The organism is Adhaeribacter arboris (genome assembly GCF_003023845.1).
GTDB classification, from domain to species: Bacteria; Bacteroidota; Bacteroidia; order Cytophagales; family Hymenobacteraceae; genus Adhaeribacter; species Adhaeribacter arboris.
The window spans coordinates 575,348-633,018 of the sequence record NZ_PYFT01000001.1; the positions used below are offsets into that span (position 1 = coordinate 575,348).

The 57,671-nt window shown below is 38.7% G+C and carries 50 protein-coding genes and 1 pseudogene (2 of these 51 running past the window's edge); 30 read left to right on the forward strand and 21 right to left on the reverse strand.

Annotated features, from left to right (window positions below; translation table 11 throughout):
• The 6 genes from AHMF7605_RS02405 to pseB form a co-directional block, all read right to left on the reverse strand.
• Nucleotides 1–118, reverse strand: partial view of a class I SAM-dependent methyltransferase gene (locus AHMF7605_RS02405; protein WP_158267435.1) — the 5' end (the start) only. It extends 776 nt beyond the left edge of the window; only the first 118 of its 894 coding nucleotides appear in the window; it begins with the start codon at nt 116–118; the stop codon falls past the left edge of the window.
• Nucleotides 119–230: 112 nt separating this feature from the next.
• A complete protein-coding gene (locus AHMF7605_RS02410; RefSeq protein ID WP_106926096.1) occupies nt 231–1,082 on the reverse strand; it encodes a cytidylyltransferase domain-containing protein in 852 nt (283 codons plus the stop codon).
• Complete coding sequence (locus AHMF7605_RS02415; RefSeq protein ID WP_106926098.1) at nt 1,067–1,843, reverse strand: SDR family NAD(P)-dependent oxidoreductase; 777 nt, start codon at nt 1,841–1,843, stop codon at nt 1,067–1,069. Before AHMF7605_RS02415 ends, AHMF7605_RS02410 begins: the two co-directional genes overlap by 16 nt.
• Nucleotides 1,843–2,721, reverse strand: a complete 879-nt coding sequence (locus AHMF7605_RS02420) for an aldo/keto reductase (protein WP_106926100.1) — start codon at nt 2,719–2,721, stop codon at nt 1,843–1,845. The genes AHMF7605_RS02415 and AHMF7605_RS02420 overlap by 1 nt, the downstream gene beginning before the upstream one ends.
• Nucleotides 2,697–3,881 carry a UDP-4-amino-4,6-dideoxy-N-acetyl-beta-L-altrosamine transaminase gene (pseC, locus tag AHMF7605_RS02425; RefSeq protein WP_106926102.1) on the reverse strand — a complete coding sequence of 395 codons (1,185 nt, stop codon included), beginning with the start codon at nt 3,879–3,881 and terminating at the stop codon, nt 2,697–2,699. Before pseC ends, AHMF7605_RS02420 begins: the two co-directional genes overlap by 25 nt.
• Nucleotides 3,882–3,995: 114 nt before the next feature.
• On the reverse strand, nt 3,996–5,015 hold the full coding sequence (gene pseB / locus AHMF7605_RS02430) for a UDP-N-acetylglucosamine 4,6-dehydratase (inverting) (RefSeq protein WP_106926104.1): 1,020 nt from the start codon (nt 5,013–5,015) through the stop codon (nt 3,996–3,998).
• A gap of 169 nt (nt 5,016–5,184) precedes the next feature.
• Here pseB and AHMF7605_RS02435 point away from each other — a divergent pair, with 169 nt between their 5' ends.
• Entirely contained in the window at nt 5,185–6,285 is a 1,101-nt protein-coding gene (locus AHMF7605_RS02435; protein ID WP_106926106.1) for a glycosyltransferase family 61 protein, read from the forward strand.
• 164 nt (nt 6,286–6,449) lie between these two features.
• On the forward strand, nt 6,450–8,882 hold the full coding sequence (locus AHMF7605_RS02440; protein WP_158267437.1) for an Ig-like domain-containing protein: 2,433 nt from the start codon (nt 6,450–6,452) through the stop codon (nt 8,880–8,882).
• Between the two features lie 57 nt (nt 8,883–8,939).
• On the opposite strand, the gene AHMF7605_RS02445 is transcribed toward AHMF7605_RS02440, so the two are convergent.
• Nucleotides 8,940–10,265: a glycosyltransferase family 4 protein gene (locus AHMF7605_RS02445; protein WP_233218890.1), complete on the reverse strand. Its 1,326-nt coding sequence runs from the start codon at nt 10,263–10,265 to the stop codon at nt 8,940–8,942.
• A 156-nt stretch (nt 10,266–10,421) separates the two neighbouring features.
• Between AHMF7605_RS02445 and ffh the strand changes: the two genes are divergently transcribed.
• The gene (ffh, locus tag AHMF7605_RS02450) at nt 10,422–11,750 is read left to right on the forward strand and encodes a signal recognition particle protein (RefSeq protein ID WP_106933317.1); all 1,329 of its coding nucleotides are present in this window, start codon (nt 10,422–10,424) and stop codon (nt 11,748–11,750) included.
• A gap of 117 nt (nt 11,751–11,867) precedes the next feature.
• Here the strand turns inward: ffh and AHMF7605_RS02455 are convergent, their stop codons facing one another.
• The 3 genes from AHMF7605_RS02455 to AHMF7605_RS02465 all read right to left on the reverse strand — a co-directional run bounded on the left by AHMF7605_RS02455 (nt 11,868) and on the right by AHMF7605_RS02465 (nt 14,178).
• Nucleotides 11,868–12,344, reverse strand: a complete 477-nt coding sequence (locus AHMF7605_RS02455; RefSeq protein WP_106926110.1) for a nucleoside deaminase — start codon at nt 12,342–12,344, stop codon at nt 11,868–11,870.
• A gap of 154 nt (nt 12,345–12,498) precedes the next feature.
• On the reverse strand, nt 12,499–12,942 hold the full coding sequence (locus AHMF7605_RS29600; protein WP_158267438.1) for an Hpt domain-containing protein: 444 nt from the start codon (nt 12,940–12,942) through the stop codon (nt 12,499–12,501).
• Between the two features lie 465 nt (nt 12,943–13,407).
• Nucleotides 13,408–14,178: a hypothetical protein gene (locus AHMF7605_RS02465; RefSeq protein WP_146153496.1), complete on the reverse strand. Its 771-nt coding sequence runs from the start codon at nt 14,176–14,178 to the stop codon at nt 13,408–13,410.
• A 497-nt stretch (nt 14,179–14,675) separates the two neighbouring features.
• Between AHMF7605_RS02465 and rfbF the strand changes: the two genes are divergently transcribed.
• The 18 genes and pseudogenes from rfbF (at nt 14,676) to AHMF7605_RS02560 (ending at nt 35,758) form a co-directional block, all read left to right on the forward strand.
• Entirely contained in the window at nt 14,676–15,446 is a 771-nt protein-coding gene (rfbF, locus tag AHMF7605_RS02470; RefSeq protein ID WP_106926116.1) for a glucose-1-phosphate cytidylyltransferase, read from the forward strand.
• The gene (rfbG, locus tag AHMF7605_RS02475; protein ID WP_233218900.1) at nt 15,410–16,540 is read left to right on the forward strand and encodes a CDP-glucose 4,6-dehydratase; all 1,131 of its coding nucleotides are present in this window, start codon (nt 15,410–15,412) and stop codon (nt 16,538–16,540) included. Before rfbF ends, rfbG begins: the two co-directional genes overlap by 37 nt.
• Nucleotides 16,541–16,542: 2 nt before the next feature.
• Nucleotides 16,543–17,898, forward strand: a complete 1,356-nt coding sequence (gene rfbH, locus AHMF7605_RS02480; RefSeq protein WP_106926118.1) for a lipopolysaccharide biosynthesis protein RfbH — start codon at nt 16,543–16,545, stop codon at nt 17,896–17,898.
• Nucleotides 17,899–17,901: 3 nt separating this feature from the next.
• Nucleotides 17,902–18,936, forward strand: coding sequence for an NAD-dependent epimerase/dehydratase family protein (locus AHMF7605_RS02485; RefSeq protein WP_106926120.1), 1,035 nt, complete (start codon nt 17,902–17,904; stop codon nt 18,934–18,936).
• 9 nt (nt 18,937–18,945) lie between these two features.
• Nucleotides 18,946–20,166, forward strand: a complete 1,221-nt coding sequence (locus AHMF7605_RS02490; protein WP_106926122.1) for a class I SAM-dependent methyltransferase — start codon at nt 18,946–18,948, stop codon at nt 20,164–20,166.
• A 6-nt stretch (nt 20,167–20,172) separates the two neighbouring features.
• Nucleotides 20,173–21,354: an FkbM family methyltransferase gene (locus tag AHMF7605_RS02495; RefSeq protein ID WP_106926124.1), complete on the forward strand. Its 1,182-nt coding sequence runs from the start codon at nt 20,173–20,175 to the stop codon at nt 21,352–21,354.
• Between the two features lie 19 nt (nt 21,355–21,373).
• Nucleotides 21,374–23,182 (forward strand): thiamine pyrophosphate-binding protein, encoded by a 1,809-nt coding sequence (locus AHMF7605_RS02500; protein ID WP_106926125.1) that lies wholly within the window; start codon nt 21,374–21,376, stop codon nt 23,180–23,182.
• A 1-nt stretch (nt 23,183) separates the two neighbouring features.
• Nucleotides 23,184–23,824 (forward strand): annotated as a pseudogene (locus AHMF7605_RS30390) (HAD family hydrolase).
• 6 nt (nt 23,825–23,830) lie between these two features.
• Nucleotides 23,831–24,925, forward strand: coding sequence for an N-acetylneuraminate synthase family protein (locus tag AHMF7605_RS02515; protein WP_106926130.1), 1,095 nt, complete (start codon nt 23,831–23,833; stop codon nt 24,923–24,925).
• 79 nt (nt 24,926–25,004) lie between these two features.
• The gene (locus tag AHMF7605_RS02520; RefSeq protein WP_146153497.1) at nt 25,005–26,351 is read left to right on the forward strand and encodes a polysaccharide biosynthesis protein; all 1,347 of its coding nucleotides are present in this window, start codon (nt 25,005–25,007) and stop codon (nt 26,349–26,351) included.
• A gap of 33 nt (nt 26,352–26,384) precedes the next feature.
• Nucleotides 26,385–27,329 carry a glycosyltransferase family 2 protein gene (locus AHMF7605_RS02525; RefSeq protein ID WP_106926135.1) on the forward strand — a complete coding sequence of 315 codons (945 nt, stop codon included), beginning with the start codon at nt 26,385–26,387 and terminating at the stop codon, nt 27,327–27,329.
• Nucleotides 27,330–27,363: 34 nt separating this feature from the next.
• On the forward strand, nt 27,364–28,494 hold the full coding sequence (locus AHMF7605_RS02530; RefSeq protein ID WP_106926137.1) for a glycosyltransferase family 4 protein: 1,131 nt from the start codon (nt 27,364–27,366) through the stop codon (nt 28,492–28,494).
• 47 nt (nt 28,495–28,541) lie between these two features.
• On the forward strand, nt 28,542–29,822 hold the full coding sequence (locus tag AHMF7605_RS02535) for an O-antigen ligase family protein (RefSeq protein WP_106926139.1): 1,281 nt from the start codon (nt 28,542–28,544) through the stop codon (nt 29,820–29,822).
• Entirely contained in the window at nt 29,809–30,927 is a 1,119-nt protein-coding gene (locus AHMF7605_RS02540; protein ID WP_106926141.1) for a glycosyltransferase family 4 protein, read from the forward strand. Before AHMF7605_RS02535 ends, AHMF7605_RS02540 begins: the two co-directional genes overlap by 14 nt.
• A gap of 7 nt (nt 30,928–30,934) precedes the next feature.
• Complete coding sequence (locus AHMF7605_RS02545) at nt 30,935–32,188, forward strand: O-antigen ligase family protein (RefSeq protein WP_106926143.1); 1,254 nt, start codon at nt 30,935–30,937, stop codon at nt 32,186–32,188.
• A 64-nt stretch (nt 32,189–32,252) separates the two neighbouring features.
• The gene (locus tag AHMF7605_RS02550) at nt 32,253–32,987 is read left to right on the forward strand and encodes an FkbM family methyltransferase (RefSeq protein ID WP_158267439.1); all 735 of its coding nucleotides are present in this window, start codon (nt 32,253–32,255) and stop codon (nt 32,985–32,987) included.
• Between the two features lie 176 nt (nt 32,988–33,163).
• Nucleotides 33,164–34,306, forward strand: coding sequence for a glycosyltransferase (locus AHMF7605_RS02555; protein ID WP_233218902.1), 1,143 nt, complete (start codon nt 33,164–33,166; stop codon nt 34,304–34,306).
• A 69-nt stretch (nt 34,307–34,375) separates the two neighbouring features.
• Nucleotides 34,376–35,758, forward strand: a complete 1,383-nt coding sequence (locus AHMF7605_RS02560; RefSeq protein ID WP_106926147.1) for an undecaprenyl-phosphate glucose phosphotransferase — start codon at nt 34,376–34,378, stop codon at nt 35,756–35,758.
• 183 nt (nt 35,759–35,941) lie between these two features.
• Here the strand turns inward: AHMF7605_RS02560 and AHMF7605_RS02565 are convergent, their stop codons facing one another.
• Nucleotides 35,942–36,925 (reverse strand): pyruvate dehydrogenase complex E1 component subunit beta, encoded by a 984-nt coding sequence (locus AHMF7605_RS02565; protein ID WP_106926149.1) that lies wholly within the window; start codon nt 36,923–36,925, stop codon nt 35,942–35,944.
• Nucleotides 36,926–37,369: 444 nt separating this feature from the next.
• On the opposite strand from AHMF7605_RS02565, the gene AHMF7605_RS02570 reads away from it, so the two are divergent.
• Nucleotides 37,370–37,588 (forward strand): PspC domain-containing protein, encoded by a 219-nt coding sequence (locus AHMF7605_RS02570; RefSeq protein WP_106926151.1) that lies wholly within the window; start codon nt 37,370–37,372, stop codon nt 37,586–37,588.
• A gap of 17 nt (nt 37,589–37,605) precedes the next feature.
• Here AHMF7605_RS02570 and AHMF7605_RS02575 read toward each other — a convergent pair whose 3' ends face one another.
• The 10 genes from AHMF7605_RS02575 to AHMF7605_RS02620 all read right to left on the reverse strand — a co-directional run bounded on the left by AHMF7605_RS02575 (nt 37,606) and on the right by AHMF7605_RS02620 (nt 49,897).
• Nucleotides 37,606–38,658: a glycosyltransferase family 2 protein gene (locus tag AHMF7605_RS02575; protein ID WP_233218904.1), complete on the reverse strand. Its 1,053-nt coding sequence runs from the start codon at nt 38,656–38,658 to the stop codon at nt 37,606–37,608.
• Entirely contained in the window at nt 38,648–38,983 is a 336-nt protein-coding gene (locus tag AHMF7605_RS02580; RefSeq protein WP_106926153.1) for a YbaB/EbfC family nucleoid-associated protein, read from the reverse strand. Before AHMF7605_RS02580 ends, AHMF7605_RS02575 begins: the two co-directional genes overlap by 11 nt.
• Before the next feature lie 125 nt (nt 38,984–39,108).
• Complete coding sequence (locus AHMF7605_RS02585; protein WP_106926155.1) at nt 39,109–41,106, reverse strand: PAS domain-containing protein; 1,998 nt, start codon at nt 41,104–41,106, stop codon at nt 39,109–39,111.
• Nucleotides 41,107–41,366: 260 nt separating this feature from the next.
• Entirely contained in the window at nt 41,367–43,277 is a 1,911-nt protein-coding gene (locus AHMF7605_RS02590) for a T9SS type B sorting domain-containing protein (protein WP_106926157.1), read from the reverse strand.
• A 21-nt stretch (nt 43,278–43,298) separates the two neighbouring features.
• The gene (locus tag AHMF7605_RS02595) at nt 43,299–44,453 is read right to left on the reverse strand and encodes an aromatic amino acid lyase (RefSeq protein ID WP_106926159.1); all 1,155 of its coding nucleotides are present in this window, start codon (nt 44,451–44,453) and stop codon (nt 43,299–43,301) included.
• A 1-nt stretch (nt 44,454) separates the two neighbouring features.
• Entirely contained in the window at nt 44,455–45,930 is a 1,476-nt protein-coding gene (hisS, locus tag AHMF7605_RS02600; protein WP_106926161.1) for a histidine--tRNA ligase, read from the reverse strand.
• Between the two features lie 314 nt (nt 45,931–46,244).
• Nucleotides 46,245–47,801 carry a carbon-nitrogen hydrolase family protein gene (locus AHMF7605_RS02605; RefSeq protein ID WP_106926163.1) on the reverse strand — a complete coding sequence of 519 codons (1,557 nt, stop codon included), beginning with the start codon at nt 47,799–47,801 and terminating at the stop codon, nt 46,245–46,247.
• A 91-nt stretch (nt 47,802–47,892) separates the two neighbouring features.
• Entirely contained in the window at nt 47,893–48,549 is a 657-nt protein-coding gene (locus tag AHMF7605_RS02610) for a CoA transferase subunit B (RefSeq protein WP_106926165.1), read from the reverse strand.
• A gap of 151 nt (nt 48,550–48,700) precedes the next feature.
• Nucleotides 48,701–49,180 (reverse strand): low affinity iron permease family protein, encoded by a 480-nt coding sequence (locus AHMF7605_RS02615; protein ID WP_106926167.1) that lies wholly within the window; start codon nt 49,178–49,180, stop codon nt 48,701–48,703.
• 21 nt (nt 49,181–49,201) lie between these two features.
• Nucleotides 49,202–49,897: a CoA transferase subunit A gene (locus AHMF7605_RS02620; RefSeq protein WP_106926169.1), complete on the reverse strand. Its 696-nt coding sequence runs from the start codon at nt 49,895–49,897 to the stop codon at nt 49,202–49,204.
• 463 nt (nt 49,898–50,360) lie between these two features.
• Between AHMF7605_RS02620 and AHMF7605_RS02625 the strand changes: the two genes are divergently transcribed.
• The 8 genes from AHMF7605_RS02625 to AHMF7605_RS02660 form a co-directional block, all read left to right on the forward strand.
• Nucleotides 50,361–51,884: a tagaturonate reductase gene (locus AHMF7605_RS02625; protein WP_106926171.1), complete on the forward strand. Its 1,524-nt coding sequence runs from the start codon at nt 50,361–50,363 to the stop codon at nt 51,882–51,884.
• 236 nt (nt 51,885–52,120) lie between these two features.
• A complete protein-coding gene (uxaC, locus tag AHMF7605_RS02630) occupies nt 52,121–53,566 on the forward strand; it encodes a glucuronate isomerase (RefSeq protein WP_106926173.1) in 1,446 nt (481 codons plus the stop codon).
• A gap of 228 nt (nt 53,567–53,794) precedes the next feature.
• Nucleotides 53,795–54,232 carry a hypothetical protein gene (locus tag AHMF7605_RS02635; protein WP_106926175.1) on the forward strand — a complete coding sequence of 146 codons (438 nt, stop codon included), beginning with the start codon at nt 53,795–53,797 and terminating at the stop codon, nt 54,230–54,232.
• 101 nt (nt 54,233–54,333) lie between these two features.
• A complete protein-coding gene (locus AHMF7605_RS02640) occupies nt 54,334–54,642 on the forward strand; it encodes a hypothetical protein (protein WP_106926177.1) in 309 nt (102 codons plus the stop codon).
• A gap of 710 nt (nt 54,643–55,352) precedes the next feature.
• The gene (locus AHMF7605_RS02645) at nt 55,353–55,595 is read left to right on the forward strand and encodes a DUF4261 domain-containing protein (RefSeq protein WP_106926179.1); all 243 of its coding nucleotides are present in this window, start codon (nt 55,353–55,355) and stop codon (nt 55,593–55,595) included.
• Between the two features lie 301 nt (nt 55,596–55,896).
• Nucleotides 55,897–56,145 carry a hypothetical protein gene (locus AHMF7605_RS02650; protein ID WP_106926181.1) on the forward strand — a complete coding sequence of 83 codons (249 nt, stop codon included), beginning with the start codon at nt 55,897–55,899 and terminating at the stop codon, nt 56,143–56,145.
• 90 nt (nt 56,146–56,235) lie between these two features.
• On the forward strand, nt 56,236–57,126 hold the full coding sequence (locus AHMF7605_RS02655) for an AraC family transcriptional regulator (RefSeq protein WP_106926183.1): 891 nt from the start codon (nt 56,236–56,238) through the stop codon (nt 57,124–57,126).
• Between the two features lie 72 nt (nt 57,127–57,198).
• Nucleotides 57,199–57,671, forward strand: the 5' portion of a protein-coding gene (locus AHMF7605_RS02660; protein ID WP_106926185.1) for an SDR family oxidoreductase. 265 nt of this gene lie beyond the right edge of the window; only the first 473 of its 738 coding nucleotides appear in the window; it begins with the start codon at nt 57,199–57,201; the stop codon falls past the right edge of the window.

Here is a 57,671-nt window from a genome sequence, read left to right on the forward strand (position 1 = left end):
CGTAAGTGCCTTGGGTGTTTTGATAATATTTTTGCGAATAATAGGTCTCTAGTTCTGCTGCCGAAGGTTTATTTAACACTTCGTAGAATCCGTATTTATTTAGTTCGATTGTAGCCAAGATAATTTTGTTTAGTGTTCTAAATGCCGCAACTTCTCCGGTAAATTCAACAATTGGTGCTTATACAAAATTGATGGGTTGTCGAGACTGGGGCTTCTAAAAAGCTATGTCTTTAGTTTTGTTCATTCTGAGCTAATTGCTTGGCAGCATTAGGTAAATCATTATTGTGTAATAAACTAATTGCCTCCTTAATTTCCTCTGCTACATTCGAAAATAACTTTTTTTGGTAGTTATTTTTATTTATAAGTAATACCCATGGATTAGCGTATATAAAACTGGCTGTTTGTTTCAGTGAAAATGATTTGTTATTATCAGTTAATTGCCAAAACAGTAAACAAGCAAGTGCATAATCACTTTCCGTATCTACCGTAAGTCGCCAGTGCTCTTGCCCATACGTAGCATCCTGAAACGCAAAGGTATTTACCTTAAAAAGACTATTGTTTAATCGTATATAAGGAGTAACATGTTCTTGATGTTCCGGAAGTACTGCTTCCTGATAGGTTTTTTTAAGCGATTGAAAAGAGAAAACTTCGATGTTAGTACCAAGCGGTAAACCGTTAGTAATGGTATAATCGAAATTATGTTCCGTATGATTCAAAAGAACTGTATGGATTACATCCGGATCGATAAAAGGATTATCACCGGTTAAACGGACGATAATATCTAACTTATGCTGGGCCGCCGCCTCGTAAAATCGTTGCAGTACGTTGTTTTCTGAACCAGCATAAAAAAAAATAGAATTCGCTTCTGCTACATCTTTCAGAATTTTATTCTCTAAAGTATCAGAAGTAGCTAGAATAATGACGGCATTGTTACTAATTGCTTTTACGCGTATAATAATCTGCTCTAATAAACTGGTAGCTGATCCATAAGGTAAGGGTAACAAAATCTTGCCTTTCAAGCGCGAAGAGTTCATGCGTGCCTGTATGATAAAACCAATTTTGGGTGCTACCATGCCGTCCATCCTCCGTCTACTACCAAATTCTGACCCGTAATATAAGTTGCTTCATCAGAACAAAGAAAAACGAAAATACCTTTTAACTCGGCCGGGTTACCAATGCGACCTAAAGGACTTTTTGCCCTTAGATTTGAGATAAATGATTCACTTTCCTGTACTTTTTCGCTGGGGAAAGGTCCCGGCGAAACGGCATTCACTAAAATGTTATTTTTACCTAAATAGCAGGCAAAATAACGGGTTAATTGCAGCAGGCCCGCTTTCGCCGCTCCATAATGCGGAGGGTTTAAATAGGCTTCATGATTTTTATAGATACTAAACTCGGGCGATACCATACCATACATGGATGATACATTAATAACACGACCGCCTTGCTGCTGCATAAAATAAGGTGTAATTGCTTTTATGCATCGGTAAACAGAGCCGAGATTACCATCTAAGGTGAAAGCAAATTCTTCATCCGTAATGTTTAAGGGTTGCTGACCCTTACTATAAATGGCATTATTTATTAAAGCATCTATCCGTCCAAATTTTTGGTAGAGTTGTTGAAAACTACTATCGACTTCTGAACTGCTACTAATATCCGTTTTTTGAAAAATTAGATCAGGGTTGGAGTAGTTAAAAGCAGACTTAAATTTTTCTTCGTTTCTGCCTAAGACAACTACCTGCGCGCCACTATCCAATAAACCTTTGGTTATATGACGGCCTAAATAGCCATAACCTCCGGTAATAAGAATAACCTTATTTTTAAGAGAAAAAGGATTGTACATTAACTTAGTTGCCAATTAAAGGGTAAAAGAAAACGCTCATCAAAAGTAGCCATTTTCTTAAGAGTATGATATATTGGCTTTATATCGGTTAAAACATTTAAATAATTACTATTATGCGCTAATTCTTCCATCGAGGTTACGCCTACTACTATTTTACTGATTTCTGGATGTAGGTGCGCAAAGGCCAGTAAAACGTGTGATAAAGATAGACCACTTTGTTTTACTACTTCTTGTAAAAATAGCAAGTTTTCCCGGAATGGATGAAAATAGGGGGGTAGCGTAGCAATTTCTTTAAACAACAATCCTTGCAAAAAAATAGATCGAATATGAATCTCTATATCATTTTTGTTCAGGTAAGGGAATAGGTAAGCGAAGCGTTGATCAAACACGTTAAAAGGAATTTGAATCAATTGAATAGGCAAGTTTAACTTTATAATTTCTTCGAGATGTGGCGGATAATATAACGAAAAGCCTATTTTCTGAATTAATCCTTCTTGCTGCAGCTTATAAATTTCATCAAATATTCCGGGGTCCTTAGTAAAAGCTGAATAATCGTGAATTAAATACCCAAAGATTTTATTTTTTTTTAGTTCTTGTAGTGAATTATTAAAAATAGTTCTTACTTCGGCAGTAGAGCAGTTCGGTAGTTTAGAAATAATCTGGAAGCTATTATCCTCATTAGCCAAGCTTTTCCCAATCACAGCTTCGCTGTCACCATAAGCAGCAGCCGTATCTAAAGTGGTAATATTCTGTTCTAGGCAAAGTTTTAAAATATTCCGAACAATCGTTATGGGTACTTTGCCACCCGAATTACTCACCCCGTAATCTAAACCGAATTGAACCGTACCAAGAGCTAATTTGCTTCGTTCGTTAGCCATGTTTTTATCTGATGAATCACAAATTCTTGTTCCTGTTCCGTTAGAGTAGGATACATGGGTAAACTCAAACAGTGTTCGTAATAATTTTCGGCCGCCGGGAAATCACCTGGCTTCCAACCTAGTCGCTGGTAATAAGGCATGGTATGCACCGGAATGTAATGCACCTGGGCATAAATTTGGTGTTGCCGCAAATAGTCGTATAAACCCCGGCGATTTTTTACCTGAATAACGTATAAATGATAAGCGTGGCCCGTTTCGGTTTTATCAGCTAAATAAGCAGCTGGATTCAAAATGGTAAGATTAGCTTCTTTCCGAAAAGCGGCGTCGTAGCGGATGGCTATTTGGCGGCGGCGTTGCAGACCCGCATCTGCCCGTTGTAATTGAGAAATACCTAAAGCGGTTAATATGTCCGGAATGCGGTAATTATAACCCAATTCCTGCATTTCGTAGTACCAGCCACCTTTATCTGGCGGTAATAACTCGGGTTTTTTAGTGATGCCGTGGGTGCGTAATAATATTAATTTGTCGTACAATTCCCGGTTATTAGTTGTAATCATGCCGCCCTCGCCGGTAGCAATATGCTTTACCGGGTGAAAGGAGAAAATGGCTAGATCCGCAAACTTGCCGTTACCGCAGTTTTGTTTCTGGCCAATTTTATCTACAAAGTAACCACCCGGAGCGTGACAAGCATCTTCGAGCAACCAAAGATTAAATTCGTCCGCCAACTGTCGAAATGCTTCTAAATCAACGGGTAAACCGGCAAAATCAACGGGTACAATGCCGGTAAAAAAGCCTTTAGGTTTACTTTCCAGTAATTCTCTGACCTTCTCAATGTCTAATAAGCCGGTGGCGGGATCTATGTCGGCAAAACACACGTTGCCGCCGCCATAACGTACGCAATTAGCCGATGCCACAAAGGTTATAGGAGTCGTGATAACGTTACTTTGTTCATTCACACCCAAAGCTAGGACGCTAAGGTGCAAGGCAGCGGTGCCATTTGCGACCGCCACGGCATATTCACAGCCAATATAATGGGCGAACTTTGTTTCAAATTCTTCAATTTTTGGCCCTTGCGTTAAAAAATCAGATTGCAGCGTTTGAATAACCGCCTGAATATCTTCTTCGGTAATTTGTTGTTTCCCGTACGGAATGGGTTGCATGGTTCACCTGGGTTATTTGGGAGTGTAAAGATACTAGCGACCGGTACATTTACCAGAATAGAAAATGGTAAATTTAAGGAAATAAAAACTGAATAGAACGCCACAAATAATCGATTAAACCGAGAAAGTAGAATCTACGTGTTCTCTAATTTGTTCCCGGATTTGCTCCGGAGTCAACCAATCTGTGTTGGATTCGGAATTATACCGAAAACCGGGTTCCACGTAGTTACCATTAAACTTTTCTAAGAACTTTTCTATTGACCAGACCGGAGTGGAAGGCAGAATAACGTAATATTTCTCTAATTCAATGGTGTTATAAGAGTCAGATTCCGTAATCATTTCTTCGTGTAATTTTTCCCCTGGCCGGATTCCTACAATATGGGGCTGCGCATTTGGAGCAATAGCGGTAGTCACATCAATGATGCGGTAAGAAGGAATTTTAGGAACGAATATTTCACCTCCCCAGGCATTTTCTAAGGCGTGTAATACTAGTTCTACTCCATCTTTTAAAGAAATATTAAAACGAGTCATGTGCGGATGCGTGATTGGTAAGACTCCCTCGTGGCGCTTGCTCAGGAAAAAAGGTACTACTGAACCTCGCGAACCAATAACATTACCATAACGTACCACCGAAAAAGTTAAATCGCGGGAGCCTTTCATGTTATTGGCGGCCACAAACAATTTATCTGAACAAAGTTTGGTAGCGCCGTATAAATTGATGGGAGCCGCCGCTTTATCAGTACTTAAGGCCACTACTTTTTTTACCCCGCAATCCAAAGCTGCATTTATAACGTTTTCGGCGCCAAAAATATTGGTTTTAATGCATTCCATGGGGTTGTATTCGGCAGCTGGTACTTGTTTTAATGCGGCCGCGTGTACTATTATATCAATTCCTTCGCACGCTCGTTTTAAACGTTCACCGTCGCGCACATCGCCGATAAAATAACGGATGGCTTTGTATTGCTGCGGGGAGAATTCCTGGCTCATTTCGAATTGTTTTAGCTCGTCGCGCGAAAAAATTACCAATCGTTTCACCTGCGGCCAACGTTCTAAAACTGTTTTAACAAATTTTTTACCGAAAGAACCGGTAGCGCCGGTAACTAAAATAGCTTTATTATTTAAATCTAATGGCATGAGATTGTATCCTTCTTAAAGAAAGAAACCAGTGTAAATTGTAGCGAAATTCAAACACTCATTTCTTTTAAAGCCGCGAATTTACGCATTATTTATTAGTCTGCTGTTTAAAGCTGATTAGAAACCTTACTTTTATCATTTTAAAAGAACGAAACAGATTATTTAGTTAATGCTACTTAAAAAGCTATTTCAAATTTTTAGTACTTCCGTTAATTATTACTATCAGGCAATTTCCGTTTTCACTCATTCGCAAAAAAAAACGTTACAACCGGTTTATTTGGTAAATTTTACCCCAGAAGAACAGCAGTTTTTAGAAAAATGCGCAAGTTCCCTCAATTACGTGGTAGATTATTCTCTAGGATTCCGGCAAAAAGAATTATTCACGGTTAGGCTAAACAATGTTGTTTTCCTCGGGAATTCGGGGGCATTGGTCTGGAAAGGTAAAGTAATCATTGAATCGGTATTTGACTTAATGCGCTTAACCAAGTCACCGGCTTTCCGCAGTTTTGCTCTTTTAAAATCTAAGCAAAGAAATGGCTTATACAGCTCACTGATGCATTTGCCCTGGGCGGAAACCAGTAACTACCATTGGTTTTTAGATGTCTTACCGCGGTTATTCGTATTAATGCAGAATGCTACTGAAACAATTACGTTGATTATGCCGCAAAACATGCCCGAATTTCAAAGGGAAACGTTGAAATTTTTATTAGCAGATCAACCCTATATTCAATTGGCATTTATTAGTAAGCAAGAAAAATGGCAACTGAATAGTTTTATTTTACCTTCTTTCGTGGCGAATCACAACAGCGGGTATTTACCGCCAAGTATATTAGAGAACCTCCGGAATACAATTTGGGCGGGCTACCAGGTTACCTCAACCGGAAAACCGAAACGAATTTATATAAGCCGCCAGAAAGCTACTAAACGCAAAATTTTAAACGAAGAACAGGTTATAGCCGCTCTACTGCCTTACCAAGTAGAAGTAATTTATGCCGAAGAATTAACCTACCGGCAGCAGGTTCAGCTATTCTATAACACGGAGGTAGTCATAGCTCCTCACGGGGCCGGTTTAACAAACGTTTTATTTTGCCGGCAAGCACAAGTGTTAGAACTACATCCGGTAGATATCATAAAATCGCATTATTTTATGTTAAGTAAAGGTTTGGGCTTTCCTTATTTTTACACGATTGGCAGCTCATCTGATAAAGAATTAAATTTCCAAGTAGATTTAGTTGATTTAGCTTTTAAACTAAAGCAGTTGTTTGAATGAATATATAAAATTATTTATATTTGTTCTTTATATTGGATATGAATACAGCTTTTTATTATCGGGTTTATAGAGGGACTTTTTATTTGTGGTCCCTATTTTTATTATTAAGCTCTTCTCAAGTTTTAGCACAGATAAGTATACCTGGTTCAGGCAATTGCTTAAAATTGGATGGAGCAAACGATTATATTAATGCCGGTCAGCAAAACCGAGGTATTACGAATACTATAACAGTAGAAGCGTGGATTAAGACTACTAATTTCAGTTATACTTGGATTGTAGGTAAATATTCCAATTCATTAGGTGAAGATGGAGGCTACCATTTATATATAATTGACGGTAAAGTTGGTTTTAATGGACGCGATGGTTCGGGAAATTATCGGGCTTCTGGTCTTTCTCAAACAATTGTAGCCGATAATAACTGGCATCATGTGGCGGGAGTATGTAATAATGGCCGTTGGGAAGTTTGGGTAGATGGTATTCAGGAAAGCTTTTTAAATTCTGGTTTTTCCGCCACTAACTTAACTACCCAACAAGCTTATTTAACAATTGGTAATTATGATGACTATAATACCAATTACTTTAAAGGGAACATAGATGAAGTAAGAATTTGGAAAACTGCTAGGACAGCGGAACAGCTTCGTACGAATATGTGCCGTAAATTACAAACTTCTGATGCAAACCTAGTAGCCTACTTTAAATTTGATGAAATTAATACTACTACTTTCAAAGACTTCAGTTTAAGTAACAACAGTGGCCAACTCGTAAATTCTGTTGGTAATAAGGCAACTATTACTTCTGGAGCACCAATCGGAGATGAAAGTTTAGCTATTTACCAGAATACCTGGAGTGCATTGAAACTCTCCCTGGGAAATAATTCTTCAAACGATATTTTCAGCATTAATAATATTGCCCAATATACTAAAGGTATCCACTTATATCGAGTAAATAACTTACCTAATTCTTTAAGCGGCATTTCAGGTAGTACCCCTCCTAATTTTTATTTTGGCGTATTTACCGTTTCGCCGGGTAAATCTTCGACTTACACGGTACAATATAAAACAGAATTAGAATTAACAGATAAGTGTTTAGCCTTATACGGCCGAGAAGATAACGCACAAACCCAATGGAATTTACTTGGAACCACAAAAGAGCCTGATAAATTAATCAAAGAGAATGAAAATTACCGGGGAGAATATATCTTTGATTCTTCAGATTTGGTGCCCGTTACCATCTCCGGAAAAGCTGAAATCTGTTCAGGCGGCTCCACTATCTTACAAGCGAATGCTAGCGGCGTAAGTAAATTTTTATGGAATACCGGCGAAACAGCAAGTAGCATTCAAGTAAATACTGCGGGTACCTACTCCGTGAAAGCTTTTACTACGGACCAATGTTTTACGGAAGCATCTATAGTAGTTAGAGCAATTGAACCCTCTCCGATAGCAATTTCAGGCGAATCAACTATTTGTCCTGGATCAACGGTAAATTTACAGGCAAGTGGTTCGGGTTTTATTAAATTCATGTGGAATACTGGCGCAACAACTAACAATATTCAAGTAAGTAGTCCGGGTACGTATTCAATAAAAGCCTTCACTACGGATCAATGCTTTACCGAAGCTTCCATAGTGGTAAAGCTTGTTCAACCAGCTTCGGTTACTATTACCGGAGAAAGTAAAATTTGTGCAGGTAGTTCTACCGTGCTACAAGCAAACGCTAACGGTGTTTCCAAATTTTTATGGAACACCGGTGAATCTACTCCCGCTATTCAAGTTAGTAAGGCGGGCATTTATTCGGTAAAGGCTTTTACAACGGATCAATGTTATGCCGAGGCCTCCATCCAAATTGAATTATTAAATAAAACTGATGCAGAAATAGTAAAAGCTTCAGGGCTAAGTATTTGCCCGAACAACTCGGCAACCTTAGTGGCTTCTGGTTCGAGTGGAACCTACCAATGGTACGATGCGGCCACCGGAGGAAATTTAATTTTTGAAGGCGCCTCTTTTACCACTTCCCTCTTAACTAAAACTACCACCTTTTTTGTGCAATCCACCCGTAATAATCAATGCAGTTTAGGAGAACGTACTCCCGTTACAGTTCAAGTAGGCGTTATAAACGCGGACGCTGGACGTGATACCACCATTAAGGAAGGTAATGCCGTAATTTTGCAAGGTAAAGGTGGCGTAAAGTATCACTGGGAGCCTGCCACCGGACTTAGTAATGCTAACGTAGAACGCCCAATTGCCAGCCCAAGTAAAACAACCACCTATCAGGTAACTGCCTATTCACCGGATGGTTGTTCATCTACAGATGAAGTAACAATTACGGTTATTCCCCGGATTATGGTGGTTAATACGTTTTCTCCTAACCACGATGATAGGAATGATCAATGGGAAATCTTAAATATTGAGAATTACCCGGAAGCGGCAGTGGAGATATTTAATCGCTGGGGTGGGTTGATTTTTAAATCGACGGATGGCTATAAAAAGCCTTGGGATGGTACTTACAAAGGGCAAGATCTGCCACTAGCAACTTATTATTATATTATTCGCCTAAATAAGAAATCTAAACCCATTGCCGGATCAGTAACCTTAATCCGATAAATAGAACATGTCAGTATGCTTTCACAACTGCAATAGATAGTAAGTAAAGTCTAATCCTTACTTCTCCTGAATAATTTCCGCCAGTTTACCCGTTAAAGCACGGCGGGAATAGCGATGGTAATCTACAATGGGTAAATCCAGGTTCGGGTTTATTTTCCAGCTATGGGCTAATTGATCCAGGTAATCTACCATCTGATCGTAAGCGGCATAATGAAATACCCGCCCTGCCCCACATTCATCAATTATCCGGTCGGCATCGCTGTGTAATGGCCCAATGCAGATGATGGGTTTATTAGAAGCCAGGTATTCAAAAAGCTTACCGGGTAAAATGCAAAAGTTATTCACCACATCCGGAATCCCCATTAACAATACCGTAGCCGATAATAAATAGCGGATCGATTCGTGATGGGGTACAAACGAAATAATTTCTGTAATATTTGCTAACTCGGCTTGCTCTACTTGCCGGCGCACCATTTCCGAAATTTTACCTACAAAACGTAATTGAAAAGGCACATCGGGGTAACGACGAGCCACCTCGGCCAGGGCTTTTAAAAATAATTCGATGTTATAGGTTTCCGAAATAGTACCGGTGTAGGTAATGCATAGTTTATCTTTCGGCGGTTCAGAAGCATAAGTAAAATCTTCTTCGTCGTAGCCATTCGGTAAAACTATTATTTTGGTGGAATCAATCCGGGCGGATTTAGCTACCAATAAGCGTTTGGTATCGGCGCTGGTTACCAGTATGGCATCGGCTCCTTCAATAACCGCTTTTTCGTAGCGGGCATCCATTTGTTTGGCCAGAGCAGTATGATTCAGCTCTTTATAATAATAAATATCCGTCCAGGGATCCCGCAAGTCGGCTATCCATTTAATATGCGGAAACTCTTTTTTTAGTTTTAACCCAATTAGCTGCGACGAATGCGGCGGACTAGTAGTAATAATCGCGCTAAAAGATTCAGATTGGAACAATTCTTTTGCGGCCTTTATCGCGAACCGGTTCCAACCTACCCGGGCATCCGGAATAAATAAATTGCCCCGGATAAAATTAAAAACTTTTTGGACCAGGCTCTGGTTGTTTTGGTTGGCAAAGCCACCGTATGGAATCTCCTTTTTGCCCGTTAATTTTTTGTAATATTCAAAAGGTTCGCTCGTATTCGTCCGGATTACTTTAACGGAGGCGGGTACATCCGTGGCAAGCGAGTTGTCCAGCACCGGATAAGCACCTTTTTTTTCATCTACCGTTATTACTGTAGGCGTTAAATGAAACTCGGGCAGATGCTTTACAAACTTTAAGCAACGCTGCACTCCCGCTCCACCGGAAGGCGGCCAGTAGTAAGAAAAAAATAATACATTACCGGAAGAAGGAGCTTTTGGGTTTGCCAAGGATAATTTAATTCTGATTTAAGTAAGAGAAAAATATTACAGCATAAAGGTTTAATTACCGTAAATATTAATTGAGCGAATATACGTTGCTGGCGTAAAAATATCAGGTATTTTTATTTTTTCTGCTTATTTTTGTTTACTAAAGAAGATACACGCATGTTTGATAGTTTAAGTAGCAAATTAGACCGGGCCTTCAAAACCCTGAAGGGTCAGGGCAGCATCACGGAAATTAACGTAGCCCAAACCATTAAAGAAGTCCGCCGGGCTTTGGTCGATGCCGACGTGAATTATAAAGTGGCTAAATCGGTAACCGATAAAATAAAAGATGAAGCCATGGGCCGCGACGTGTTGATTGCGGTATCGCCCGGGCAGTTGATGGTTAAAATTGTGCACGAGGAGCTTACCCACTTAATGGGAGGCGAAAAACAGGATATTCAAATAAAAGGCGACCCGGCTATTATATTAATTGCGGGTTTGCAAGGTTCGGGTAAAACCACTTTTACCGGTAAACTGGCGAATTACCTGAAAAAGCAAAATCGCAATGTGTTGGTGGCGGCTTGCGACGTGTACCGGCCAGCCGCGATTGACCAGTTAAAAGTATTAGCCGAGCAAGTAGGAGTGGAGGCTTATACCGAGACGGACAATAAAAACCCCTTACAAATCGCTCAAAATGCAATAGCTTACGCGAAAGCGAATAATAAAAAAGTTGTAATTGTGGATACGGCGGGCCGTTTAGCCGTGGACGAAGCCATGATGCGCGAAATTGCGCAACTAAAAGAAGTTTTAAAGCCAACCGAAACCTTGTTCGTGGTAGATTCCATGACCGGCCAGGACGCGGTAAATACGGCCAAAACCTTTAATGATCGTATTAATTTTGATGGGGTAGTTTTAACTAAGCTGGATGGCGATAGCCGGGGGGGGGCAGCGCTTTCTATCCGGGCCGTGGTAGAAAAGCCAATTAAATTTATCAGTACCGGCGAGAAAATGGAAGCCCTCGATTTGTTTTACCCCGACCGGATGGCGCAGCGGATTTTGGGTATGGGCGACGTGATTTCGTTGGTAGAACGGGCACAGCAAACTTTCGATGAGGAAGAAGCGCGCCGTATTAACCAGAAAATCCGCAAGAATCAGTTTAACTTTGATGACTTTTTGTCGCAGTTAGAACAGATTAAGAAGATGGGAGATATTAAAGATCTCGTCAGTATGATACCGGGCGTAGGCAAAGCCATGAAGGATGTGGAAATTGACGAGAATGCGTTTAAACCTATCGAAGCCATCATTAAATCCATGACGAAAGAAGAACGCGCTAATCCGGACATTATTAGCGGTAACCGTCGGAACCGGATAGCCAAAGGCAGCGGCACCAACATTCAGCAGGTAAATAACCTCATGAAACAGTTCAACGACATGCGCAAAATGATGAAAAATATGAATAAACTTACCGGGAAAGGCGGTGGGTTATCAAAAATGAAAATGTTTAAGTAAAAGATATTTGTATCTGGATTTTAGGCATTAGACTTTTTTGAATAATTATAAAAACAAGAGGCTTCTCACGAGAAGCCTCTTGTTTTTATAATTAGATTAGAATTCCTGCTGTAGAATCTAATATTCAGATTTATGAGGATTTTTGCTCCATTCTTCAAAAGCCACAATAGCTTCTTCGGGTAGTAATTGTTCCATGGCAATCCGGCATTCTTGCCGTGGTTTTTTTAATTCTTCGTAGATAAAATTATCGTCGAAGCCGACGGCAGCCGCATCTTGTTTCGTGTTGCCATAATAAACTTTCCGGATTCGGGCCCAGTAGATAGCACCAAAACACATGGGGCAAGGTTCGCAACTGGTATAAAGTTCACAATCGCTTAAATGATACGTTTGTAGAGTGGCACAGGCTTTCCGGATGGCATCCACTTCGGCGTGGGCTGTGGGGTCGTTAGAGGCTAATACCTGATTAAAGCCGTAGGCAATAATTTCTCCGTTACGCACCACTACTGCGCCAAAAGGTCCCCCATAGCCGGCCCGCATTTTATCAAGAGACAGCCGAATCGCTTCCCGCATGTATTTCTCTTTATTTTTTTCCATTTTAAATACTACTCAGCTCCCTGTACAACTACTTAGTTGTTCGCGATTGGGTTTAAAACCTTCTTTAATTAGCTTAATAAGTAATTAATACACCCAACTAATTCTGTTAGAATACTAATAAAATAGCTCAAATAGAATTATTTAATGAGCTTATCTATTCTTCTAAGTTGTTTTGGCTTAGATTATTCAGCTTTATTTGTAATTCAATAACCGCTTTTTCCCAGACTTCAGTAAAAAGGTTTACTAAAGAAGGTACAGATTCCAAACGTATTAATTTACTAGTATTAGCTTCCAACTTAGTTAGTAATTTTAATAACTTTTCTATTCCCACCAAAGTTATGGGGGAGCGCATTTTGTGAACTAACTTTCTCAGATTTTCCCAATCATTTTGCTTCGCCAAAAAATTGAGGTTCTTTACATTTTCCGGGGATTGTTGCAGGAATAAGATGATTATATCGGACATAAATCTTACATCGCCCCCGGCAATTTCCTGTAAATAGGTAAGATTTATATAATTAGCTTCTGGCGGGGAAGCATTATAATCCCTTGTTTTTAAAGAAGGGGATGATTGGATTTTAGCTGGTTTCTTCTTTGGCACCAAAGCAATAATTTAGTAAAATTAACAAAGTTATTGTTTAATGATTAAAATGAGTGTATGTAAGCATTTACAAAAGCAAGTTCGCCGGAATTAATACATAAAATTAATTTATTTTAAAATAAATCCCGCATAAACAACTAGTATGCAAAATATTAAATTTTAAGGAAAAATCCCATCCTAATACCTAAATTTTAGCTTTAAATTTAATATTTTTTATATTAAGTAGTTGTTAGTTATTAGTTGCTCGTTGTTCGCTTAATTAATTCATAAGGATCCGTAAGTTATCTCACCTGGTAGTCTAAACTTATTTCGTCGAAGTACTTACGAGTAATCAGATTAAAATACCAATACCTGATTTTAGTTAAAATTAATTTAACAAAGAAGCCGTTAGTTGTAATTACAATTAACGGCTTCTTTGTTAAATTAAAGAGAAATGCAAAACAATCTCCAACTTCAGACTCGAAATTAATCTTCTTCCACCATAGTACGGAACCGATGCAAGCCATTGCGTAAAATAATATAGAAAACGTAAAGCAAACCAATCAGCAAGCCACCAATAGCTCCTTTAGCGGCATTTTTATAGATGGTTCCGCTCGCTGGCCTGCCAAAAGTGATAAATCGGTCGATAATTTCAATCTCTGAATTAATAAATAACAACCGGTCAATTTTTAGTTGCTGATCATACAGCCGGAAATCTTCGCGGTAAATATCAATGGGATTTGATTCTTTATCATTTAAAGTAACATTGGTTCCGGTTTTACTTGGTCCATCGGGTAAATAGCTTTTTGCCATATAAGATTTAAGGGTATCTAGGTTTTTCGATTCCCGGATTAACTTGGCCTTTCGGCTAAGCAAATTCTTTCTCTCAATGGCTATCCGTTTATTTACGAATTTATTGTTTTTAATATAGTTTACCAGAACAGTATCTAAACCAACCAGAGTGGTAGTATCATATACTTGCACCATAATCTGGAAGGTAGAATCACTGTGATTCAAAATTAAAGAATCTAATCGTCGCTGATTTCCTTTTGTATTTTTATAAAGGTCAATCAACATTTGCATATTAGGCGAAATAATCTGCTCTACCTGAATTTTCCGGAGGCTTTTCGCTTTTTTGGGCTCAATTTTTAATAAGCTTGCCAAAACCCGAAAATTATTTTCGGAGCAAAGGCGGTTTAAGTTTTGAATGGAATTATCTAAAAATTCGCCCCGATAATAAGCTGAATTTAAAGTCATTCTTGATTCATAATAAGGTTTGAAAGCGTAGAAATAGGCTACTCCCAAAATTGTACCTACAAGTATTAAAGCAAAAATTACCTTAGTTTTAGAAATAAAAGTATCGAGGTATAAAAAGAACAATCTAAAAATAGATTTAAGAAATTTTACAAATCCTCTACCTATAGATATAAAAATTTTACTCAGATCAATTTCATCCAAACTGGTATTATTCTCAACTGGAGTACGCTCTTTGTAATTCATAAATTAAATTCAGAAAAACTATTTATATAGATTGTAATGGGCAAGCAGTTTTATTTAGTTAAATAAACTATTAGAATACTCAAGTATTTTTCTAGTTTAAAATATTATTTATTCTGAATAGAGAATTTAGTTCTCTTCCAATCTTCATGGTCTTGGTTCCGTGCAAAAGTATAAATATTTCCTAAAAGGTAAGCTACGGTTTAGGGTACTAAATTATTTTTGCTTTTTAATCCTACAATCATGAAGTTTGTGCAATGAAAGTAGTCATTCTTGCAGGGGGGTTAGGTACCAGATTAGCCGAAGAAACAGATTTACGGCCTAAACCCATGGTCGAAATAGGGGGCAAGCCCATCATCTGGCATATCATGAAAATTTACTCAACCTATGGGTTTAACGAGTTTGTCGTTTGCCTGGGCTATAAAGGTTATGTAATTAAAGAATACTTTGCCAACTATTTTTTGCATCAGTCAGATGTCACGATTGATTTATCCAACAACGATCTGGAAATTCACAATAGTTTTTCGGAAAAGTGGAAGATAACCTTAGTAGAAACCGGCAAGGATACGCTTACCGGCGGTAGAATCAAGAGAATTCAGAAATATATTGGGAATGAACGGTTTATGCTTACTTATGGAGATGGAGTTAGCGACGTCAATATTCACGAGTTAATCAGAACGCATAATTCTGGTAAAAAATACGTTACTATTACTGCTATTCAGCCTTCGGGTCGTTTTGGGGTATTAAGTTTCGGTGAAGATAATTACATTACTTCTTTTCACGAAAAGCGCAGTGAAGATGTTGGTTGGGTTAATGGCGGTTTTTTTGTTTGCGAACCTGAAATTTTTAATTACATAGAAGGCGATAGTACTATTTGGGAACGCGAACCGTTAGAGAATCTATCAAAAGAAAATCAGTTAAAAGCTTATAAGCATAGAGGCTTTTGGCAACCTATGGATTCGTTAAAAGACAAATTAGATTTAAACGAACTTTGGAACAGCGGGAATGCCGCCTGGAAAATTTGGTAATGGAAGCATTTCTGCGAGAAAATTACGCTGGTAAAAAAGTTTTAGTAACGGGTCATACTGGCTTTAAAGGTTCCTGGCTGCTTGTTTGGTTAAAGCAATTGGGAGCAGAAATAATGGGCTATGCCAAAGCACCTGAAACCCAAGAAGATCTGTTTAATCAAATCTCCGGCGAAGATTATTGTTATTCGGTAATTGGAGATGTTTTAGACAAATCGGTTTTATCGAAGTGTATTTCGGATTTTCAGCCCAGCTTTGTATTTCACCTTGCGGCTCAGCCTTTGGTAAGAACTTCTTATGAAATACCAGTTGAAACATTTGAAGTAAATACGATTGGAACAGCGAATGTACTAGATGCAGTAAGAATAATTTCTGGCAAATGTACGGTGGTTATAATTACTACGGATAAAGTTTATGAAAACCAGGAGTGGCCGTATCCTTACCGCGAAGTGGATGCTCTTGGTGGCTATGATCCTTACAGTGCGAGTAAGGCCTGTGCCGAACTAGTAACCAATTCTTATCGAAATTCCTTTTTTAACGTAAAAACTGTTTCTGTTCATCAGAAGGCAGTTGCTACCGCCCGGGCAGGCAATGTAATAGGTGGGGGTGATTGGGCCCGCGATAGAATTGTTCCGGATATTGTGCGGGCTTTACAGAGTAAAAATCTGATTCCTTTACGTAATCCAGCCGCCATCCGGCCCTGGCAACATGTGTTAGAACCTTTGTTCGGGTATTTGCTTTTAGGCGCTAAATTAGCCTTAGAGCCCGAAATATATTCTACGGCCTGGAATTTTGGTCCCAATACAAATGATATTTTATCAGTAGAAAAATTGGCTCATTTAGCGCTTCAAGTATGGGGAGAAGGAGATATTCAAAAACTTGATTTGGCAGATCAACCCCATGAGGCAGGAGTACTTAAATTAGATATAAGTAAAACCTACAAGGTATTGCAATGGCGGCCATATTTAAATACCCATGAAGCCGTAGAAAAGACCATTCAATGGTATAAAAGCTTTATCTTAAAAGAAAAGAATGCTTCGGAATTGATACTTGCCGATATTGCCAGTTTTTTGAATCAAATAAATGAAAGTGAATAGAAATGAGTGCATTGGAAAATTTAACAGCTACTGGCTTCAAAAATATTAACGGAGAACTACTTTCTGGCTTAGAAGAGATTGCTGTGCGCAATACTAGCAAACAGTTTCGGCCGGGGGTAGACTATATTCCAGTTACAGGCAAAGTATTAGATGCCCAGGATTTACTTTATGGGGTAGATGCTACCTTAGATGGTTGGTTAACTACTGGTCGGTTTGGCCCTGAGTTTGAAAAGAATCTGGCCGAGTGGGTAGGCGCTAAATATAGTTTTTTAGTAAATTCTGGTTCTTCCGCTAACCTGGTTGCTTTCTACACTTTAACTTCACCTAAATTGAAAGACCGGGCTTTAAAACCCGGCGATGAAGTAATAACGGTAGCTGCCGGTTTTCCTACAACGGTTAACCCCATGATTCAGTTTGGGTGCATACCGGTTTTTATTGATGTAGATATACCTACCTATAATATTAAAGCCGAATTAATTGAGCAGGCAATTACTCCTAAGACGAAGGCCATTATGATGGCGCATACTTTAGGTAATCCATTTAATTTGGGAGTAGTAAAAGAAATTGCTAAAAAATATAAACTCTGGCTAATCGAAGACGATTGCGATGCGTTAGGGGCTACTTACCAAGGTAAAAAAACCGGCACTTGGGGCGATTTAGCTACTTTATCTTTTTACCCGGCGCATCATATAACCATGGGCGAAGGCGGAGCAGTATTAGTGAACAACCTGAATTTACGGCGAATAGTAGAAAGTTTCCGGGATTGGGGAAGAGATTGCTATTGTGTACCGGGCGCAGATAATACCTGTGGTAAACGTTTCTGCTGGAAACTAGGCGAATTACCGGAAGGTTACGACCACAAATACACGTATTCTCATATTGGGTTTAATTTAAAAGTAACTGATATGCAGGCCGCCATTGGTATTAGCCAGCTTAAAAAGGCCGATTACTTTGTAGAGAAGCGCAGAGAAAATCATAAGCTGTTATATCAAAAGTTAAAACTTTTTGAAGATCATTTTATTTTGCCGGAAGCAACTCCCGAGGCTAACCCGAGTTGGTTTGGTTTTATGATTTCTATCCGGGAAAACAGTCCGATAAACCGGAAAGATCTTGTTTCTTACTTAGAAGAAAATAAAATTGGTACCCGTTTATTGTTTGCCGGAAATTTACTCCGTCAACCGGCTTATCAGCATATCCAATATCGGAAAGTAGGTGATTTAACAAACACCGATTTTATAATGAGTAATTCTTTTTGGTTAGGAGTTTGGCCCGGATTAGAAGAAACGCATTACGATTATATTGTAGAAACCCTGCATACTTATTTTAAACAAAATAATATTTCCAGGGGAGAAGCTTAAGGAATGGTTTCCCTACTACCTGATCTGGAACATATTCTGCTTTATACAGAAGGAGTATGGCCTTTTCTCCGGGATAAGCACTTGTTTATTTCGGGAGGAACTGGTTTTTTTGGCCGATGGCTTTTAGAAAGTTTGGTTCATGCCAACACCAAGGGTAATCTTAATATTAAAATTACTGTTTTAACGCGTAACAGGGAGGCATTCCGGACAAAAGCCCCTCACTTATTTGAGTATTCATTTTTAAATTACCTGGAAGGAGATATTCAAAATTTTACTTTTCCGGAAAGCTCTATAGATTTTATTATTCATGCTGCTACCGAAGCCAATGCGCAACTAAATGCGGAGAGTCCGCTTTTAATGACAGATACTATTGTTGCTGGTACTCGCCGGGTATTGGATTTAGCGCGGCAGAAGCAGGTGAAAGCTTTACTTTTAACCAGTACCGGAGCTGTTTATGGCCGCCAGCCCCCCGAATTAACGCATTTACCCGAAGATTATTTGGGAGGGCCGGATATTACGAATCCTTATTGGACCTATGGCGAAAGTAAACGCATGGCCGAGTTACTCGCGGCCATTTATTTTAAACAGTTTAATGTTCCGGTTAAAATTGCCAGATGTTTTGCTTTTGTAGGCCCCTTTTTACCTTTAAATACACATTTTGCTGCCGGTAATTTTATTTTGAACGGTTTAAACCAACAGCCCATTATTATAAAAGGCGATGGTACTCCTTACCGGTCTTATTTGTTCGCCGCCGATCTCGTAATCTGGTTACTGCACATTTTAATTCATGGGCAAGCCGGGCAACCGTACAACGTAGGCTCAGATGAAGAAATATCGATTGCGGAATTAGCAAATTTAGTGGCCCGGCAATTTCAACCGGTTTTAGAACCGCAAATATTAACGAAGCCACAACCACAATTACTAACAGAACGTTATGTGCCATCGGTTGAGCGGGCAAAAAAAGAGTTACAACTTAAAATAACTATCTCTTTAGAAGAAAGCATTAAACGCACCATACATTTTTACGGGAAAGAATAACCTTAGATTATGCCAGTAGAATTAAAGCGTCCTTGTCCGGTATGCCAATCGCAAACCGGAAATTTTCTTTATCATCAAGATTTTATTCTGTTTGATGGGCATCCGCTAAGTCAAGGGTTCGATCTGGTTTATTGCGACAATTGTTACTTTACTTTTGCGGATACCACTGTTACCCAAGCAGATTACGATGAGTACTATACTAACTTATCGCGCTACCAGGATAATAAAACATCTACCGGCGGCGGAGAATCTAATTACGATTCTATCAGGCTAGATAATGCTGTAAACGACATTGTTCAGGTTGTGCCAAACAAAGAAGCAAGAATATTAGATATTGGTTGTGCGAATGGAGGGCTTCTAAAACGTTTAAAAGATATTGGTTATAAAAACCTGGTCGGACTTGACCCATCGCCTGTTTGTGTGGCAAATACCAAATCCCTGACCTGTTTGGAGGCTTATGCTTCCAGTTTGTACCATATTCCTGTTGAATTAGGTAAATTTGATTTAATAATTGTTTCGCACGTTTTAGAACATTTGTTTGAAGTAGGTGAAGCAGTGTCAGCGTTTGCGGATATTTTAAACGCAAACGGAATATTATATGCGGAATGCCCGGATGCAGCCAAGTATGATCAGCAAGTTCATGCCCCATTCCAGGAATTCAATACCGAACACATTAATCATTTTTCTTTAATTTCTTTTCAGAATATTTTCTCTTTAGCAGGTTTTGAGAAAGTAAAAGACGGGCAACGGTTTGTATTAAATCCCTCTGGTTTACCATATGCCGTGGTGTATGGATTTTATGCCAGGAAAGAAGCCCTGGAAACACCGTCTACTCTAGCCAAGGATCAGGAAGCCTTAGAATCAATTAAGAACTATATCCAGCTTTCTTCCAATATTTTATCTTGTATGGAAAATAAGATTAGCTTATTAAACCAGGAGCAACAAGAAATTTTAGTGTGGGGCACGGGCCAACTTACCATGAAGCTTTTAGTAAATACTTCTTTAAAAAAGTCAAAAATTAAAGGTTTTATTGATTCTAGTCCGGTTAACGAAGGCCGGCAATTACTTAATATTCCTATCCACCATCCTTCCAATATGGCAGATAAAATAAGCCATAAAGATATTATCCTCGTAACTTCTACTATTTATGAAGATGCTATTAAAGAGGATATTGTTACTTTATATAAATTTACGAACCGAATAGAAGGATTAAAATCCTGTTTAAACTAGTCTGACATGATTCTACCGGTAATTGAGGAATTAGAAGCCCAACTTGACTTTTTGTTGAACGAAGATATAAGCAAGGCTGAAAAAAGGGCTGGTGAAGGTTTTATAAATCTGGCTGCTCAAAAAAAAATAGTATTAATTGGTTCCGGAAACGTAGGTTCTAAGGTACTGCACGTATTACGTGAGCAAAAGTTTGAGGTAGTTGCCTTTACAGATAATAACCAAGCCAAATGGGGTACAAAAAAAGATGGCCTGGAAATAGTAGCTCCGGAGGTTATAGCGGCAGAATTTCCGGACGCTTTGTATATTGTATGTATATGGTCGGCAGGCCATTTTTATAAAGATTCAAAAGCACAGTTTACCGCTTTGGGCTGTAAAAATATTATTCACTGCGGGCTTGTATTTTGGCAATATCCGCAGCAACTTTTGCCGCATTTTCATTTTGATCTACCGCAAAATTTTTTGAAGCACCGGAATGATATAAAAAGTGCTTTTAATTTATTCTTTGATCGGGAGTCAAAAAGCCAGTTCCTGGCGCACGTACGCGCCCGCTTATGGCTTGATTTTGAAGGATTACCTACTCCTTTACCCGTAGCCGAGCAGTATTTTTTGCAGAACGTAATTACAACTTTAGAAGATGAGGTATTATTAGATGGCGGCGCCTACCGCGGCGATACCTTACACGAGTTTATTAAAATCTATAATTCTAACTTTAAATCTTATATTGCTTTAGAGCCAGATCCTACTAATCTGAACTACCTAAATAATTATTTAGCGAGTTTGGAACCAGATATTGCTAAAAAAGTTTCGGTGTTACCCTATGCTTTGGGTGCCAAAAATGAAACTTTACGGTTTGATGCTTCGGGCGGTACAGGAGCGGCTTTAAGCTCTACAGGTTCCTTAGAGGTTGCTTGTGTGGCCTTGGATATTGAATTTCCAAACGCCGATATATCCTTTATAAAGTTGGATATTGAAGGGGCCGAACAGGAAGCCTTAAAAGGAGCTAAAACTATTATACAAAATAATAAGCCGGTAATTGCCGTTTGTATTTATCATATGCCCGATTGCCTTTGGTATATAGCTTTATACTTACATAGCTTATTACCCGATTATAAGTTTTTTTGCCGGACCTACGACAGCGACGGTTGGGAATTTGTCCTGTACGCAGTTCCGGTTGCCAGAATTAAGTAGATTTTACGATTAAATAAGAATGATTAAACTATCAGATTTTATTTTTAAGTATTTAGCCGATAAGGGAGTTTCCGATATTTTTCTGGTTACGGGTGGCGGTGCGATGCACTTGAATGATTCTATTGGGAAAGAAAAAAGAATTAATTATATCTGTAATCACCATGAGCAGGCCTCTGCCATGGCTGCCGAAGGTTACGCGCGCGTAAAAAATTCGGTAGGAGTGGTAAACGTTACTTCCGGGCCGGGTGGCATTAATGCTCTTAATGGGGTTTTTGGCGCCTGGACCGACTCTATTCCGCTTTTAGTTTTATCCGGCCAGGTAAAACGGGAAACTTTAATGTCGGGGTACAACATACCGGGGTTGCGGCAATTAGGCGATCAGGAAGTAGATATTATCCGGATGGTGCAAGGTATAACTAAGTACGCCGTGCTGGTTACAGAGCCTAACTCTATTAAATACCATTTGCAAAGAGCTTTACACCTGGCTATGGCTGGTCGTCCCGGTCCTTGTTGGCTCGATATACCTGTGGATGTACAGGGAAGTATGATTAACGAGGAAGACCTTTTCGAGTATGATAAGAAAGAAGATGAAATTGCTTTTGACTTAACCAACTTACCAGGCTATTGTCTGCGGGTTATTCAAAAAATAAAAGATTCAGAAAGGCCGGCCTTAGTGGTAAGTACCGGCATTCGTTTAGCCGGAGCCACCGATTTATTAGAACAGGTAGCCGATAAATTAGGTATTCCGGTAACAACCGCCTGGTCCCACGATGTTTTTCCGCACGACCATCCTTTGTACTGCGGTAAACAAGGCACTATTGGCGATCGGCCGGGTAATTTTACGGTTCAAAATGCCGATACCGTATTAATAGTAGGAAGCCGGATGCCCATCCGGCAGGTGAGTTATAATTGGGATAATTTTGCCCGTTGTGCGTACAAAATACAAGTGGATGTGGACCTGGCCGAGCTAAGTAAACCTACTTTTAAGGTAGACCTGCCCCTGCACTACGATGCCAAAGTATTTTTAGAGGAAATGAATCGCCAACTGGATCAATTAAACTACGATGCCTCTAAGTTTGAATCATGGCTTAACTGGTGTAAACAAAGAGTAGAGAAGTACCCGGTTTTGCAGGCCAAACACATTAATGGAAGTGAAAATTTAAACCCTTATTACTTTTTACATACTCTTAACCGGCAGCTTAACGAAAAAGATGTAATTGTTTGCGGCGATGCTACTGCTTGTATTGTTACTTTTCAAACTTCTTATATTGTTAAAGGTCAGCGGCTTTTTAGTAATTCTGGTTCTGCTTCCATGGGTTATGATCTTCCGGCGGCGATTGGTGCAGCTGTAGCCAATAAAGGGCAGCGTATTATTTGTTTAGCGGGCGATGGCAGCATTCAAATGAATATTCAGGAACTTCAAACGGTAGTTCATTACCAATTGCCCATTAAAATTTTTGTTTTAAATAATGGCGGTTACTTGTCTATTAAATCAACCCAAAACAGCTTTTTTAAACAAGCGGTAGGTAGTGGCCCCGAAAGTGGCGTAAGTTTCCCTAACATGGAGAAAATTGGCAATGCCTACAGTATTCCGTCGTTCCGGATAGAAGGAAACAATTTTAAAGATACGCTTGAAAAGGTATTAGCTGCCGAGGGACCCGCTTTGGTTAACGTTATTTTAGATGAGCAACAATTATTTGAGCCTAAACTAAGTTCCAAACAATTGCCCGACGGTCGGATGGTTTCTGCGCCCTTGGAAGATATGTTCCCTTTTCTGGAAAAAGAAGATCTGATGCAAAACCTACTTATTCCGGCTATTGAGTTCTAAGATGATATTCCAAAATATTATTTTTGATTTAGACGGTACTATAATAGATTCTTTTCCGGGCATAGAGCAGGCATACCAGCAAGCCCTGCTTCATGTCTTGCCGGATAGAATCGTGCCCGATATTAAAAATCTGATTGGGCCTCCCATTCATAAAATATTTGCTCTTTCCTTACAACTCGATGATGAAGTTATTTTAGCCGAGTTAGTGAGAGAGTTTAAAATTGCTTACGATACCATTTGCTGGAAAAACACTTTGGTCTATGAAGGTGTAATAAATACGCTTGAGCAATTAAAAAAGAGAAACATAATTTATTTATTGTAACGAACAAAAGGCAGGTACCAAGCTTAAAAATTTTAAACTATTTCAACTTAGCCGATTATTTTACCGAAATTATTTCTCCGGATTCATATTCAGCCAACTTTACCGTAAAAAAGCAAACTTTATCTTTTTTAATGAATAAGTATCAAATGCCGGCTAAAAAAACTATTTTTGTCGGCGATTCAGAAGATGATAGAGAGGCTGCAGCGTCAAATAACATAGATTTTGTAGCAGCTGTATACGGATACGGCAAAGCATATACAAACCAGGTTTATAGCATAAACCATCCGGAACAATTACTTACATTGATATTTAATAATTAATTTTTCATGATTAATACAAATATATTCGAAGATCTATTTGTCCTGGAAATGGCAAATAACCATTGGGGAAGTGTAGAGCGGGGATTGAAAATAATCAATGATTTTGCCAAGATTGTTCGGTTTAACAATGTTAAAGCCGCTATAAAATTACAGTTCCGGGATGTAGATAATTTTATTCATAAAGATTTTAAGAACCGTACCGATATCCGGTACATTAAAAAGACTTTAGACACCAAATTATCCCGGGAAGAATATGGTACTTTAGTCGATGCTATTCGTAAAAGTGGTTGTATTCCCATGTCTACTCCTTTCGACGAGGCTTCCGTAGACTTATGCGCAGAATTAAACATTCCTATCATTAAAATTGCCAGTTCTGATTTAAATGACTGGCCTTTGATTGAGAAAATAGCGAAAACTAAAAAACCAGTTATTGTTTCTACGGGTGGTTCGTCCTTAAAAGATATGGACGATTTTGTTACTTTTTTTACGAACCGTAATATTCCGTTGGCCATTAACCATTGCGTTTCTATTTATCCAGCCGAGGATTATGAATTAGAATTAAATCAAATTGATTTTTTAAAGAATCGTTATCCTGATTTAGTAATTGGGTATTCCACGCATGAATATACCGATTGGACTTCTTCTATTATGATGGCTTACGCCAAAGGTGCCCGTACGTTTGAACGGCACATTGATATTGAAAGCGACGGAATACCGGTTTCTCCTTACTGTACTTTACCTCATCAGGCTGATACCTGGTTTAAAGCATTTAACAAAGCCAAAGAAATGTGTGGCGCACCGGGAATATCCAAAAGAAATCCACCAGAGAAAGAAATTAAATATTTAGATGCATTAGTAAGAGGAGTGTATGCTAAACGGACTCTTGAAAAAGGGTATACCATTACGCATGAAAATGTAGAGAAAGATTTTTATTTATCTATTCCTTTACAAAAAGGGCAGCTTTCTTGCCGGGAGTTAATGTCGGGGGAGACCTTACTTACCGATTTACAGGTCGACCAAGCCGTTAAAATAGATGATATTGATTCTCCGTATGCCGGTAATGAATCTTTAAAAAACATTATCTACAAAAGAGGATTATAATTTTATTATAATTTATTGAAATGGAATCTATTATGCGGTAGATTCCATTTATTTTTTCATTCTATTTTACTAAATTGTCTTGATACTTAGATTAATAAAGAAAACAGGATTCAATAAGACGATTGCTTTCACCGTTGCTGGCAAGAGTGTAAGCATTCTTGGAAGTGTTCTCATTATTGTTCTTATATCTTATTTTCTTAGTAGCAAAGAACAAGGCTTTTATTATACATTTGGTAGTATTACTGCCCTGCAGGTTTTCTTTGAATTAGGGCTTTCCTACGTAATCATCCATTTTGCCAGTTATGAAACTGCCTGGCTAACCTGGAACAATAACATCTTTGAAGGTGATTTTAAAGCAAAGTCACGTTTGTCTTCGCTATTACATTTCACTGTAAAATGGTATCGAATAGTTTCAATTTGTTTGGTTTTATTGCTTTTACCTTTAGGTTGGTTTTTTTTCTCGGCTAATCAAGCAAATACAGAACAGGTTAATTGGTTAGGACCTTGGATTCTATTATGCATTAGTACGGCCTTATTTCTATTTATTACTCCTGTTTTTTCTTTTCTGGAAGGCTGTGGTAAAGTAAAAGAAGTGGCGCTTTATCGTGTATATCAAAGTTTATCAAATTATATTTTTATTGGCTTTTCCCTGGCATTAGGACTCCGGCTATATGCTTTAGGCGTAGGAGTAGCTATTTCTTTCCTATCGGGTTTAATTTGGTTAAATCTTAAATCTAACCGCATCTTTTTAAAAGATATCTGGGTTTCTAAAATCTCAGATTATAAAATTAACTGGCAGCAGGAAATTTTACCCTTTCAATGGAAAATTGCGATAAGCTGGTTGAGTGGATATTTAATTTTTCAATTATTCAACCCGGTTTTATTCACTTTTCAAAGTGCTGCGGTTGCTGGTCAAATGGGAATAAGTTTAGCTGCTTTTAATGGCGTGTCTTTAGTAGCAATGGCATGGGTTAACACTAAAATACCGGTTTTTTCTGTTCTAATTGCTAAGAAAGAATTTGAAGAACTAGATCGAATCTTTTTTAAAGCCGCCATTCAATCTTTGGTTGTTGTTGCTTTCGCCTCTTTTACCTTAGTAGCCGTTATTTACTTTTTGCAAAGTTTGGATATTTCAATTAGTACCCGGTTTCTTCCCATTAAACTATTAGCTATTTTAGGTTTTATAAACATTTTAAATCAGATTACTTTTTGCCAGGCAATTTATTTGAGGGCTCATAAGAAAGAACCGTTTTTATTAAATTCGGTAGTGGGATCTATCTTAACTGGTATAAGTACCTACGTGGCTGGTCGTTATTTTGGTGTAGAAACAGTAGTGGTAATGTACTTTTTATTAAATCTGGTTGTTGGCTTACCCTGGAATAGTTATACTTTCCTGCATAAAAGAAAAGCTTGGCATAGTTATTAGCCTAATTAAATTTTTCCAAGCGAAAATTTACCTATGGAAGAACTCGTGTTAATGTCTAAATATAAGAAGTTAGCTCAAAAATTAGAATTAGTTCTTTTTACTTACAATCGTGCGCAATTTCTAGATCATGCTTTAACCCAGTTGCGGGGTTGCCCTTTTTATTTTTGCAAAATCACCATCCTGGATAATTGTTCCACTGACGAAACTCCAGAAGTAGTTCAGCGGCATATATCCTGTTTCCCTAATATGGTTTATGAAAGAAATAAACTCAATATTGGGGGTAATGCTAATATACTAAGAGCGGCCGAAAAAAGTAACGGCCTGTATACCTGGCTCATCTGCGACGATGATGAATTCGACTTTACTAATTGTGATGATGTTATTGATGTTGTATTAGAAGAAAAGGTAGATTTGATACACATGGGAGGGCATGGTATTAAACCTTGGCAACCAGCCGGAATTACTGCTACGCCCAAAGAATTAATGACTATGGGTTACCATTTTGTTAATAATGCTAGTTTTGTGCCTGCTGGTTTGTTTCGTACGCAAGTATTCTACGATAGCCTGGACGCAGCCTACCAGAATATTCGTAACTGGTACCCACATTTGGTCTATGCTTTTAAATTTTATACAGAAAACAAGCCTATCTATTTGGCCAAGAACCGGATTGTAACGGCTTCAGTTGGACGTGCCGGCTATAATTATGATGATTGGCTCGACCGCTGGGTAAACACAAGCTTTTTAATGAAGCAATTTTCGGATAGAAGAAAAGCCTTTTTTGATGTATATAACGGAGAAAAGAAGTTAATTACTTTAGCAAGACTTACCCTGCATGCTTTTAAGAAAAAAATAAGTTTCTTCTCCTTATTCAAAGTATTTTACTTATACTCCGTTCCGGGTTTATTAGCGAGTATATTCTATTTAGCAGGTATTGGACTTCTGTATCCATTTATTAAAAATATAGAAAAAAAAGATTAAACCAGATGTTGGTTTAGCTTTTAAAAAAGTATTTATGAAAATGGCAATTGATTGTAGGGCTTTAAGAAACGCTCCTTCCGGAATCCCAAATTTCTTAGTGGCTTCTATCAATGAGTTTTCGAGGTGTTTTACTAATTGGGAATTTTTTCTTTTATCCAACGAAGAATTTCATCCGGAAATAGCTAAACAGATAATTTACCGTGCTAATGTTAAAGTAATTATTGAGCCTTTACTATTATTTAAAAAGGTTTCTTTCTTATGGTTGTTAACCAAAGCAAATTTTATTGTTAACAAAATTAAACCCGATTTATACTGGTCGCCCGCTTTTTTATTACCCCCTTTTTTACGCAACGAAATACAAACGCTTGTAACTGTTCATGATATTGTTAACAAGGAATTCAAAAGTACTATGTCCTTAATCGGAAGAATTTACGCGCATCTGTTGCAAGATTATTCTATTAATAAAGCAGATAAATTGTGGGCAAATTCTTATTACACTACCCATTCCATAAAAAAATATTATAAAGCCAGAAATAGTAAAGACATATTTACAGGTTTTTTCATTAATAAAACCTTATTTAAACCAATTACCGTTTCACCCGAAGAAAAGGCTGAGCTTTTAAACAAGTATAAAGTAAATTCTAAATTTATTTTATTTGTAGGTACCCTGGAGCCCCGGAAAAATTTAGAGTTTCTTTTGAAATTAATGCCTTCTATTAAGCATTTAGAAGTTAAATTGCTGGTAGTTGGAGCAAAAGGGTGGGGCAATACAAAAATCAGTAGTATTGTAGAGAGTAAAGATTACCCTTCAGAAAATGTACTATTTCTGGGCTTTGTTCCTACTGAAGATTTAATTAAATTATATAATCTTGCCTCTGTTTTTATTTCAACATCGCTTAACGAAGGCTTTGGGATGCCCCAATTAGAAGCAATGGCTTGTGGCTGCCCGGTAATTACACCCCATAATTCAGCAATGATTGAGGTGGTGGAAGGAGCAGGAGAAACGGTACGCTCCTGGTATGTAAACGATTGGGTAAACGCAATCACTAAAGTGCTTTCAAACCGCGAAGGATATAGCTTGAAAGGCTTAGAGCGCAGTAAGCAATATGAAGCAGAGTTAGTATTAAAACAGTTATTTTCTTATATAAACAATGAGAAAAGTTAAGTTATATCATTTGTATATAAATTATTAAAACTCATAATAATTAAAGGGTGAAATTAATTTTAAATAAACGTGAGTTAGCATTAGTAGCATTTACAATCTTCTGTTTTATTTCTTTTCAATTAACAGAAATAAAATTTTACAATATAAAAATTAACGAATTACTAGCCCTTCTTTGTTTACCATTTCTGCTTTATAACATAAAGACTTTAAATAAATATGTAATTTATTTTTTATTGTTTTTTTGTTTCTTATTAATCACAACAGTTATTCAAAATAATTTTCAAACGTTTTACTTTGATATTGAAAGCTTAAGTATTTTAAGAAAGCCTTATTTTATTAGTATATCCAGATTTCTGGAATTGATTTCTTGTTTAGTATTTGCAGTAATAGTTTACAAAACAATTAATTACTTAAGAGACAATCAGGTAAGTTTAAAAGTAATAATTAATTCGGTTTTATTGTTAAATTTTTATTTTGCCTTATTTCTCCTGTTTGCCTCTTTATTTTATTACTTAAATATTTTTTCTTACAGAGAATCAACCATTATTTACGATACTACTCCTTACTTGCCTACTTATACCTTACGATTAAGAGGATATTATGTAGAAGGCGGGCCTTTAGGTTTAATGTTTGCTTTTCTTTTTTGCCTTTCTACTTTAGTAAACAAAAAAGAATATCTTCAGAAATCTGTTTATATACTAATAATACTTTTAGCCCAATCTAAGGCCGGAATGATTGCTGTTTTGGGATGGCTTTCATTTGAATTTTACAGAAAATTCAGGCATACCAAGCTGATGAAATATATTATATTTTTGCTTGTTCTTCCTGTTTTTCTGTTTCTCTCCTATAAAATAGCCAGCGGGTATGTAATAACTCTTAAAAACTTTGAGCAACAATTATTAGATAGAGAAAAAGATGAAACCCTAATTATGGGTCGTACAGCCGCTATTAAAATTGCTCCGAAAATGGTAGCGCACCATCCATTATTAGGTATAGGTTTAGGAAATTACTCATTAGTTAGAAATGATCCTAATTACCTTAATGGTATGCCTCCCGTGCAAGGATGGGACTTGCCCGGATTAGGAGGAATAATAACCTTATTAATTGAAAACGGAGTTATTGGGTTTGTTTTGTTTATCTTTCTTTTATGGCAAATCTATAAAAGATATGCCCCTTACTCACTTATATCTCAAGATGCAATTATCATATTCTGTCTGATTTGTTTGTTGGGGATACAGCTTCAATTTTTATATATCTGGTTTTTAATTGGCTTAGCCTTAGCAGCTCCGGATGCTATAGAAGAGAATTTAGCAAATGAAGAGGAATGATAAACCTTTGATGGTAATTGATGCCAGATTAATTGACACTTCTGGTATAGGAACAGTTTGCCAGAATGTAATTCCTTTACTAAAAAGTAAATTTGATATTATTTTATTGGGTAAACGTGCTGTATTGCAACAATTTAGTTGGATAGATTCCATTCAAATAATTGAATTCGCTACAAAAATTTATTCTTTAAAAGAGCAATTAGATTTTTTTAGTAAAATTCCTTTGTGCGATTACTTTCTTTCGCCGCATTACAATGTGCCGCTTTTACCCATCAGAGCAAAAAAAAGAATTACTATCATTCATGATGTGAATCATATTGCTCTGGCTGCTAATTTCAGTATTATGAAAAGATTATACGCAAAATGGATTCTGGCAAGTGCATTAAAGTTATCTGATATAATTTTTACCGTATCAAGTTTTTCAAAATCAGAGATTGTTAAATTCTTTGGTGTAAAAGAAGATAGAATAAACACTATTCCGCTGGGAGTTGATAAATCCATTTTCAAAACTTATAGCATATCTGAAAAGCAAAGTATTCAAATTAAGTACAAGCTACCAGAGAAGTTTATTCTGTATGTTGGTAATGTGAAGCCGCATAAAAACTTAATAACTTTAATAAAAGCATTTGCTTTGTTAAAAGCTGAAAGTTTTGGTGAAATAGATAAGTTGGTAATTGTTGGTAAAAAAGAAGGCTTTATTACTAATGACTTGAATTTAGATAATGAAATAGAACGCTTGCAACTAAGGGATGCAATTATTTTTACCGGATTTGTAGAAAGTCAAGACTTACCTGTAATTTACAATCTCGCTGATTTATTTGTTTTTCCATCTTTTTACGAGGGTTATGGGTTACCGCCCATTGAGGCTATGGCATGTGGTTGTCCCGTTTTGGTATCAAATGTTTCCAGTTTGCCGGAAGTATGTAAAGAGGCAGCTCTGTATTTTAATCCTTATGATTTGGAAGAGTTAGCTCAATCTATTCATTTAATTTTAAATGATAAATTAAAGCAAGAAGAATTACGGACAAAAGGATTTTACTTAACAGCTAATTATAACTGGCAGAATACGGCGAATAGGATGGAAGAAATTATTTTAACTAACTAAAGGATTTATGATTTTAAAATTTCGCAATTATAAAGTTTTATACGAAATTAATTTAATATTGATTGCTCTCTTGCTTCCTTTTACTGAATACTTTTCTATTCAGTTTGTGAGCATTAGTATAATTTTATTGCTGTTAGGTTGGTTGCTTTTTAACGGTAAATCTAAATTTTTTACCCTTACCAAATCTGAGAAACTAGTTTTATTTTTGTTTATACTTTTTTACTTAATTAATCTTAGTGGTTTATTCAGGGGCGGAAGTAGTATTGCGGAGAAAGTTTTAATAAAGAAGTTAGCTCTTTTATTATTACCTGTTATTATAGCCACCGGCCCCGGTTTAACACTTCTTCAAATCAAGCGAATCATATTTTGTTTTATCTTTAGTTTATCAATTAGTACTCTTCCTACTTATTCTATAGGTATTAACAATCTGTTAGCACCTCAAAACGATCTTAATGATCTAGCTGATGTCTTATTAATTCATCGTCCGTATTTTGGGTTGTTTTGTGCCTTTTCTGTGATTGCTCTTTTAATTTTATTCAGAGTTAAAGACAAGCTTTTTATTAAGCTGGCTAGTTTTATAATAATAGTTTATCTATTGTTTTTTGCCGGTATTATTTATGCCAAAATGGCTCTGATTTCATTTTCTATAACTGTTGTTCTATCTGGTTTGGTGTGGCTTTTATATAAGCGGTTCTATATTTATTCTTTACTTTTAACTGCCATACTAATAATGGGGGCCTTGTTAGTTTATCAAAAAACGCCTTCTATAAAAAATAATATCAGCAATGTGCTGGCAGGCAAAGACTTCTCTTTTAATGATTACAATATATTGGTAGTAGGAAGCATAAATACCCGATACGTAAATTGGGGTTGTGCCTTCAAAGTATTAAACACCGATAATAATTGGCTCTATGGTGTAGGATCGGGCAACTCTCAGAATAAACTGCAAGAATGTTATAAAACAAGGAATTTATGGGTTTATGAAAGTAAAATGAATTCTCATAATCAGTTTATAGAAGAAACGCTGTATAACGGCCTTGGCGGATTTATTATCTTTTTAAGTAGTTTACTGTTGCCCGGAATAATTTCTTTTAAAAGAGGTAATTTTTTGCATTTATCCTTTCTGATTTTATTTACCCTTTGTTGTTTAACCGAAAGTATTCTGTCGAGGCAAGTTGGGATTATATTTTATTCTTTCTTTAACTCCATTTTATTCTTTAATTTTAAAAATAATCCAGAAAGTATAACCTTACATGAATAGGAGAGTTGCCTTAGCTAAGCATTGGTTTTTAAATAGTAAAAACGATATTTCTTTTGCCGAATTATTGTCAAAAGTTTTTGAAAAAACCTGTGACTTAAAAGCTAAACCCTTTATTTCAGAAATACTGCATGAAAATGGACAATATATAGTTGATATAAAAAATATTGGCGTTTTATATTATCCGGATAATATGCCTGTTAAGTCTTTATACCAGGTAATTACCGAAAGTACAGATAAAAAGCAATGGCATTATTACGAGATTCCGGAAACCCAGGTAGTCAAGTCAGATGTGGTAGTGGATTGTGGTGCAGCCGAAGGATTATTTAGTTTAATAGTTGCGAATAGGTGCGCAAAAGTTTACGCAATAGAACCGCTACCTTCCTTTATTCATTCACTGAAATTAACCTTTGCCAAATTTCAAAATGTAGAAATAATTGCCTGTGCTTTGTCTGATAAAAGCGGTAATGCTTTTATGAACGACCACGATATTTCTTCGGCTATAAGTGATAAGGGAAATGTACCTATTAAAATAGAAACAATTGATAATTTGTTTTTTAATAAAGGAATTAAAATAGATTATTTAAAAGCTGATTTGGAAGGATACGAAATGGATATGCTAAAAGGAGCGACAAAAACCATTGAGCAATCCAGGCCAAAAGTGGCAATAACTACTTATCACAAAGCAGAACATGCCAATCAAATCAGAGAATTTTTACTAAAAATCCATCCTGATTATAAAATTAAGGTTAAAGGTATTGAAGAAAGAGCGGGAGCTCCCGTAATGCTGCATACGTGGTAATGTAAAGAGTTATATAAAGATTTTTTTCTTCATTATTAACATTATTTATTTCTAAGATAGCCGCTTTATTAACTTTTATACATCGTTCTTATTCTCTATCAATTTAAATGTATGTGTATGAGGCATGGAGCAAGTTCTTAGTTATTAAGTTTATAAAAGATTAAAGCAAAGTTTTAATGAAATTAGCCATTGTGCACGATGATTTAATGCGGCGTGGTGGAGCAGAACAGGTAGCACGGTGTTTTCATTATGCTTTTCCGAAAGCGCCTATTTTTACTTTGGCTTATGATCCGGAAAGTACGTATCCGGATTTTAAAAATTGTAAAGTAATTACTTCCTGGTATCAGAAGCTGGCCAAAGACGAAAACAAAATGAAAAAGCTGTTTTTTCCTTTTGGCCTTATGGCCATGCATCAGGTAGATGTAACCGGGTTTGACGTTGTTCTACTATCTTCTACCTATTGTGCTAAATACATTAAAGTCTCTCCCGAAGCCCTAGTTATTAATTATTGTCACCAACCTTTCCGGCTTGCTTGGTACCCGGAATCTTATGCGGAATTTGTTCAGGCTAAAGGCTTTAAGAAATTAATGCTAATGTCTATTATTGCCATTCTTCAGCATTACGATTTTAAAGCGGCTCAGCGCACTAACTACTTTATTGCTAACACCCTTGAAACCAGTTATAAGATTAAAGATAAATATAAGGTAGAAGAAGAAATTGAAGTGATATATCCTCCGGTTAGTAGCAAACAATTCTACGTGGCTTCGGAGCCAAAAAACTACTACTTAATGGTGACCCGGTTAGAATATTACAAAAGGGTTGACCTGGCGATTGAAGCTTTTAACCAATTAGGCTTACCCCTTATAATTGTAGGTACAGGTACAAAAGAAAGCGAACTAAAAAGTAAGTCAAAAAATAATATTCAATTTAAAAGTGGGTTATCCGGTTCGGAGTTAAGTAAGCTCTATGCAGAATGCCGGGCGTTAGTGTTCCCGCAGCACGAAGATTTTGGAATTACCCCATTAGAAGCCAATGCTTCGGGTAGGCCCGTTATCGCGTACGGTGCCGGGGGAGTTTTAAGCACGATGATACCTTTGAAAGATGCAATTCAAAAAAGTACGGCTATTTTCTTTCAGGAACAAAGTGTGGAGGCTTTGCGGCAAGCCGTAAAAATAATGGAAGATATTTATTTGGATTTCAATCCTGACTTTATCCGTAAAAATGCCTCCCGGTTTGAGGAAGAAGCTTTTATAGAAGCTATTCAGAGTTTTGTTAAAACTAAATACCAGAATATTTGCAAAAGCTTTATTAAGAGCTAATTAAAAATCATTTCGAACACTAAGGCAATTTTTTAATAGATTTGCCCAAAAAAGAGGTGTTTAACATTAATGGCAGGCCAGAATCAGAAGTACATTAAATTAATAAATTCTTTAGGTGATTTAGTTTTACTAAACTTAGCAGCGCTGGCCGGGTACATAAGTCGTTTTAAAGGATTCGATAATTTTGTAGAATCTCAATTTTTAAGCTTATTATTGTATTGTAATCTCGCCTGGATAACCTCTGCCTCTATTTTAAATTCTTACAATATCAAGCGGGTAACCCGGGTTACATCTATTATAAGTAATCTTATTAAACAAGTTATTTTATATATCTTGTTAGTAGAAGCTTCCTTAAACATCACCAAACCTTACTTTTTCTCCCGACAATTCCTTACTTACTCTTACCTGTATTTAACCATTCTGATGGTTAGCTGGCGGGTAGGTCTTACTTATTTGTTAAAATACCATCGCATAAAAGGGGGTAACTTTAAAAAAGTAGTTATTGCGGGTTATGGTAAGGCTTCTAACCAACTACGAAAATATTTTGAATCCCGCCCCGATACAGGTTACCGGTTCTTAGGGTTTTTTGATGATAATTCGAAACATACGAGCAAATACTTAGGGCAAATTGAGGAGCTGGAAGAATACGTGCTGCATAATGAAGTAGATGAAATTTACTGCTCGGCTTTTGAACTCAACAGCAACCAGGTAACCAATATTATTGATTTTGCCGAAGATAATTTGATCCGCCTAAAATTTATTCCGGAAGCTAACTTAATTCAATCGCGCAAGTTAGAAGTAGATTTTTATGATTTACTTCCTATTATGAATCTCCGTCCTATTCCGCTGGATGATTCTTTCAATATGGTAGTGAAAAGGGCCTTTGATATAGTATTCTCGTTTTTAGTAATTGTGTTTATTCTTTCTTGGCTTATACCAATCATAGGATTGTTGATAAAATTGGATTCCAAAGGACCAATTTTATTTAAGCAATTACGAAATGGACGGGATAATAAACCTTTTGTTTGTTATAAATTTAGAAGTATGCGGTTGAATGAAGAGGCAGATACCAAACAAGCAACTAAAGGCGATGACAGAGTTACAAAAATAGGCCAGTTTTTAAGGAAATCTAATTTAGATGAGTTGCCGCAGTTTTTTAATGTTTTGTTGGGGCATATGTCGGTGGTAGGACCCAGACCGCACCCAGTAAAATTAAACGAAACGTACCGGCGATTAATCGGGCGCTACATGTCGCGGCATTTAATTAAACCTGGGGTAACCGGCTTGGCGCAAGTAAAAGGATACCGCGGGGAAACCTCCGAGCCGCACCAAATGAAGAATAGAATAAAGATTGACTTGTTTTACATTGAGAACTGGACTTTCTTACTGGATATTAAAATTATTATGTTAACCATCCATAACATGTTTAAAGGCGAAGAAAACGCTTTTTAAACGTAGTTAGCCCAAAAACAAAAAGCCGGAGTTGAGTAATTCCGGCTTTTTGTTTTTATTAAAAATTATCAATTAACTGGACTAAATCCATTTAATACTTTTGATGTTGCATTACGCAACAGGATAGAGTAACGCAGTGTTTTAATTAAAAAGTCTAATCTCTTGGTACTTGTGTCTCTTTACTTACCCTTTTCGGTAAAGAACTTCTTTAACTGCTTTAACGGTACGTTCGATGTTAGGTAAGGAAGCTTCAATGAGAGTAGGAGCGTAAGGCAAAGGCACATCGCGGCAGGTAACTCTTTTTACCGGAGCATCCAGGTAATCAAAAGCATTGTGCTGCACATGAAAAGCAATTTCCGAAGATATAGAGGCTAATGGCCAGGCTTCCTCTATTACTACCAGCCGGTTGGTTTTCTTCACCGATTCAATTACGGTTTTATAATCAATCGGGCGGACGGTACGTAAATCAATTACCTCAGCAGATATATTTTCTTTTTGGAGTTCTTCGGCGGCGGCTAAAACAACTTTCATCATTTTACCAAACGATACTAAAGTTACCTCTTTGCCGGGGCGTTTTATATCAGCTACCCCGATAGGGATAATGTATTCGTCTTCGGGCACTTCGCCTTTGTCGCCGTACATTTGTTCCGATTCCATAAAAATAATTGGATCTTCGTCGCGGATAGAAGCTTTAAGTAAACCTTTGGCATCGGCCGGATTGCTGGGAACTACTACCTTTAAACCAGGACAGTTGGCGAACCAGTTTTCGAAATTCTGCGAGTGCTGCGAAGACAACATGCCCGCACTACCAGTTGGTCCCCGAAAAACAATCGGCACCCGGTATTGCCCTCCCGACATCGACATCATTTTTGCCGCCGAGTTAATAATCTGATCAATGGCTACCAGCGAGAAGTTAAAGGTCATAAATTCAACAATCGGGCGCAGGCCGTTCATGGCGGCACCAATACTTATTCCGGCAAAACCAAGTTCGGCAATGGGAGTATCTATAATCCGTTGAGGACCAAACTCATCCAGCATTCCCTGACTTACTTTATAAGCTCCGTTGTATTCGGCTACTTCTTCGCCCATTAAAAAAATACTAGGGTCGCGCCGCATTTCTTCGGTCATGGCTTCGCGCAAAGCCTCTCTAAACTGAATTGTTCGCATTTAAATTTTGTTTTATTCTAGCTAAGATGATGTTACAAGCTCCTTCTGTTAGCTAATCCTAGAAAAATCAATTAAAATCCGGAAAGGCAACATTCGCTTTTTTAACAATCAAAACTACGTATTTTCTGAAATACTTACAGTATGTAGCCTTAAATTTTGTGATTAGTACGAAGAAAAAGCAAGTTACAGCCAGCCAAAACTTACTTTTATTTTATGCAGGAGCAATGCTTGACCCAAAGACAATGTGTCGGGGTATTCTGCAACCTTGTACCTGGTAAGTAGTACATACAATATACCTGGCAAAAGAACTTGATTCGTTTGGAAACTAAAATTATTCTTACCTGTTTTCCGTATTAGTAAACTAAAGCAGAAATAGTAGACGGAAAGCAGTAAGTAAAAATCGGGTTTTAGCTTTGTGTTTTATAGTATAAATTTACAGTATAAATGAAACGGTTACAATATTTTATCGAGTCGCAGGCATTTGGCGTTTGTACGGCTTTAGGCGAAAAACTAGGTTTTGCCACCAGCAGTATCCGGATGTCTTTTATTTATTTATCGTTCCTTACTTTTGGCTCACCGGTTCTTATTTACCTCATGCTGGCTTTTTGGCTAAATATTCAGAAATGTTTGCGTCGGCAGAAAAGTACGGTTTGGGATTTTTAAATCTTACTAGCACTTACTTAATTTCTGAATGAAGTAAACCTTTTGAATTTTAATTCGCGGTACGATTTTTTTCGCCGGATAAAATATTCCCATACAATACTGCCATTAAACCAACCCGATAAATTAGGTAAATCTAAGCCAAATTGTTCTGCTCGCTTTTGTCGCCAATAGGATCTGTTTTGCCAAACGGCTCGGTGCGCCTTTAATACGGCCCAACTATCTGCCGGGTGCCCACTCAATAAAAATTTTAAGGCTGCTATCCAATCTAAAACGAGGCGGGTAAATAAAGTAGAATAAAATCCCCGAGCGGGAAAATTCTTGTAAAGCAAGGCCAAACCATTCCGGAAGTTTAAAAACGTTTTTCGCGGATTAGATGCCGGTAAAGTTCCTCCTCCTACGTGATACACTTCGCTTTGGCCGCAATACATTACTTTATAACCCTTGTTTTGGAAACGCCAGCATAAATCTATTTCTTCCATGTGCGCGAAAAAGGCGGGTTCTAACCCTTTCATTTGGTGATAGGTAGCTGCCCGCACGAACATACAAGCACCGGTAGCCCAAAATACCAGCAATATATCGTTGTATTGGCCTTCGTCTTTTTCTAAAGAGTTAAATAAGCGGCCCCGGCAAAAAGGATAACCGAACCGGTCTAAAAGGCCACCTCCTGCCCCGGCGTACTCCAAATAATCGCGTTGTTGGTAAGATTTTAATTTCGGTTGACAAGCAGCGATAGTAGCATCGCTTTCCATTAAGGTAATTAATGGATCTAACCATCCGGCCGTTACTTCTACATCCGAATTCAATAACACGTAATAATCGGCTCTAATTTGCCTTAGAGCTTGGTTATAACCTTCGCAAAAACCCAGGTTTTGGTGGTGTTGAATTAACTTTATTTGAGGATAATTTTCTTGTAAGTAGGCAACAGAGTTATCCGTAGAGTGATTATCTACTACATAAATTAAATGACCAATGGAATTTGCGGTTACCGAAGGTAAGAATTGCGCCAGAAACTTTTGCCCGTTCCAGTTTAATAGTACAATCGCAATAGTAGGAGCTGGTTTATAAACCAAGGCTGCTTAAATCTAAACCCGGAATATTAGGTAAAAGGCCTTCGGTGTGGCGTTTCATCTCGTCGCGTGCTTTATCGCTGGCTTCGTCTAAGGCTTTATTAACGGCAGCTACTACTAAATCGGTCAACATTTCTTTATCCTCCTGGTTCAATAAAGAGGCATCAATCTCTAAGGAAATTAACTTACGTAAGCCATTCGCTTTTGCTTTTACCATGCCTGCTCCTGACTCCGCGGTTACCGTAATAAACTGAAGGTTATCCTGGGCTTCTTTCATCTTAGCCTGGACCTCTTTTATTTTACCCATCATAGAAAACATATCAAACATGGCAATTACGGTTTTTAGTTAAAAATAAACTTAGCGGAGCAAAGGTAAGAATTTACGAAAATAATACCTATCGGTTAACAGGAGACAAGAAGGTGCGAGTCAAAAATAGAACTATCTTTTTCACATTACGGAGCTATGCGGGTACTGATCCGGTCGCCCAGCATTAACTTATTATTGGGCGATTTATGCGGATTGTCTTCTACTTCATTCGTTTTATTTACAATATCCCGGATAATGGTATCCAGGTCGTGCGTAACAATGTTCAGATTAGCCAAAACTTCCAGATTAAACGGATCCGCTAAGTTTTTGTAATTAAAAGCATGAATGAGGCCTAGAATGTTTGCTACCGGAACCCGCACTTTATGCGATTGAATCCAGGCTATTTCTTTTAATTTTTCGTTTTGTTCCTGAATTTTTAACTGGTGCCGTTTCGTTTCGGTAATGTCCCGCGAAAAGCAGCCCGTACCGGTGATATTGCCATCGCGGTCGCGAATAGGATTAAAGCTTATTTCTACGTAATTTACCTCTTTATTCGCGGTGATTAACTGGTCTTCTACCGTATAAATTTCGCCCTGAAACGCTCTTTCGTATAAAGCTATCCATTTTGCATTTATTTCCGGATTTAAGTTCGGGTAGAGAACACTATCGCCTTTTTGCAAGTACCGGCCGGTAGTAAGCGCCAGTTGTTCCAAAAAGGGTTGATTGGCCGTAATCAGTTGATAATCTCTGTTCACCGACCAAATTAACGCATTGGGATTATTTATCAGCGCATTTAAATTTTGCGTGTTCTCAAAATCTTTTTCCTGCGCTAATTTTTCCTGGGTTATATCCTGAAAATAAACGGTCAAGCCGTCCACGGATGGATAAGCCGATACGCCGAACCATTTCCGGAAACGCGGATAATATTCTTCAAACTGTACTTTTACCTGCTCGGTCATGGCCCGCTGGTACTCGCTGTAGAATTTAAGCGATTTTAGCTCCGGAAATTGATCCCAGAGAGAATTGCCCATAATCTCTTCCCGCTTACAGTGCAGGATGCGTTCAAATTCTTTATTCACGTAAGTAAAATTCCAGTTCTTGTCGATGGCATAAAAGCCATCCGTAATACTTTCCAGTATATCATTGATGCGCTGGGTATATTCTTTGATTTTCTCGACGGATTTAAATTCTTCCGTAACGTCCCGGCCCATACCCTGCAACTCGGTAATTTTAGCGTTAACTGTTTTTATAGCAACAAATTCCCATTCCAATATCCGAATCTCACCGGCTGTGTTGTATTTATGAATAATTAAAGGCTGAACTTGCCCTGGTTGCCGCAAACATTTAGTTATTACATCCTCAAAGTATTTTTGATCTTCTGGGTGCGTATCCTGCGTAAATGGCTGCCCTATTATGGATTCGGGGCGGTAATCTAACTTTTGGCAGTAAGCTTGGTTCACGAAGGTATGTTGCCCCTGGGTATCAATCCGGATAAGGAAGGTAGTTTGAGAATCAATGAGCGAACGCAGGTGACGTTCTTTTTTTGCCAACCGGTTCGTTAATATCCGGTTTTCCTGCTCCGCGTGGATAATGGGAGAAATATCGAAGGCCATTACCAGCCGGCATTTGCGGCCATTATATTCCGTAGTGTTAGAGTAAATGCGCACGTAAAACAATTCGCCATTTTTGCGCCGATGGCACCAGATTCCGCTTTTAGAGTAGGAGGGAATTTCTTCCTGTAATCTTTTCTCCAGCGCCTCAATACTTTCCGCTGGCCGGATATCTTTAATGGTCATTCCAAGCAGTTCTTCTTGGCTATAGCCGTATTCTTCGAGCATGGCCCGGTTTACAGCCAGGAAACGTAAAGTTTCCGCATCAAACACCCACATGGGGTTCGGATTGTCGTCGAAAAGCCGCCGGAATTGCTTGTCCGCATTACGACGTTTCGTGAACAGGCGGTGCAAAAAACCGTATAAAACTATAGCCGTAACGGTAACATACGCATACCCCTTCCAGCTTTCCAGCCAGAAAATCTGTTGTATCGAAAGCTGCAAAATAGTACCCATTTTTTGCAGAGTCCAACTGCTAAAAGTAATCCAACTCAGCCCCAGAACTAAGTAAACCAGTGCAATTCTTTTAGCCATGGTTACAACAATAAGTATGTATGAAAGTTTAAGAAGATACTTCTTCCAATAAGCGCGAAAAACTAACTAAAAATACTACTATTATTAGAATTACAAAAAAAAGAAGGTAGTTCCTGGGTAATTGGCTAGTGCTTGGCTAAATTAAAAAATTAGAAATGAGGCCTAAATACTTTCATCTGATACTTTATCAGTACAGTTTATTGTCATGCACTGACATTTAAGTATTATTTATCTAACAACGAACAACTAAAAACAAACTACTACTTGATTAAAGTAACAGAGCCTTTTCGCTGAATCGTGTTACCATCGAGGTCTTGCGCCGTAAAGGAGAAAATATACGTTCCTACGGGGGCATCCTGGCCGTTTATTTTACCGTTCCAGCCTTCGCCGGGATTTTTGCTTTCGAAGATAACCTGGCCCCAGCGATTATAAATTTTGAGGCGAACAGCTTGAATAAACCGGCCTTTTACTTCAAAAATATCGTTCAAGCCATCGCTATTCGGCGAAAAAGCGTTGGGTATGGTGGCAGTAAAAGCTTGCGCGACGCGTATTTTATTCGAATAGCTTATTTCCGGTGAATTAGCAGTAGTAACTTTTATGCGATAGGCCAAAAGTTGACTAGTCGTATTTAGTTTTCTATCCGTAAAAGTAGTATTGCTTCCCACTTCGGAGGAACTAAGCAGTTGACCGGTAGCATCATCCGATACTTCAATCGTATACCTAGGAGCAGCGGTAAGGCCCACAAAAGCCGACCAGCGCAAATTCACCCGGTTCTCCGTTGAATGAAACGTTCCACTTAAAATAACCGGACAAGTTTGATTGCTCACCGCCGAAGTAAGTCCACAAGAGTCCGTGTAAGTAGCCTGGTAGCAAGGTTGATTATTTTCGTTAAAAGAGGCACTATCCAGATAAAGGGTTTGCTTTACTTGACCGAGATTGACGAAGGGCCCATTATTTATTTTCTTTTGCCAGCTTACTTCCGCTAAGGTTTCGTTTGTTGGGATAAGTAATTTTAATACTACCTGATTTTGCGCGTTAAAGGAGGCCAGAGCAAAGCCGTATTGGGGCGGCACGGTAGCCACACCTGTTTGGCAAGTATCGTTAGAGCGCGAACTACGGTTAGAAATTAATTGCGCGACTACCTGGTAACAATACTGGCGACCACAGGCTACGGCTGCATCCAGATAAGTAGTAGCGGCAGCCGGCAAAGTTTGCAGTAGCTTGTTGTCGCGAAAGATTTGGTAATTTACTACTTCAGTTGTATTGGGGTACGGTGACCAAAGTATTTGTAAAGCCTTTTCGGCGGAAGTAATTTTAATGGGTTGCGATACCAGCACCTGGGAGAAAATACCGGTTTTAGTACCACAAGAATCTGTTACCTGTAGGCGGTATTGGTAAGGGGTACGCGTATCGGTATGGGTGAGGGTAATAGTGCCGGAAACGGGAACGGAGGAAAGTAGTTGTATTTCCTGAAAGTTGGTGCTACCCACCGGGGCTCGTTCAATGAAATAATTATAGTCCGGTTGTAAACTGGAGGCTTGCAAAATTAAACTGCCCTGACTCACGGCGTATTGAGTGATTTGCAGGCTTTGTAGTTCCGGAATGTTTATAGCCGGTAAGGTTTGTACCTTTACTGTATTCTCGACGGTACAAGTAGCATTACGATACGCCGCTTTAATACTAATCTGATAGGTGCCGGCATTTTTATATTGGTAGCTAGTGTCTTTGCCCGGTAAAACCCGCCGCTCAGTACCATCGCCGAAGTTAAGGCGGTAATAATCGTAATGCGCATCCGTAATTCTAAAATTAACTTTATTGAAGGCGCAGGTAAAACTCGTGAGGGTGGGTGGGGGAGTGTTTAATACGGTAAATGTTCGCTCGAACTGGTTATTACCGGGCAAGCCCGTATTAATTAATTGCGTAACGGTGTAAGTGCCCGGCGCATTATAAGTAACGCTTTTCGTCGTGTCCGGGAAAGCTAATCCGTCGTTTTTGTTAGCGTCGTAATATTCTTTATCGGGTTGGGCGTTAGTTGAGCAAGATTTAAATCGAATTTTTTCACCTACGCAAAAGATGTTTACTTCCAAGCCTTTGGCATTATAAGCTTTAAATTTCTCGGGACAATTTGTTTGGGCTTGTAGTTTTGTGCCGAATAAAAGACTAAGCAGCAATAAACAAAAAAATGTAAAAGTTTAAAGGTTGGTTGTAACACGGGCATAGATAAACGAAATCGTTTTCCGGATGAGTTCAGCAAAAACAGTTTCCTTTAAAACGTCAATTACCTGATTTCGGTATACTGCCCGCAAGTTCTCTTCTGAATTTATATTTTTCTTTAAACTGTCTGTTGTAGTTAATTGTAAAATGGTGGCAAGGGCCAGTATATGTTCCAGGTTTTTTAATATCTGGTAAGGTTGTAGCCAAAAATGACGAATAAAATTAGTCGAAGGCCCGGAATTCGTGTCAAAGCCGCTTTCGTACATAATTAAATTTTCCTCGCTTAAGGTTTGCAGCAAAGCAAGCAAGTACTCTGCCTTCACAGACAAGTTTTCGTTTAAAGTAAAAAGCGTAGAATTATTATTTCTATTTTCGGAAAAGCTTTCTGTAATATGTTCCCCAAATTTAGCCAGTAATTTCTCTAATTGGCAGGTTAAACCGCTGAGGTGCTTTTGTTGCGTTTGCGGATAAGCCAGGGCTTCGTTTAACTGACTTTGCAAATGCTCTATTTGAGCCGGGAAAAGTTTTTCTGTAGAGGATAGATTCGGAGATTCCGGAAGCAAAATTTGGTAATAGCTAAATAATTTCTTGAACTGAATAAAATTGTATACCAAGCTACCCCAACCTAAAAAAGAAGCTTGCGGCAGGGTGGCCGGCAACTTTTCGGGCCAGGAGTTGATTTGCCAGCTAAAAATATCGTGCACATCAGCGGCATTTAGTAAGTAATTTTGGAAGTATACTTTGCCCTGGCCAAATACCGGCATCAGCAAATGGGCGGTCGGAGAAACGGCAAGTCCCTGACTGAAAACTTGCGGAAGAATTTCAAACTCGTAAAATTCCAGTATCCGGCTAATAATTTTGGAATTTAAAGGTAGCGGGTTTTTCGCGAAGAAGTCGGCCAGTAACAAAAGCATGACGCGCGTAATTTCTGCCGGAACTTCTAAGCCCAACCCAATAGCAAAATTCTTTAATTCTTCGGAAGTTAAACCCTCTCTTTCAGAATAATTATTAAACGCATCAGCTTTATCCCTTGGCTCAACTGAATATTTGAGACTTACTTGTTGAGAAAGAATATCCTGAATAATTTCAATGGTGAGCGGAATTTCGGGTTGAAGCCGGAATATTTCTTCCATTTCAAACCGCTAATTTCTTCAAAATTTCGTCTACCCGCAGATTTTCCTGTTCGCCGGTACGCATATTTTTTAATTTTAACTTGCCGGTTGTTATTTCTTCCGAGCCGATTAGTAAAACATAAGGTATATTTTTCTGATCGGCATAGGTCATTTGCTTCCCTAATTTCACCTGATCGGGATAAAGCTCGGTAGCAATATTCGCTGCCCGTAACTGCTGTAAAATGGGTAAGGCGTACTTTTCGGATTGATTATCAAAATGGGTGATCAAAACTTGGGTACTGGTTTGGGCTGACTCAGGAAATAATTTCAACTCTTCTAGCACATCGTAAATACGGTCCACGCCAAAGGAAATTCCCACTCCCGAAACATTCGGTAAACCAAACATACCCGTTAAGTTATCGTAGCGCCCGCCGCCGGAAATACTTCCTATTTTTACATTATTTACTTTTACTTCGAAAATGCAACCGGTATAGTAGGAGAGACCACGGGCAAGGGTAATATCCAAGGCAATTCTGCGAAAATTTTTAAAACCTAAATTTTCTAAATAAAATTTTAATCTTTTTAAATCGTCATATCCATAAGGATTGCGAAATACCCGCTTTAGAATATTCGGCCTATCTTCTCCTATTGGCAATCTGTTTTCATCTAATTCAACATCCTCTCGAATCTCACCAATAGCTTCATCAACCTTTATTTTAAGCTCATCAATTTTATCAAACGTACCATTTAATGATAATATATCAAACAGTCTTTCAACCATTTCAATAGTAAATCCTTTTTCTAATAGTTCTTTACTTACTCCTTCACGACCAATTTTGTCTAACTTGTCAATAGCGGCAAATAAATCGGTTTCAGTACCTTGCGCTCTTAGTGCCTGGTATAATCCGCCTAAAATATTTCTATGATTAATCTTTATCGTAAAATCAGTAATCCCTAAATTAGTTAAAACCTCATCAATCATCAGCACTATTTCGGCTTCGCAGAGCAGCGATTTAGTACCAACTACGTCGGCATCACATTGGTAAAATTCGCGATAACGACCTTTTTGCGGACGATCGGCCCGCCAAACCGGTTGAATCTGGTAGCGTTTAAAGGGGAAAGTAATTTCGTTGCGGTTCATTACCACGAAGCGGGCAAAAGGTACCGTTAAGTCGTAGCGCAAAGCCCGTTCGGTAATGGCGGGAGTGGAAAAGGGCTGTTGAAGAATTTTATTCCAATTCTCTTGAAGTTTCTCTTTTTCCGGCTCTTTCTTTTCGTGCAGACCGTTGTTTAAGATTTTAAACATTAATTGATCGCCTTCTTCGCCGTACTTACCCGTTAGCACCGATAAATTTTCCATGGCGGGCGTCTCTAAAGGCTGAAAACCAAATTTCTCGAAGGTTCTCTTAATGGTATTAAATATATAATTACGCTTTCCTACTGTTTCCGGACTAAAATCCCGGGTTCCTGTCGGAAGGCTCGGTTTTTCTTTGCTCATGCTTGCTTTCGTATTCTGGCGCGAAGGTACTAAATTTTAAATCGCGGATTTACGCGGATTGTACGGATTACGCAGATTATTTCTAAATCGCAGATTAAACGGATTGCACGGATTACACAGATTTTTTCTCATATACAATACTGAATTATTTATCCAGAAGAATACGGTAAAGAGTATTGAAAATATATTTAAAAGTAAAGGCTAATGGATTAAGTTAGCCTTTACTTTTAAATATATTCCCTACTATCATAACTCCTATTTCAAGTTATAATCTGCGTAATCCGTGCAATCCGCGCAAATCCGCGATTTAGAACTTAATCTAAAATCCAGTTTACGTTATACAAATCTTTGCGACGATCGCGCAAGTTACGTACACTGCCGCCGGTGTTCAGGTCTTTTAATAAATCCAAATCTAGGTCGGCTATCAAGGTCATTTCGGTGTTCGGGGTAGCTTCGGCGACTACCGCATCGTGCGGAAAAGCAAAATCGGAGGGCGAAAATACGGCGGATTGCGAATACTGAATATCCATGTTTTCTACGCGGGGCAAGTTGCCCACGCTACCGGTTATAGCTACGTAACACTCGTTTTCAATGGCCCGAGCCTGAGCGCAGCGCCGCACCCGGAGATAAGCGTTTTTGGTATCCGTCCAGTAAGGCACAAATAAAATTTTCATGTCCATGTCGGATAACATCCGGGCCAGTTCCGGGAACTCCACGTCGTAGCAAATCAGAATGCCAATTTTTCCGATGTCGGTGTCGAAAATAGAAAGTTTGTTCCCACCCCGCAGACCCCAATAAGCGGCTTCGTCGGGAGTAACGTGCAGCTTGTATTGCTTATCGTAGGTGCCATCGCGGCGGCAAAGGTAACTCACGTTGTGCAACTGCTTGTTATTATACTCAGGCATGCTGCCGGCAATAATATTAATGTTGTACGACAAGGCCATATTAATGAGTTTTTCCCGCACTTCGTCGGTATAATCGGCCAGGCTGCGAATTGCGGACGAAGGCGACGGATCGTTCGAGAGGGCCATAAGGGGAGCATTAAAAAACTCCGGGAACATAATAATATCGGCCTTGTACGAACTTACGGTATCTACGTAAAACTCAATCTGCTGCAATAAATCTTCCAAAGAAGTAAGATTGCGCATCTGCCATTGCACAATCCCGATCCGGACCACGGTTTTCTGGCCGCCAATTAGTTCTTCCCGCTCTTCGTAATACACGTTTATCCACTCCAGCAAAGTAGCATAAGCTTTTGACTCGATATCGCTGGGCATGTAGCCTTTTAATATTTTCCGGACGTGGAAATCGTTACTTAGCTGAAAAGTGAGAATCGGGTCGTAAATTTCTTTGTTGCGGACCATGTCGATGTACTTGCGCGGCGACATTTTTTCGGATTGTTCCATATACCCCGGAATCCGGCCGCCCGCAATAATACCGCGCATGTTCAGGTTTTCGCACATTTCTTTCCGGGCATCGTATAAACGCCGGCCGAGGCGCAGGTTGCGGTATTCCGGGTCCACGAAAACGTCTACGCCGTACAGGGTGTCCCCGTCGGGATTATGTGTATCGAATTTTCCTTTACCCACAATTTGCTCGTACGTATGCTTGTCGCCGTAATCCGAGTATTTCACAATAATACTGAGCGCCCCGGCTACCACTTTCCCTTTATCGGTAATACAAATCTGGCCTTCGGGAAATGCTTTCAGCAGTGCCGCAAATTCTTCTTTCGTCCAGGAACCGCCCAAGTTCGAATAGACCGTATCCATAATGCCTTTAATGGCTTTATAATCGGCGAGTCGTAATTGGCGTAAGGTTAATTTATGTTCGGTTTCTTTATTTTTATCGGATGCTTTAATTTTTTCAGTCATAGTAATAATATATTCCTGCTGGTTAATTCAGGTTTAACCGCCTTAATTCAAGCTACATTAATACTTGAAGTAAGATTGATAACAAAGGTAGTTATATTTTAATTTCCGGAATGTTACCTTCTACTACCAGTTTACCGGCGGTAGCCGCTTGTATTTGTTCAACGGAGACCCCGGGCGCCCGTTCCCGTAATACAAAGCCTTGTTCGGTAACTTCTAAAACGGCCAAATCGGTTACAATTTTTTTAACGCACTTCAGGCCGGTTAGAGGTAAACTGCAGGTAGGTAATAATTTAGATTGTCCGTCGCGGCTGGTATGTTGCATCGCCACAATAATATTTTTAGCCGAAGCTACTAAGTCCATCGCTCCGCCCATCCCTTTTACCAGTTTACCCGGAATTTTCCAGTTGGCGATATCCCCGCGTTCCGACACTTCCATAGCGCCTAAAACGGTTAAATCAATGTGTTCGCCCCGAATCATGGCAAAGCTTTCCGCGGAACTGAAGAGGGAAGAGCCGGGTAAAGTAGTGACGGTTTGTTTACCAGCATTAATTAAATCAGGGTCTATTTCAGCTTCCGCCGGAAAAGGACCCATGCCCAATAAACCATTCTCCGATTGCAATTCCACGTTCATTCCGGCGGGTATGTAGTTGGCCACCAAGGTGGGAATACCAATCCCCAAATTTACGTAATACCCGTCTTTTAATTCCTGAGCTATCCGTTTGGCAATGCCGTGTTTATCTAAGGCCATTTTAGTTGCGGGTTGTTGGTTGCAGGTTGTTAGATTTTGGTTATTAGTTGTTGATGGAATATTTAAATTAAAAAAGCAGCTGTAGCATCTAGCAAGATTAATAAAATTTAATAATTGGCTAACAACCAACAACGAGCAACTAACAACGAAACTACTGCGGTTTAAAATCAGCTTGTTCTTTAACTTTCTGGTTTTCGCGGGCATCTTCCAGGGAGTGCGCTTCCATAATACTTTCTTCTTTTTCGGCTATATCCGATAATTGATTGTAGTAACTTTTTAATACTTTCAGTTCTTCATCGCTCAAATCCTCGATGTTAATGAGCCGGTTACTGGCGCCTTTCAGGGCGGCGACCACCTCGTTTAATTTTAACTGAATGGCTTGAGAGTCTTTATTTTGGGATTGCTGAATGAGAAAAACCATTAAAAAAGTAACAATGCTGGTTACCGTATTAATTACCAACTGCCAAGTATCCGAAAATTTAAATAAGGGCCCGGTAATTGCCCAAACGAAAACAAAACCCAAGGCCACTAAAAAAGAAACGGGCTTACCCGACACCCAGGTAATTTGGTTAGCAAAATTTTCGAAGAATAGGGTAAATCTGCTCGGCTGCTTGTCTTTCATTTTTTCCATACCGAATTTTTATTTAATATCTTAAATCTTTACGGTACGGTGTTCAATTCGTTTTTCGTAATGTTGTCCTTTAAAGACGCGCTGGACAAAAATACCCGGGGTATGAATTTGATTGGGGTCCAATTCACCGGCCGGAACCAGTTCTTCTACTTCCGCAATGGTAATTTTACCGGCTGTGGCCATCATGGGGTTAAAATTGCGGGCCGTACCTTTGTAAATTAAATTACCGGCGGTATCGCCCTTCCACGCTTTTACCAGCGCAAAATCGGCCTGAAGCCAATGTTCCAATAAATACATTTTGCCGTTAAATTCCCGGGTTTCTTTGCCAATTCCCACTTCGGTTCCGTAACCGGCCGGCGTAAAAAAGGCGGGAATACCAGCGCCGCCGGCCCGAATGCGTTCGGCGAGCGTTCCTTGCGGAATCAGGTCTACTTCCAATTCCCCGCTGAGTAATTGTCTTTCGAATTCGGCATTTTCGCCGACGTAACTCGAAATCATTTTTTTCACCTGGCGTTTTTGCAGGAGCAATCCCAAGCCAAAACCATCTACGCCGGCGTTATTTGAAATGCAGGTTAACTTTTTTACGTCTTTGCGGAGCAATTCGGCAATACAGTTTTCAGGGATTCCGCAAAGACCAAAACCACCCAACATTATAACGGCCCCATCGGCAATATCGGCCAGCGCTTCTTGTACATTCGCTACTACCTTATCAATCATGTAAAGTATTTTTTAAGCTAACAGGTGTCAGTAATATACGATAAATTCAGCATGGGATAGCTAGAATAAGTAATTATTACAGTAGTAAGTCAGCGAGAACTTCCAAGGATGAACATCATTTTTTAACGGTATCCAGCAGAACTACCGGTATCGTTGCCGGTTGAATCGGTATCGTTGCCGCTAAAAAATGCGGCTTTACTTGTTTTAAAATGTGTTTTTAGACCTATATTAGCTGGGAAAAGGTTAGATAATACTTGAAAATTAGGCTTATTTCCGGAATTAATCTCAGGCAGAAGACCTGGTTTTTAAAGCAATTTACAATCAATAAAAAAATCCGGTTTACAGGCAATAGTACTTTTTCTAAAGTAGATACCTAACAAATTAGGCCGGTTGGAATCCACCTGATTAAAGAATGCATTTCTCCTGTTTGGCAACTAATTTTTCTTGATTAAACAAAAGCACCATGATTCTGAACGCCGAAAATCTTAAAAATATAACCAATGCGGGACAAGTAGAAGTACCCTTACCCTCTTTCGCGCAACTGCCCGAAAAAGTATTGCAGTTTGGTACGGGAGTTTTGCTGCGGGGCTTGCCCGATTATTTTATTCATAAAGCCAACCAAACGGGTATATTTAACGGTAGAGTAGTAGTAGTAAAATCTACGGATCAGGGCGATACAATTAGTTTTGCTAAACAAGATAATTTATATACGCTTTGCGTCCGGGGCATTGAAGCAGGTGAAAAAGTAGAAGAAAATATACTATGTTCGGCCATTAGCCGGGTTCTTTCGGCTACTTCGCAATGGGCGCAAATCCTGGAATTTGCCGCTGACCCGGAACTAACCGTAGTGGTTTCTAATACCACGGAGGTAGGCATTCAGCTGGTAGAAGATTCTATTCAGGCGCAGCCACCTATTTCGTTCCCCGGAAAACTGCTGGCGGTATTATGGGCCCGGTACCAGGCCTTTGCCGGCGATTCCACCAAAGGTTTAGTGATTTTACCCACCGAACTAATTCCGGATAACGGCATTCGGTTGCGGGAAATTATTTGGCAGTTAGCCTCGCAAAACCAACTGGATGCCCATTTCAAGCAATGGTTAACGGAAAATAATATTTTTTGCAATACGCTGGTAGATCGCATTGTACCGGGTAAACCCGAAGCAATGGCATTAACTACTTTACAACAAGAATTAGGTTATCAGGATGATTTGCTAGCCATAGCCGAAGTATACCGGTTATGGGCGATAGAAGGAGAGAAGCGGGTACAGCAAGTCCTTTCTTTTGCCCAGGCCGATGCGGGCGTCGTTATTGCCCCGGACATCCATATTTTTCGGGAGTTAAAGCTGCGGTTATTGAATGGTACGCATACGCTAAGCTGTGGGGTGGCTTTTCTGGCCGGTCTGCAAACCGTGAAACAAGCCATGGAGAATGAGTTAATGGCCGATTTTATTTGTAAGTTGATGCAGGAAGAAATTGCTCCGGCTATACCGTACCCGGTAGAACCAGCCGTAGCGCTTGATTTTTCGCAAAAAGTTTTAGACCGCTTCCGGAACCCGCACCTCGAACACCAATGGCTGAGCATTACTCTAAATTATACTTCTAAACTAAAAATGCGGGTAGTACCTGTTCTGCTCCGGTATTATGAATTATTTCATCACGTTCCCGAAAATATGGCTTTAGGGTTTGCGGCTTACCTGCAATTTATGCAAGTAAAAGAAAAAGAAAATAATAAATATTACGGTGTTTTTTCCGGAAACCGGTACGTCATTAACGATGATACAGCTCCCCTTTATTACGAGCTTAGCCAGCAGGCAGATTCGGAAAATTTTGTGCTAACTGTTCTGCAGAACCAGGAATTATGGGGCGTAAATTTAGCTGCTCTCCCGGGTTTTACCGCCTCCGTTCAAAATTACTTGACTCGCCTCCAAGAAAATGACATAGAAAACATTCTGCGGGAAATGAACCTGGCCAGAGTAAAAACTTCTTAAAAATAAAGTTTAGCATTAACTGTACTTCTGTAATACCGGAAAGTTATTAAATAATAAGCCGTTTACGTATGGTGTGGAAGAATTGCCTATTTGATACCCTTTGCTTGGTAGCCTTTCTGGTTATTTTAGATACAATAGATTAGGTAAGGCGTTAAATAACGTATACCTACCTACCCAGCAACTAATCTAGTCCGAACCGTGCTTTTTTAATTCGTAAATAATTTACTCCTAATACTATGAACCAGGTTTCTGTAGCTGCTTCTTTGCAGGTAACCAATAGCTCGAATAAGTTTTTAGACGAAAATTTTTTGTTGCAAAGCAAAACTGCCCGGCAATTGTACCACGATTTTGCCCGGCACCTGCCCATTATTGATTACCACAACCACTTACCGCCGGAGCAAATTGCCCGCGATCACCAATTTGAGAATATCGCGCAGGTTTGGTTATACGGCGACCATTACAAGTGGCGGGCCATGCGTACCAATGGGGTGCCGGAAGCGTATTGCACCGGCGGAAAATCGGATTGGGAGAAATTTGAGCAATGGGCTGCTACCGTACCGTACACACTCCGGAACCCGCTTTACCACTGGACGCATCTGGAGTTGCAACGGTACTTCGACGTACACGAAATTTTATCGCCCCAGAACGCCCGGGAAGTGTACGAAAAGTGTACGGCTCTCCTGCAAACTCCCGAATATTCCGTGCGCAATTTGCTGCGCAAAATGAACGTAGAAACGGTTTGCACCACCGATGACCCTCTAGATTCTTTAGAGCACCACCAAAAATGTAAACAAGATGGTTTTGAGATAAAAGTAAGGCCGGCTTTCCGGCCGGATAAAGCCATGCAAGCCGAAAATGGGGAAGCCTTGCTCGGATATATTCAAAAACTGGAAGCTATTACCCAAACTTCTATTAGTTCGTACCAGACGTACCTGACTGCCTTAAAAACCCGCCACGATTATTTCGCGCAAAACGGTTGTGCCGTGTCGGACCATGGTTTGGAACAAATGTACGCGGAAGACTATACCGAAGCAGAAATCGAACGAATTTTTGCTAAGATCCTGAACCAACAAACTTTGCCGGAAAAAGAAGTTTGGCAATTTAAATCGGCTTTATTGTTTCAGTTTGCGCTTTGGGATCACGAGAAAGGCTGGGTGCAGCAATACCACCTGGGCGCTTTGCGCAACAATAATCCCCGTATGCTGCGCCAACTTGGCCCCGATACGGGGTGGGATTCCATTGGCGATTTCCGGCAAGCGCAAGCTTTAGCAAAATTCCTGGCCCGCCTGGATAGCGAAGATTGCTTAGCTAAAACCATTTTGTACAATTTAAACCCCGCCGACAACGAATTAATGGCTACCATGGTGGGTAATTACAACGATGGCTCGGTGCCCGGTAAAATTCAGTTTGGCTCAGGTTGGTGGTTTTTAGACCAGAAAGACGGCATGGTAAAACAAATTAACGCTCTCTCCAACATGGGCTTGCTCAGCCGTTTTGTGGGCATGCTCACCGATTCTCGGAGCTTCTTGTCCTTTCCGCGCCACGAGTATTTCCGCCGGATTCTCTGTAATTTATTCGGCGAAGACGTAGAAAATGGCGAACTCCCCGCTGATTTAGCTTGGATGGGCAAAGTAGTGCAGGATATCTGCTACCATAACGCTAAAAATTACTTCCAGTTTTAAATAGTACAGGTAAGTAAATTCAATAATCTCCCGAATAATTCAGCAAGTGCTATTTTTTATTTATCTCCGGATGAAGTTTTAGGAATTGTCAGGCCATAGAAGTAGAATGAATATCTGTTACATTTTATATAATATATTTGTGCTTGCAGTTCCGGTTATCGGTTAGTTTTAGGAGGATATACGGAACAACTCCGTATATCCGGTAGTTGTATGACATTTAGTAATTAAATGAGAGAAATATTAAAAGCGTTAGGATTACTATTATTTGTGGTTCTGGCAATAGCTGGAATCTTTCTGTTAATTGTATTGAACGATTTTACCAATGCATTTCAGCCAACTTATTCTAAAGTAGAACTCATTTCAACAAAGGACAACTCAGTAATTTATATAAAATCGAAAAACTGGGGCCTAACAGGTGACCACCAAGTTACAGTTATAACTAGTAATGAAGACTCAGAATTTGAGCCTGATTCAACTCAAGAATATATATTTAATGGATTAGGTGCAGTTGTATACCGTGTAAAACAGGATACTTTAATTCTGTATGTTAGTCCCAAAACAAAGATTCCAATAAACTTCCAATCAAATTGGAAAATTAAACAGATTGAAACTGAAAGTTCTGAAAAACAGGAATTATTAGTTAACCCGGAATATAAGCAAATTTAGAAAAACGCCATACAACCAAGTATATAAGTCAAACTGCGGCTTTGCCTAGTTAGCCTCATATACAAACCGTTAACAGTAACCTTAACATATTACCGAACAAAATGAGATTACTGACTTTAATATTGGCAATTATTTTGAGTGCCTGTAATAATCGGACATATGAGGTTGACAAGTTTACGACTGAAGAGCTTATTTGGTACAAGCCGTTTATTAAATCTGACTCAATAATTTACATTTCGGACAAAGGCGAGAAAGACACTATTATTTTCAAAGCACCAGAAGCCGCAAGTGATTCGACAAGAAGCTTTGAGCAAGGATTTTCTAACACAAATTATTTGACTGTTGTATATGAATTTTCTAAAGGAAGTTATCATCAATCTGCAATGATGAGCGACGGTAAAACTCGTTAAGACCATTGGTTCGTTAATTCTTCCAAGTCATCGGCCGGTTACGGTAGTGTTGAAATAACTTTTATCGGAACATTTTTTAGTGAAAATATTAATAATATCCAGAGAGTAAATGACAGCACTTATTATTTTGACAGTGAAAAAGCTGACTACTCAGGACTGAATGTTGAAAAAGGAATTAAGAATTTTACTTTTAATACAAGACTTGGTGTCACAGAATTTGTGGATGACAGAAACATTAAATGGAAAAGACAATAAAGGCAGCTGCTAACATTGTGTAAACAGCATCTCGGCCAACGGTTTCGACGCCGCTTACACGAGGCCGTTATAGGCTGCTATAAAGAATTGTATAAATGGGAATATTTGATTTTCTAAAGAAAACACCACAAGAGGCTTTTGAGTTAAATATAAAACAGTCCGGAGGTACTAACAACTAGACTTCTGTATTTTGAGAAGCCTGAAATGGACGTTGTAATAATTCTAAAAGAACTTAAATCACTATACAGTTATGTTGCATCTTCCGGGGAAGGGAATACCTTATTTTTCATTTTCCCTGACATAAAATACATTTAGTAGATGCTTTAAATTCTCAAAAGCTAATTTCGCCGGCAGACTTGTTATCCAATATAGCTTCAGCTAATAAGAATGTATTAAGCGGATTAGTTAACGTACGTCTGTTAAATATTAACAACGGCAAGGCAGGAGAAATATGAATGGATACCATTGGAATGCACGCGCTAGGTTTGCCAGACTTTCAAATTAAGTTTACCAACCTGAATGAAAGTGAAGTTGCAGGTTTACTTTGGAACTACTGGTACTATGTTTATGCAAGCGGGGACGTTATTCAGTCCGGAAATACTTGGCAAGGCTTGTCAAAAAGATCAAAATGGAAAGCAGAGAAACAATTATCATTCATTGAGCCAGAACGAGTTGTTATTGATATGCGTGTAAATTAGAGAGAACAGCCTATCGTCACATTTTTATAGTACCTTAAACACCGAAAAGTCCAGTAGGTTAGGGGTATGCAAATCAATCTGCCAGATAATCTAAGAATAAATAAGTCTTTTATAAAACAAAATAACAATTTCAAACACCAGCTACTTTCACCTTAAACTAATTATCAGAAACACTTACAAACGGGGCAATTCTAATTACAAGTGAAAGTATGCATGAGAAAAAACTTTAATAAGTTTACGAAATAGTAATTTAAAAGATAATTAATGAAAAATTAAATTCTTGTGAAACTAAACGATTAATATGAAAGCATTCATAAATAACAACTTGCCTAAACTGTTACTGGGTTTTTCTGCTCTTGTTTTTTCTTCAGGGTTCCTGATTTTTGCCCTGAAGTTTAATCCTGCTAGCGCCAGTATTGCTAGTACTGCACAAGCTAATAATACTGAATACGTAATTCCTTTTAACGGTAAAGATGAAATTGTACTGGTAAGATTTGATAATTCAACCGGAAAATATGTATTCAAAACAATATATAAACCTAAGTTGTAACTCTAATTAATATATACTATGGTAAATGAAACCTGGAAAAAAGGTTTTGGACAAAGAGGAAATATGTTCCGTGGAAGATAGTTTTAGGCAATGCAAGTACTTAACTACAATCAACAAGTACCGGTTTATTCTTTAGAGCCGGACGAAGTAGCCGGTAATAAACATTTTAGAGTATATAACTTCGAAGGCAGTTTACCTAACCAGTCAGATCTTCTGGTACCGCACCGCAAGGATCATTTTCTGCTTGTTTTTATCAGACGTGCGGGCAGCCGCCAGTGGATTGACATGACGCCCTATGTACTTAAAGATAATACCATTTACTTTTCAGGACCGAATCAAATTATCGTAAAAGAAGGATTGGAACAATTATGGAGTACGGGTATTGCGTTTACGAGGGAGTTTTTGGCATTTCAGGAAAACGCTTCTTTAAGCAAGTTGCCGCTCATTCAAAATTCTCAGGGCGCCCATGAATTGCTGCTTACGGAAGCCGATGTAAATTTTGTCGAGGAGATATTGGCCAAAATCAATGGGGAATATCAAAGTTCCGGTGAATGGCAACAGCGCATGCTGACGGCTTACCTCACGGTGCTGCTTACTTATTTAAGCCGGTTGTATACGGAGCAGTATAAGGATAACCAAACTTCCGCAGATAAGCTATTATTAAAAAAGTTTCAGACGAAGATTGATGCGTACTTCCGGGAACGGCATGAGGTAAGTGATTATGCTTCGCTGCTACATATTTCGGCCGGACATTTAAGCGAAATAGTAAAAAAACAAAGCGGCAAGCCGGCCATTAAACATATTCATGAGCGAGTAGTACTGGAAACCCGGCGCTTGCTCTTTCATACCGATACTTCTTTAAAAGAAATTGCCTTTGAACTCGGTTTTACCGATGCCTCTTATTTTAACCGCTTCTTTAAGCGTGAAACCGGGGTAACACCGGCTGAATACCGGGCTAACATCCGTAAAATGTACCATTAATCCAGTTGAATGTGTTACAGCTAAGAAACATACAGGCCGTAGCTTTGTTCTGTTCTACTTACAACACTAATTATGAAAACAGCATTAATAACAGGAGCAAACAAAAGCATTGGCTTTGAAACAGCCAGGCAATTAGTACAACAAGGGTATTTTGTATACCTGGGTAGCCGGGACATAAAAAAAGGACAGCAGGCGGTTAGCCAACTTCAGGCCGAAGGATTACACCAAGTGGAGCCGATAGAAATGGATGTCGATGATATGGAGTCGATAAAGGCTGCCCGCGAAGTGCTAGGCCAGAAAACCCAGGTACTGGACGTACTAATTAATAATGCAGGTATCCCGGGTAATTTTCCGCAAACGGCATCAGAAACAGATAGCAGCGTATTTAAGCAGGTATTCGAAACCAATTTTTTTGGCGTAATAGAAGTAACGCAAGCGTTTATGGATTTGCTGCGGCAGTCGCCGGAACCAAGAATCGTTAACGTTACCTCCGGTTTGGGTTCCCTCACCTTACATAGTGATCCTTCCTGGAAATATTATGAAGT

What these genes read in the sequence shown, in the direction of transcription:
- AHMF7605_RS02540 (WP_106926141.1), top strand. Translation starts at nt 29,809, where the DNA reads ATGAAGAGGAATGATAAACCTTTGATGGTAATTGATGCCAGATTAATT.
- AHMF7605_RS02495 (WP_106926124.1), top strand. Translation starts at nt 20,173, where the DNA reads ATGATTCTACCGGTAATTGAGGAATTAGAAGCCCAACTTGACTTTTTG.
- AHMF7605_RS02525 (WP_106926135.1), top strand. Translation starts at nt 26,385, where the DNA reads ATGGAAGAACTCGTGTTAATGTCTAAATATAAGAAGTTAGCTCAAAAA.
- AHMF7605_RS02585 (WP_106926155.1), bottom strand. Translation starts at nt 41,106, where the DNA reads ATGGCTAAAAGAATTGCACTGGTTTACTTAGTTCTGGGGCTGAGTTGG.
- AHMF7605_RS02565 (WP_106926149.1), bottom strand. Translation starts at nt 36,925, where the DNA reads ATGCGAACAATTCAGTTTAGAGAGGCTTTGCGCGAAGCCATGACCGAA.
- AHMF7605_RS02455 (WP_106926110.1), bottom strand. Translation starts at nt 12,344, where the DNA reads ATGGAAAAAAATAAAGAGAAATACATGCGGGAAGCGATTCGGCTGTCT.
- AHMF7605_RS02625 (WP_106926171.1), top strand. Translation starts at nt 50,361, where the DNA reads ATGATTCTGAACGCCGAAAATCTTAAAAATATAACCAATGCGGGACAA.
- AHMF7605_RS02650 (WP_106926181.1), top strand. Translation starts at nt 55,897, where the DNA reads ATGAAAGCATTCATAAATAACAACTTGCCTAAACTGTTACTGGGTTTT.
- AHMF7605_RS02490 (WP_106926122.1), top strand. Translation starts at nt 18,946, where the DNA reads ATGCCAGTAGAATTAAAGCGTCCTTGTCCGGTATGCCAATCGCAAACC.
- ffh (WP_106933317.1), top strand. Translation starts at nt 10,422, where the DNA reads ATGTTTGATAGTTTAAGTAGCAAATTAGACCGGGCCTTCAAAACCCTG.
- AHMF7605_RS02500 (WP_106926125.1), top strand. Translation starts at nt 21,374, where the DNA reads ATGATTAAACTATCAGATTTTATTTTTAAGTATTTAGCCGATAAGGGA.
- AHMF7605_RS02645 (WP_106926179.1), top strand. Translation starts at nt 55,353, where the DNA reads ATGGATACCATTGGAATGCACGCGCTAGGTTTGCCAGACTTTCAAATT.
- uxaC (WP_106926173.1), top strand. Translation starts at nt 52,121, where the DNA reads ATGAACCAGGTTTCTGTAGCTGCTTCTTTGCAGGTAACCAATAGCTCG.
- hisS (WP_106926161.1), bottom strand. Translation starts at nt 45,930, where the DNA reads ATGAGCAAAGAAAAACCGAGCCTTCCGACAGGAACCCGGGATTTTAGT.
- AHMF7605_RS02580 (WP_106926153.1), bottom strand. Translation starts at nt 38,983, where the DNA reads ATGTTTGATATGTTTTCTATGATGGGTAAAATAAAAGAGGTCCAGGCT.
- AHMF7605_RS02515 (WP_106926130.1), top strand. Translation starts at nt 23,831, where the DNA reads ATGATTAATACAAATATATTCGAAGATCTATTTGTCCTGGAAATGGCA.
- AHMF7605_RS02570 (WP_106926151.1), top strand. Translation starts at nt 37,370, where the DNA reads ATGAAACGGTTACAATATTTTATCGAGTCGCAGGCATTTGGCGTTTGT.
- AHMF7605_RS02485 (WP_106926120.1), top strand. Translation starts at nt 17,902, where the DNA reads ATGGTTTCCCTACTACCTGATCTGGAACATATTCTGCTTTATACAGAA.
- AHMF7605_RS02620 (WP_106926169.1), bottom strand. Translation starts at nt 49,897, where the DNA reads ATGATTGATAAGGTAGTAGCGAATGTACAAGAAGCGCTGGCCGATATT.
- AHMF7605_RS02605 (WP_106926163.1), bottom strand. Translation starts at nt 47,801, where the DNA reads ATGACTGAAAAAATTAAAGCATCCGATAAAAATAAAGAAACCGAACAT.
- AHMF7605_RS02420 (WP_106926100.1), bottom strand. Translation starts at nt 2,721, where the DNA reads ATGGCTAACGAACGAAGCAAATTAGCTCTTGGTACGGTTCAATTCGGT.
- AHMF7605_RS02545 (WP_106926143.1), top strand. Translation starts at nt 30,935, where the DNA reads ATGATTTTAAAATTTCGCAATTATAAAGTTTTATACGAAATTAATTTA.
- AHMF7605_RS02410 (WP_106926096.1), bottom strand. Translation starts at nt 1,082, where the DNA reads ATGGACGGCATGGTAGCACCCAAAATTGGTTTTATCATACAGGCACGC.
- pseC (WP_106926102.1), bottom strand. Translation starts at nt 3,881, where the DNA reads ATGCAACCCATTCCGTACGGGAAACAACAAATTACCGAAGAAGATATT.
- AHMF7605_RS02655 (WP_106926183.1), top strand. Translation starts at nt 56,236, where the DNA reads ATGCAAGTACTTAACTACAATCAACAAGTACCGGTTTATTCTTTAGAG.
- AHMF7605_RS02610 (WP_106926165.1), bottom strand. Translation starts at nt 48,549, where the DNA reads ATGGCCTTAGATAAACACGGCATTGCCAAACGGATAGCTCAGGAATTA.
- AHMF7605_RS02530 (WP_106926137.1), top strand. Translation starts at nt 27,364, where the DNA reads ATGAAAATGGCAATTGATTGTAGGGCTTTAAGAAACGCTCCTTCCGGA.
- AHMF7605_RS02555 (WP_233218902.1), top strand. Translation starts at nt 33,164, where the DNA reads ATGAAATTAGCCATTGTGCACGATGATTTAATGCGGCGTGGTGGAGCA.
- AHMF7605_RS02640 (WP_106926177.1), top strand. Translation starts at nt 54,334, where the DNA reads ATGAGATTACTGACTTTAATATTGGCAATTATTTTGAGTGCCTGTAAT.
- AHMF7605_RS02615 (WP_106926167.1), bottom strand. Translation starts at nt 49,180, where the DNA reads ATGGAAAAAATGAAAGACAAGCAGCCGAGCAGATTTACCCTATTCTTC.
- rfbF (WP_106926116.1), top strand. Translation starts at nt 14,676, where the DNA reads ATGAAAGTAGTCATTCTTGCAGGGGGGTTAGGTACCAGATTAGCCGAA.
- AHMF7605_RS02465 (WP_146153496.1), bottom strand. Translation starts at nt 14,178, where the DNA reads ATGACTTTAAATTCAGCTTATTATCGGGGCGAATTTTTAGATAATTCC.
- pseB (WP_106926104.1), bottom strand. Translation starts at nt 5,015, where the DNA reads ATGCCATTAGATTTAAATAATAAAGCTATTTTAGTTACCGGCGCTACC.
- AHMF7605_RS02415 (WP_106926098.1), bottom strand. Translation starts at nt 1,843, where the DNA reads ATGTACAATCCTTTTTCTCTTAAAAATAAGGTTATTCTTATTACCGGA.
- AHMF7605_RS02560 (WP_106926147.1), top strand. Translation starts at nt 34,376, where the DNA reads ATGGCAGGCCAGAATCAGAAGTACATTAAATTAATAAATTCTTTAGGT.
- AHMF7605_RS02595 (WP_106926159.1), bottom strand. Translation starts at nt 44,453, where the DNA reads ATGGAAGAAATATTCCGGCTTCAACCCGAAATTCCGCTCACCATTGAA.
- AHMF7605_RS02635 (WP_106926175.1), top strand. Translation starts at nt 53,795, where the DNA reads ATGAGAGAAATATTAAAAGCGTTAGGATTACTATTATTTGTGGTTCTG.
- AHMF7605_RS02435 (WP_106926106.1), top strand. Translation starts at nt 5,185, where the DNA reads ATGCTACTTAAAAAGCTATTTCAAATTTTTAGTACTTCCGTTAATTAT.
- rfbH (WP_106926118.1), top strand. Translation starts at nt 16,543, where the DNA reads ATGAGTGCATTGGAAAATTTAACAGCTACTGGCTTCAAAAATATTAAC.